This window comes from Streptomyces sp. V4I2 (assembly GCF_030817655.1).
GTDB classification, from domain to species: domain Bacteria; phylum Actinomycetota; class Actinomycetes; order Streptomycetales; family Streptomycetaceae; genus Streptomyces; species Streptomyces plumbiresistens.
The window spans coordinates 224,257-281,927 of sequence record NZ_JAUSZM010000004.1; the positions used below are offsets into that span (position 1 = coordinate 224,257).

Annotated in this window: 49 protein-coding genes and 3 pseudogenes (2 of these 52 only partly in view); 34 read left to right on the plus strand and 18 right to left on the minus strand. The window is 68.5% G+C overall.

What is annotated here, in order from left to right:
- Nucleotides 1-11, minus strand: partial view of a hypothetical protein gene (locus tag QFZ76_RS51210; protein ID WP_307680614.1) — the 5' portion only. 646 nt of this gene lie to the left of the window's left edge; only the first 11 of its 657 coding nucleotides appear in the window; its start codon is at nucleotides 9-11; its stop codon lies beyond the left edge, outside the window.
- A 63-nt stretch (nucleotides 12-74) separates the two neighbouring features.
- Here QFZ76_RS51210 and QFZ76_RS51215 point away from each other — a divergent pair, with 63 nt between their 5' ends.
- Together QFZ76_RS51215 and QFZ76_RS51225 are read left to right on the plus strand one after the other, a co-directional pair.
- Nucleotides 75-557, plus strand: a complete 483-nt coding sequence (locus QFZ76_RS51215; RefSeq protein WP_307680615.1) for an HIT family protein — start codon at nucleotides 75-77, stop codon at nucleotides 555-557.
- A 381-nt stretch (nucleotides 558-938) separates the two neighbouring features.
- A complete protein-coding gene (locus tag QFZ76_RS51225) occupies nucleotides 939-1,430 on the plus strand; it encodes a hypothetical protein (RefSeq protein ID WP_373464605.1) in 492 nt (163 codons plus the stop codon).
- A gap of 84 nt (nucleotides 1,431-1,514) precedes the next feature.
- On the opposite strand, the gene QFZ76_RS51230 is transcribed toward QFZ76_RS51225, so the two are convergent.
- Complete coding sequence (locus QFZ76_RS51230; RefSeq protein ID WP_307680616.1) at nucleotides 1,515-1,907, minus strand: haloacid dehalogenase-like hydrolase; 393 nt, start codon at nucleotides 1,905-1,907, stop codon at nucleotides 1,515-1,517.
- 135 nt (nucleotides 1,908-2,042) lie between these two features.
- On the opposite strand from QFZ76_RS51230, the gene QFZ76_RS51235 reads away from it, so the two are divergent.
- Entirely contained in the window at nucleotides 2,043-2,186 is a 144-nt protein-coding gene (locus QFZ76_RS51235; RefSeq protein WP_307680617.1) for a hypothetical protein, read from the plus strand.
- A gap of 382 nt (nucleotides 2,187-2,568) precedes the next feature.
- Here QFZ76_RS51235 and QFZ76_RS51240 read toward each other — a convergent pair whose 3' ends face one another.
- Nucleotides 2,569-3,846, minus strand: coding sequence for a helix-turn-helix transcriptional regulator (locus QFZ76_RS51240; RefSeq protein ID WP_307680618.1), 1,278 nt, complete (start codon nucleotides 3,844-3,846; stop codon nucleotides 2,569-2,571).
- Nucleotides 3,847-4,131: 285 nt separating this feature from the next.
- On the opposite strand from QFZ76_RS51240, the gene QFZ76_RS51245 reads away from it, so the two are divergent.
- The 6 genes from QFZ76_RS51245 (at nucleotide 4,132) to QFZ76_RS51270 (ending at nucleotide 11,172) form a co-directional block, all read left to right on the plus strand.
- Nucleotides 4,132-4,416: a hypothetical protein gene (locus tag QFZ76_RS51245; RefSeq protein WP_307680619.1), complete on the plus strand. Its 285-nt coding sequence runs from the start codon at nucleotides 4,132-4,134 to the stop codon at nucleotides 4,414-4,416.
- Nucleotides 4,413-5,762 carry a putative PEP-binding protein gene (locus QFZ76_RS51250; RefSeq protein ID WP_307680620.1) on the plus strand — a complete coding sequence of 450 codons (1,350 nt, stop codon included), beginning with the start codon at nucleotides 4,413-4,415 and terminating at the stop codon, nucleotides 5,760-5,762. Before QFZ76_RS51245 ends, QFZ76_RS51250 begins: the two co-directional genes overlap by 4 nt.
- 67 nt (nucleotides 5,763-5,829) lie before the next feature.
- Nucleotides 5,830-7,260, plus strand: a complete 1,431-nt coding sequence (locus tag QFZ76_RS51255; protein ID WP_307680621.1) for a Gfo/Idh/MocA family oxidoreductase — start codon at nucleotides 5,830-5,832, stop codon at nucleotides 7,258-7,260.
- Between the two features lie 32 nt (nucleotides 7,261-7,292).
- Nucleotides 7,293-8,849, plus strand: a complete 1,557-nt coding sequence (locus QFZ76_RS51260; protein ID WP_307680622.1) for a glycosyltransferase family 4 protein — start codon at nucleotides 7,293-7,295, stop codon at nucleotides 8,847-8,849.
- Nucleotides 8,850-8,956: 107 nt separating this feature from the next.
- Nucleotides 8,957-9,757 carry a TauD/TfdA family dioxygenase gene (locus tag QFZ76_RS51265; RefSeq protein ID WP_307680623.1) on the plus strand — a complete coding sequence of 267 codons (801 nt, stop codon included), beginning with the start codon at nucleotides 8,957-8,959 and terminating at the stop codon, nucleotides 9,755-9,757.
- A 104-nt stretch (nucleotides 9,758-9,861) separates the two neighbouring features.
- Nucleotides 9,862-11,172 (plus strand): UDP-glucose/GDP-mannose dehydrogenase family protein, encoded by a 1,311-nt coding sequence (locus QFZ76_RS51270; protein WP_307680624.1) that lies wholly within the window; start codon nucleotides 9,862-9,864, stop codon nucleotides 11,170-11,172.
- 171 nt (nucleotides 11,173-11,343) lie between these two features.
- On the opposite strand, the gene QFZ76_RS51275 is transcribed toward QFZ76_RS51270, so the two are convergent.
- The 4 genes from QFZ76_RS51275 to QFZ76_RS51290 all read right to left on the minus strand — a co-directional run bounded on the left by QFZ76_RS51275 (nucleotide 11,344) and on the right by QFZ76_RS51290 (nucleotide 17,142).
- Nucleotides 11,344-11,616 (minus strand): DUF6207 family protein, encoded by a 273-nt coding sequence (locus QFZ76_RS51275; RefSeq protein ID WP_307680625.1) that lies wholly within the window; start codon nucleotides 11,614-11,616, stop codon nucleotides 11,344-11,346.
- 104 nt (nucleotides 11,617-11,720) lie between these two features.
- A complete protein-coding gene (locus QFZ76_RS51280; protein ID WP_307680626.1) occupies nucleotides 11,721-12,818 on the minus strand; it encodes a hypothetical protein in 1,098 nt (365 codons plus the stop codon).
- A gap of 43 nt (nucleotides 12,819-12,861) precedes the next feature.
- Entirely contained in the window at nucleotides 12,862-13,548 is a 687-nt protein-coding gene (locus tag QFZ76_RS51285) for a hypothetical protein (protein WP_307680627.1), read from the minus strand.
- A gap of 141 nt (nucleotides 13,549-13,689) precedes the next feature.
- On the minus strand, nucleotides 13,690-17,142 hold the full coding sequence (locus QFZ76_RS51290) for a DNA polymerase III subunit alpha (RefSeq protein ID WP_307680628.1): 3,453 nt from the start codon (nucleotides 17,140-17,142) through the stop codon (nucleotides 13,690-13,692).
- Nucleotides 17,143-17,423: 281 nt separating this feature from the next.
- Here QFZ76_RS51290 and QFZ76_RS51295 point away from each other — a divergent pair, with 281 nt between their 5' ends.
- Nucleotides 17,424-18,308 carry a nuclease gene (locus QFZ76_RS51295; RefSeq protein WP_307680629.1) on the plus strand — a complete coding sequence of 295 codons (885 nt, stop codon included), beginning with the start codon at nucleotides 17,424-17,426 and terminating at the stop codon, nucleotides 18,306-18,308.
- Between the two features lie 195 nt (nucleotides 18,309-18,503).
- Complete coding sequence (locus QFZ76_RS51300) at nucleotides 18,504-19,421, plus strand: Ku protein (RefSeq protein ID WP_307680630.1); 918 nt, start codon at nucleotides 18,504-18,506, stop codon at nucleotides 19,419-19,421.
- Nucleotides 19,422-19,769: 348 nt separating this feature from the next.
- Here the strand turns inward: QFZ76_RS51300 and QFZ76_RS51305 are convergent, their stop codons facing one another.
- From QFZ76_RS51305 to QFZ76_RS51320, 4 genes are all read right to left on the minus strand, one after another.
- Nucleotides 19,770-19,973: a cold-shock protein gene (locus QFZ76_RS51305; protein WP_097276311.1), complete on the minus strand. Its 204-nt coding sequence runs from the start codon at nucleotides 19,971-19,973 to the stop codon at nucleotides 19,770-19,772.
- 355 nt (nucleotides 19,974-20,328) lie between these two features.
- Nucleotides 20,329-21,018 carry an HNH endonuclease family protein gene (locus tag QFZ76_RS51310; protein WP_307680631.1) on the minus strand — a complete coding sequence of 230 codons (690 nt, stop codon included), beginning with the start codon at nucleotides 21,016-21,018 and terminating at the stop codon, nucleotides 20,329-20,331.
- Between the two features lie 913 nt (nucleotides 21,019-21,931).
- The gene (locus QFZ76_RS51315; protein ID WP_307680632.1) at nucleotides 21,932-23,323 is read right to left on the minus strand and encodes a restriction endonuclease; all 1,392 of its coding nucleotides are present in this window, start codon (nucleotides 23,321-23,323) and stop codon (nucleotides 21,932-21,934) included.
- A gap of 400 nt (nucleotides 23,324-23,723) precedes the next feature.
- Nucleotides 23,724-25,061: a hypothetical protein gene (locus tag QFZ76_RS51320; protein ID WP_307680633.1), complete on the minus strand. Its 1,338-nt coding sequence runs from the start codon at nucleotides 25,059-25,061 to the stop codon at nucleotides 23,724-23,726.
- A gap of 256 nt (nucleotides 25,062-25,317) precedes the next feature.
- On the opposite strand from QFZ76_RS51320, the gene QFZ76_RS51325 reads away from it, so the two are divergent.
- The gene (locus tag QFZ76_RS51325; protein WP_307680634.1) at nucleotides 25,318-26,202 is read left to right on the plus strand and encodes a nucleotidyltransferase domain-containing protein; all 885 of its coding nucleotides are present in this window, start codon (nucleotides 25,318-25,320) and stop codon (nucleotides 26,200-26,202) included.
- A 305-nt stretch (nucleotides 26,203-26,507) separates the two neighbouring features.
- Here the strand turns inward: QFZ76_RS51325 and QFZ76_RS51330 are convergent, their stop codons facing one another.
- Nucleotides 26,508-26,933, minus strand: a complete 426-nt coding sequence (locus QFZ76_RS51330; RefSeq protein ID WP_307680635.1) for a hypothetical protein — start codon at nucleotides 26,931-26,933, stop codon at nucleotides 26,508-26,510.
- A 454-nt stretch (nucleotides 26,934-27,387) separates the two neighbouring features.
- On the opposite strand from QFZ76_RS51330, the gene QFZ76_RS51335 reads away from it, so the two are divergent.
- Genes QFZ76_RS51335 through QFZ76_RS51350 form a run of 4 tightly spaced genes read left to right on the plus strand, consistent with a single transcriptional unit; the run spans nucleotide 27,388 to nucleotide 31,135 of the window.
- Nucleotides 27,388-28,497, plus strand: a complete 1,110-nt coding sequence (locus QFZ76_RS51335) for an ABC-three component system protein (RefSeq protein WP_307680636.1) — start codon at nucleotides 27,388-27,390, stop codon at nucleotides 28,495-28,497.
- On the plus strand, nucleotides 28,484-28,969 hold the full coding sequence (locus tag QFZ76_RS51340) for a three component ABC system middle component (RefSeq protein WP_307680637.1): 486 nt from the start codon (nucleotides 28,484-28,486) through the stop codon (nucleotides 28,967-28,969). The genes QFZ76_RS51335 and QFZ76_RS51340 overlap by 14 nt, the downstream gene beginning before the upstream one ends.
- Entirely contained in the window at nucleotides 28,966-30,936 is a 1,971-nt protein-coding gene (locus QFZ76_RS51345; protein ID WP_307680638.1) for a DUF3732 domain-containing protein, read from the plus strand. The genes QFZ76_RS51340 and QFZ76_RS51345 overlap by 4 nt, the downstream gene beginning before the upstream one ends.
- Before the next feature lie 46 nt (nucleotides 30,937-30,982).
- Nucleotides 30,983-31,135 (plus strand): hypothetical protein, encoded by a 153-nt coding sequence (locus QFZ76_RS51350; RefSeq protein ID WP_307680639.1) that lies wholly within the window; start codon nucleotides 30,983-30,985, stop codon nucleotides 31,133-31,135.
- 157 nt (nucleotides 31,136-31,292) lie between these two features.
- On the opposite strand, the gene QFZ76_RS51355 is transcribed toward QFZ76_RS51350, so the two are convergent.
- Entirely contained in the window at nucleotides 31,293-33,713 is a 2,421-nt protein-coding gene (locus tag QFZ76_RS51355) for a DEAD/DEAH box helicase (protein ID WP_307680640.1), read from the minus strand.
- Nucleotides 33,714-33,994: 281 nt separating this feature from the next.
- Here QFZ76_RS51355 and QFZ76_RS51360 point away from each other — a divergent pair, with 281 nt between their 5' ends.
- Genes QFZ76_RS51360 through QFZ76_RS51370 form a run of 3 tightly spaced genes read left to right on the plus strand, consistent with a single transcriptional unit; the run spans nucleotide 33,995 to nucleotide 37,041 of the window.
- Nucleotides 33,995-36,256: a DNA-binding transcriptional regulator gene (locus QFZ76_RS51360; RefSeq protein ID WP_307680641.1), complete on the plus strand. Its 2,262-nt coding sequence runs from the start codon at nucleotides 33,995-33,997 to the stop codon at nucleotides 36,254-36,256.
- Between the two features lie 4 nt (nucleotides 36,257-36,260).
- The gene (locus tag QFZ76_RS51365) at nucleotides 36,261-36,473 is read left to right on the plus strand and encodes a hypothetical protein (protein ID WP_307680642.1); all 213 of its coding nucleotides are present in this window, start codon (nucleotides 36,261-36,263) and stop codon (nucleotides 36,471-36,473) included.
- A gap of 4 nt (nucleotides 36,474-36,477) precedes the next feature.
- Nucleotides 36,478-37,041 carry an XRE family transcriptional regulator gene (locus QFZ76_RS51370; RefSeq protein WP_307680643.1) on the plus strand — a complete coding sequence of 188 codons (564 nt, stop codon included), beginning with the start codon at nucleotides 36,478-36,480 and terminating at the stop codon, nucleotides 37,039-37,041.
- A 173-nt stretch (nucleotides 37,042-37,214) separates the two neighbouring features.
- Here QFZ76_RS51370 and QFZ76_RS51375 read toward each other — a convergent pair whose 3' ends face one another.
- The 4 genes and pseudogenes from QFZ76_RS51375 to QFZ76_RS51390 form a co-directional block, all read right to left on the minus strand.
- Entirely contained in the window at nucleotides 37,215-41,501 is a 4,287-nt protein-coding gene (locus QFZ76_RS51375) for a caspase family protein (RefSeq protein ID WP_307680644.1), read from the minus strand.
- Nucleotides 41,498-42,370, minus strand: a complete 873-nt coding sequence (locus QFZ76_RS51380) for a hypothetical protein (RefSeq protein WP_307680645.1) — start codon at nucleotides 42,368-42,370, stop codon at nucleotides 41,498-41,500. The genes QFZ76_RS51375 and QFZ76_RS51380 overlap by 4 nt, the downstream gene beginning before the upstream one ends.
- A gap of 282 nt (nucleotides 42,371-42,652) precedes the next feature.
- Nucleotides 42,653-43,393 (minus strand): hypothetical protein, encoded by a 741-nt coding sequence (locus QFZ76_RS51385; RefSeq protein ID WP_307680646.1) that lies wholly within the window; start codon nucleotides 43,391-43,393, stop codon nucleotides 42,653-42,655.
- A gap of 91 nt (nucleotides 43,394-43,484) precedes the next feature.
- Nucleotides 43,485-43,601, minus strand: a pseudogene (locus QFZ76_RS51390) (IS5/IS1182 family transposase); the annotation flags it as partial.
- Nucleotides 43,602-43,900: 299 nt separating this feature from the next.
- Here QFZ76_RS51390 and QFZ76_RS51395 point away from each other — a divergent pair.
- The 9 genes and pseudogenes from QFZ76_RS51395 to QFZ76_RS51435 all read left to right on the plus strand — a co-directional run bounded on the left by QFZ76_RS51395 (nucleotide 43,901) and on the right by QFZ76_RS51435 (nucleotide 51,909).
- Complete coding sequence (locus QFZ76_RS51395) at nucleotides 43,901-44,821, plus strand: hypothetical protein (RefSeq protein WP_307680647.1); 921 nt, start codon at nucleotides 43,901-43,903, stop codon at nucleotides 44,819-44,821.
- Between the two features lie 170 nt (nucleotides 44,822-44,991).
- Nucleotides 44,992-45,126: pseudogene (locus QFZ76_RS51400) on the plus strand (phosphoadenylyl-sulfate reductase); the annotation flags it as partial.
- Between the two features lie 62 nt (nucleotides 45,127-45,188).
- The gene (locus tag QFZ76_RS51405; protein ID WP_307680648.1) at nucleotides 45,189-45,362 is read left to right on the plus strand and encodes a hypothetical protein; all 174 of its coding nucleotides are present in this window, start codon (nucleotides 45,189-45,191) and stop codon (nucleotides 45,360-45,362) included.
- Nucleotides 45,363-46,354: 992 nt separating this feature from the next.
- Nucleotides 46,355-47,044: a hypothetical protein gene (locus tag QFZ76_RS51410; RefSeq protein WP_307680649.1), complete on the plus strand. Its 690-nt coding sequence runs from the start codon at nucleotides 46,355-46,357 to the stop codon at nucleotides 47,042-47,044.
- 48 nt (nucleotides 47,045-47,092) lie between these two features.
- On the plus strand, nucleotides 47,093-47,509 hold the full coding sequence (locus tag QFZ76_RS51415) for a hypothetical protein (protein ID WP_307680650.1): 417 nt from the start codon (nucleotides 47,093-47,095) through the stop codon (nucleotides 47,507-47,509).
- A gap of 677 nt (nucleotides 47,510-48,186) precedes the next feature.
- The gene (locus tag QFZ76_RS51420; RefSeq protein ID WP_307680679.1) at nucleotides 48,187-49,338 is read left to right on the plus strand and encodes an IS110 family transposase; all 1,152 of its coding nucleotides are present in this window, start codon (nucleotides 48,187-48,189) and stop codon (nucleotides 49,336-49,338) included.
- 140 nt (nucleotides 49,339-49,478) lie between these two features.
- On the plus strand, nucleotides 49,479-50,732 hold the full coding sequence (locus QFZ76_RS51425) for an IS256 family transposase (RefSeq protein ID WP_307680651.1): 1,254 nt from the start codon (nucleotides 49,479-49,481) through the stop codon (nucleotides 50,730-50,732).
- Nucleotides 50,729-51,226, plus strand: a complete 498-nt coding sequence (locus tag QFZ76_RS51430) for an HAD domain-containing protein (protein ID WP_307680652.1) — start codon at nucleotides 50,729-50,731, stop codon at nucleotides 51,224-51,226. Before QFZ76_RS51425 ends, QFZ76_RS51430 begins: the two co-directional genes overlap by 4 nt.
- 212 nt (nucleotides 51,227-51,438) lie before the next feature.
- Complete coding sequence (locus QFZ76_RS51435; protein WP_307680653.1) at nucleotides 51,439-51,909, plus strand: GNAT family N-acetyltransferase; 471 nt, start codon at nucleotides 51,439-51,441, stop codon at nucleotides 51,907-51,909.
- Nucleotides 51,910-52,139: 230 nt separating this feature from the next.
- Here the strand turns inward: QFZ76_RS51435 and QFZ76_RS51440 are convergent, their stop codons facing one another.
- The gene (locus QFZ76_RS51440; RefSeq protein ID WP_307680654.1) at nucleotides 52,140-53,060 is read right to left on the minus strand and encodes a hypothetical protein; all 921 of its coding nucleotides are present in this window, start codon (nucleotides 53,058-53,060) and stop codon (nucleotides 52,140-52,142) included.
- A gap of 415 nt (nucleotides 53,061-53,475) precedes the next feature.
- On the opposite strand from QFZ76_RS51440, the gene QFZ76_RS51445 reads away from it, so the two are divergent.
- The 6 genes and pseudogenes from QFZ76_RS51445 to QFZ76_RS51465 all read left to right on the plus strand — a co-directional run.
- On the plus strand, nucleotides 53,476-53,598 hold the full coding sequence (locus QFZ76_RS51445; RefSeq protein ID WP_307680655.1) for a hypothetical protein: 123 nt from the start codon (nucleotides 53,476-53,478) through the stop codon (nucleotides 53,596-53,598).
- A 13-nt stretch (nucleotides 53,599-53,611) separates the two neighbouring features.
- A pseudogene (locus QFZ76_RS52160) lies at nucleotides 53,612-53,818 on the plus strand (hypothetical protein); the annotation flags it as partial.
- A 52-nt stretch (nucleotides 53,819-53,870) separates the two neighbouring features.
- Nucleotides 53,871-54,098 (plus strand): hypothetical protein, encoded by a 228-nt coding sequence (locus QFZ76_RS51450; RefSeq protein ID WP_307680656.1) that lies wholly within the window; start codon nucleotides 53,871-53,873, stop codon nucleotides 54,096-54,098.
- A gap of 410 nt (nucleotides 54,099-54,508) precedes the next feature.
- Complete coding sequence (locus QFZ76_RS51455; RefSeq protein WP_307680657.1) at nucleotides 54,509-55,057, plus strand: hypothetical protein; 549 nt, start codon at nucleotides 54,509-54,511, stop codon at nucleotides 55,055-55,057.
- On the plus strand, nucleotides 55,054-56,619 hold the full coding sequence (locus tag QFZ76_RS51460; protein ID WP_307680658.1) for a hypothetical protein: 1,566 nt from the start codon (nucleotides 55,054-55,056) through the stop codon (nucleotides 56,617-56,619). The genes QFZ76_RS51455 and QFZ76_RS51460 overlap by 4 nt, the downstream gene beginning before the upstream one ends.
- Nucleotides 56,616-57,671, plus strand: the 5' portion of a protein-coding gene (locus QFZ76_RS51465) for a hypothetical protein (protein WP_307680659.1). Its footprint extends 42 nt past the window's final position; 1,056 of the gene's 1,098 nt are visible here — the first part of the coding sequence; the start codon lies at nucleotides 56,616-56,618; its stop codon lies off the right edge, out of view. Before QFZ76_RS51460 ends, QFZ76_RS51465 begins: the two co-directional genes overlap by 4 nt.

The window sequence follows — 57,671 nt, forward strand, 5'->3', positions numbered from 1 at the left end:
TTCATCATCATCAGCCTAAGAGATCTGTTCGAATGCCGCCTGGTCAAATGTCGGCAGCTGATAGGCATAGTGCCATGACGCATTGGAAAGACGACCGGATCGGGTCCGCCGAGCGGGGCGAGAACCCGACCGTCCTGACTCGTATGCATACCGGGTGGGCGGTGATCGGCGACACTCAGTACCTGCCTGGCTACTGTCTGCTGCTATATGCGGGCGAGGCCAACCACCTGACCGACCTGCCGCGAGACGAGCGGACCCAATTCCTCCACGATCTTTCTCTACTAGGTGAAGCCGTAGAAGAGGTGTGCCGCAAGCACGACCCAGAGGGATTCCGGCGCCTGAACTACGAGGTACTCGGCAATTCCTGGGACCACCTTCACGGGCACATCCATCCCCGCTACCACTGGGAGTCGGAGGAATTCCGGCACGGATCGGTCTGGAGGTATGGACCCCAGCGGCTTGCATCCGGCTGCGCTCTCGGCCCGCGGCATGACATGCTCCGAAACGCCATTATTCGGGCACTGGCCAGCATCCTCGACGAAACTCCCGCTCCATAGATCGGCTGGCGGTGCCCCGCGTCTCGGGATGGTGAGAGATATCACGTGGGGCGTCACGGTCGGGCCACCCGGTAAGCGGGGCGATGGTTGCGTAGCTGCCTCCTCGGCTAGGAGTGCGCTGGTGGGCCCCCGACCACGTGGCGGCTCTGACGATCCTCACCCTCGCCGGCAGCCTCGCGTCCGCCGTCTTGGCACCCCTGACCGCTCTGCTCGCCGACCACCTGTCCTGGCGACATACCTATCTCGCAGTCGCCGGCATTCCTCGGCGCCGTCACCATTCCCACCCACGCCCTGGCGCCGCGTTGTAGCGCTCGCCCGCAGCCGAGCCGCCGCTGCCCAGCCGTCCGCAACACCGGCCGGGCTGAGCATAGGCTCCGTCCGGTGGAGACGTTCTGGATCACCGCAGCGGCGGTCCTGTGGGGTGCCGGCACCGGCCTGCTCATACCGCGCGCCGCGTACCGGCTTTCCGTGCCGCCCGACGAGCCGTGGCGGGCAGCGTGTCCTGCCGGACACCCCTTCGCCGGTGCCGCAAACGGATGGCTGGGTCGCGCCCACTGCGCCGACGGCGACTCGTACGGCCCCAGCATGCCCATCCTCGCCGCCGTCACAGCCGCGGTCTGCGCCGTCCTGGCGGTCGCCGGCGATGCGCGCCCGGAGCTGGGGGTTTGGCTGATGCTCGTTCCGATCGGCGTGCTGCTCGCCACCGTGGACTTCACGGTGGAATGGTTGCCCGACGTCGTCACCCTGCCTCTCGCCGTGATCACGCTGTCCCTGCTCGGCGTGGCAGCGCTGCTGCCCGGCACCGACGGCAGCTGGAAGACCGCGCTGCTCGGTTCCCTCGCACTCGGTACCTTCTGCTCCTGGTGTTCCTGATCAGCCCCACGGCGTTCGGCTTCGGAGATGTGAAACTCGCCCTGCCCCTCGGCGCCGTCACTGGCTGGCACGGTTGGGACATCCTCATCGCCGGCACCTTCGCGGGGTTCCTGCTCTTCGCGCTGTACGGCGGATGTTCCCTGAGACCACGGTCTGCCGTACGCCTGCGGCGTTGAGCGAGTCGAGGGCCGCGGCCGCGGCCGGCAGAGCGTGGCCACGCTCCCGGAGCTCGGCGGCGCGCCACAGGTGCGCGGCGGTGAGGGCGGGCGAACCGCTCGAAGTCCGCACGGTCCGTGGCCAGGCCGTGGAGTTTCGCCGTCTCACGGCGATCACCGGCTCCGTGATGCCGTCAATCCGTGCCTGCTGACGCATGGGCTGCCCAGTGGTCTGCAAGAACGCGGCGGCCGACAGCTCGCGGCCCACACCGCGCATGTCGATCAGAGTGTGGTCGACGTCCCACAGGACCAGTCCGGCCATTCAGAGCCTCCTCAACTACCCAGCCGTCACTGGGTCACAGCGTGTCACTCGAAGGTGGACGGATCGTAGGTGCGGGCCCGGTCCCAGCCTCTACGCTGACGGTACGAGGACGGCCCGGGAAGGGGGGCGACGGATATGACGTCGACTCCGCAGTCCGTGGGCCGCAAGATCCGGCGTTACCGGCAAGAGAAGGGCGACCGGCCGGTCGCCGCGGTCGCCGGGCTGTACGGACATACCACGGCGTGGGTGGCCATCGGGAAGCAGTTGTGCGTCGGGTGATCGAAGAATCGAAGGTCCTTTGACGCCATGACAGGCTTTTTCACGGCTCGTCCGTGGTGATCGAAGCGGGTGTCGGTGCCTCGTCCGTCGTCTGCGACCCGACACCGATCCGTCGACGTGGTAGGTGACAGTGCAACGCCCTGCGCCCCTTGCTTCCGCCTCGTCGGCTGCGTAAGCGACGACTTCGAGGATCAGGTGCTGCGTACCACTCGGTGCAAAGGTGGCCCAATCGTGCCGGACGCGCGTGAGGTGGTGGACGTCCACGGTGCTTGCCCAGTCGTGCGTCGTGTTGCGCCACGGAACCGTTGATCTGTCCATTCAGGAAGCATCCCAACCACGCAGGCAGGTTCCAGATGCCCGGCCAGTTCTACCGGCCAGCAGGTCAGCGGGTGTGTGGTGGCCCCGGAGGCCTGACTCGCCGCGCGGTTCTGGTAATTACTGCATTCTTAGCGGTCAGTGCGGAGTCCAGGTTTCTGGCTGATCCAGTCTTCGTGGCGATGGTTACAGCGCGTGATGCGAAGTCGGCGGCGGCATCGAGGGCGCCGTCGGCGGCGTAGATGCGAGCGCTCGTAGTCAGCACTTCGGCCGAGCCGCGCACACTCGTTGTCGGCCAGTCGCTGCGTGCGTCGTCGATTGCGGTCCGACCCTTGCGTACGAACGATGGGTCTGCGGTGGCCAGTTGGACCATGGCGTGGCCGGTCCACTTGCTCAGCTCAGCTGCACTCAGATAGCCGATGTAGGGAGGTTTCTCGCCGTCGTCTGCACGTTCCAGCAGGGCCCACGCGGTACCGAGATCGGCCTGTGCGGCCCGGCCGTCACCGAGACAGGCATGGTGGTAGGCGCGGACGGCGCTCAGCCAGGACCGCACGGCGGGGTGGGCCCGGGTGCCCGCCAGATGGAGGGCCCGGCCAGAGAAGACGAGGGCCCGGTCAAGGTGACCCAGGTCGGCCACGACGCGGCTCATTTGGCCGACGAGGTTGGCGCACGAGGAGACATCGCCGGCTTCCTGGGCATGCTCGGCGGCCTCGCGGTAGTGCGTGGTGGCGAGTTCTGCCGCGCCCAGGTCGTAGGTGAGGAAGCCGACGAACCCGCCGGTGTCGGCGGCGAGAGCGGCGATGCGTTTTCGTTCCGAGGCGGTGGCCGCAGTTGCGTGCCAACCAACGACCTGACGGTGGTGATCGACGGCGTGACGGTAGACAGCCTGTGCACCGCGTAAGTTGTCCAGCCGGCCGTGGACCGCCCGTAAGTCCCTGTGCGCGGCCAGCAGGTCGCCGCTGTCCGCGTCCGCGGTGTCATCCACGCCGAGGCTGGTGGCCAGGGCGGCAGCTGCAGCACCCGTGCTCTTGAGGAAGTCTCTGCGCCACACGTCGTCCCACCATTCCCGCAGGGGACCATCCACGGCGCTGTCCGGAGCCCCGGGGGATGCCCGCTTGATTGCGCACCGTCGTTCCGCTTCGGCTAACGACACTAGTGTGCCGCCTGCCCCAAGTGCGCTGTCTAGAGCGCTCGCCATCCGAGCACTGGGTATCCGGCGCCCGATTTCGAGATCTCCGATGATGCTCTTGCTGCAACTGGCCCGCAGGGCCAGGGCGCGCAGAGACAACTCCCCTCGAAGACGCCGCAGTTCTGCTGCGAAGGTCGCCTGATCGGGCTCCGGCATCGCTACCTCCAACGTTGTGGTCATCGGGTGTCCGCACCGCTCGTGCGGACAGGACCGTACCGCGATGACCAGCACACACTGCCGCGCTGCGGAGGGGGAGCCCTGTGACAGGGGTTGCGGACAACTGCGGACACCGGACCCCTATCTTCGCCCCTTGCAACGCAGCCACGATGGGCATCACGGGCCCTGAGCGTAGGGACAAGCCACCGGCCTAGCCGACGAGTCGGTGCGCGGCATCCCTGACGCTTGCCCGGCTTCCAAACGGTCCAAAAGGAGGGCACAGCCATGCCCAAGATCGCGCTGTCCGGAAAGCCCGGCGCGGGCAAGAGCACGCTTGCCCAGATGCTTGCCGAGGAATGGGAACAGGCGTGCGTGAAGTCGCTGACGGCGAAGCGCGGAGCGCCGCTGTATGAGCGGCATTCCATCGTGTACGCGACAGCCGGGGTCCTGTTGCTGGCCGGCGGCGTCCAGGACGGCCGTCTGGGCAGTGAGCTGCGGCGCTGGAAGGGAGCCGACTGGAGTCACGCGTTCCTCGGCCACATCCGCCCCGCCCGCGGAGAGAGCCGATGACCGGGAGCAACCCGCCCCTCATGCTCGGGTCCGCGGTTCACCACGGTGTCGCTGGCACCCGCGGCTTCGTCGTGGCCCCGGTGCGACACCTGCCCACCCGGGTGGGGCCGCCTGCCGGCGGGCCCCACATCCTGATCGCCCGCGACCTGACACCCGCAGACACAGCGGCACTGGACCTCACAGAGATCGCCGCGTTCTGCACGAGCGCCGGAGGCCCCACCTCCCACGCCGTGCAGGTTGCCTACAGTCTGGGCATCCCCACCGTGGTTGCTGCTGGGGACGGCGTACTGGCCGTCCCGGAGGGGCAGATGTGCGCCCTCGACGGCGGCACCGGCACCCTCTACGCCGGATTGGCGGGCAGTGGCCTGGACGCCGCGACCGCCTACCGGGACCGCGCCCTCGCACAGGCCCGAGTCCGCGCCGCCGGCGCCGGGGACGTACCGGTCACGCTGACCGGAACGATCACGCGAGCGTCTCAGGCTGCCGAGCTGCGCGCGGCCGGTGCCCACGGCATCGGTCTGTTCGCCACCGAGCTGCTGTTCCTCGGCCGCGAACAGGACGTCGCCGACGAGGAACAGCACTACCGGGCCTACCGTGCGATCGCCCGTGCTGTCCCAGACGCGCCCGTGACGCTGCGCATGCTGGACATCGGCGGCGACAAGGACATGCCGGCGCTGAACCTGCCCCGCGAGGACAACTCTTTCCTCGGGATGCGGGGCCTGCGCCTGAGTCTGCGCCGGCCTGACCTGTTCCTGCCGCAACTGCGGGCGGCCTACCGTGCCGCACGCGACGACGGGGCCCGCTTCCGCCTGATGTTCCCGATGGTGACCCACGTCGAGGAGTTCACCCAGGCCGCGCAGACGGCACGGGAGGTCCAAGCCGAGCTGGCGGCCCCCAGCCTCCCCCTGGGAGTGATGGTCGAGGTCCCGGCCTGCGCCCTGGCCGTCGACCGGTTCGTCGAGCACGTCGACTTCCTCAGCATCGGCACGAACGACCTCGCCCAGTACCTCTTGGCGACCTCACGCACGAATGCGGCCCTCGCCCACGACATCGATCCCTTGCACGTCGCCGTCACCCGCACCGTGCGGTCGGTGGCCAAGACCGGCGCCGCCAACGGCGTTGCCGTGTCCGCGTGCGGGGGGCTGGCCGGCGACCCCGTGGGCGCCGTCGTCCTGGCGTCCCTGGGCGTAACCGCCCTCACGGTCGCCGTTCCCTACCTCCCGGACGTGCGCGACGCACTGTGCCGGGCCGACGCATCCAGCCTGCGCACGATCCGCGACCACGCGCTCGACACCGGCGGCAGCCGGCATCTGCGGAGTCTGGTCACCTCGCTGCTCGGCCTCTGAGCAGACCGGCCACTTCCCGCCCCGCTCACCCGCCGTCACCGCAAGACGGTCCCGAAAGCGAGACACCGTGTCTTCACGCCCACTGCAACCGGTCAGCATCCTGCTGGTCGGCGGCTGCGGCCACTGGGCCGCGGCCGAGAACCACTTACCCGCCATCCTCACCCTCAAAGAGCACGGCTACCCCGTCCGCGTGGCCGCCATCTGCGACCCTCGTGACCCCTACGACCAGGCACTCCTGGGGCACATGCCCTCCCTCCACTCCGTCGTGACGCAGGACCGCCCCGTGTGGGTCAAGCCCCAGCCGGGTGAGCCGACCGAAGCACTGGAGCGTCGCCTGCAGCAGGCCCACCGCGAGGACCACTTCGACGTGGTCGTCGTGGCCTGCGACCCCGTCGCCCACTTCCCCTACCTGAAGTGGGCGACGGACCAGGGCATCCACGTTCTGTGTGACAAGCCGATCATCTGCGTCGAGGACGCCGCCTTCAACCCCGACCGTGCCGCCGAGATCCGCCGCCGGTTCGACGCACTGCTCCGCACCCACCGCGCGCAGCCCGACCAACTCTTCGCGGTGCCCCTGCGGCGACGCGCCAACGAAGCCTTCGTGCGCGCCGGCGCACTGATCCGGGACCTCCACGACACCCACAAGCAGTCCCTGACCATGGGTCATATCGACGTCTCAGGCGGCCACTTCCGCCTGCCCGAGGAGTACGCGCTGGGCAACGCGCACGGCTACACGCACGGCGTGGGTGCGCTCGCCTTCTCCAGCTACCACTACCTCGACGAAATGACCCGCTACCTCCTGCTCGCCCGCGGCCAGATCACCGGCCTGCGCCTGACCCTGCAGTACGTCCGCCGCGTCGGCGACCAACTGGCGAGCGGACTCAACGACGTCCTCGGCGCGCTCCTGCGGCCCCTTTCCGAGGCTGAGCTCCCCGACGTGGAACTCAGCGACCGCATCGCCCTGGCCGAGATGGACTTCGCCTTCACCGTGGAGCTGCTCAACTCCCAACAGCAGTCCCTCGGAGTCCTCACCTACAGCTTCACCTCCAACTCCTGCTCCAACCGCAGCGTGGGCGTGCTGGCCCGCGACGCCAAGAACACGATCGCCTACCGGGAGAAGGGGCGGATGTCGCAATACGTCATGGACCTGCACCAGGGCAACCTCCAGCACCTGCGCCTGACCAAGAACGACGCGGTCGGCGAGGCCTACCGGATCCGCCTGGAGCACCGACGCAACCCGCTCGTCGGCGGCACAGGACGACTGGAGACCGTCTACGAAAACGCCCACGACAACAGCGCCGTCACCCCCCAGGACATCACCGCGGCCTTCATCACGATGGCCGCCGGCGGCACCCCGGAACAGAACGTCACCGACAAGATCGCCTTCCTCGACGGACAGGCCCTCACCCACCGGGTGTTCGCCGCCATGTACGAGCTGATCGCGGCCCACCACCACGACGCGCGCCCCTGCCCGTCGGTCCTCGTCGAAATGCCCTGAGCGCGGCCCATCCCGCAGACAAAGGAGCCACCTTGCACCCCCAAGGCGCCGTGGACCACGGCATCCTCTTCTACCCCCGCGGTGGATCGTCCCTGGTCGTGAAGTACCTGACGGAACAGCTCCGCGCCGCAGGACGCCCCGCCCGGGTCTTTGCAGGATCACTCGGCACAGCCGGGGCCTACTCGCACGCGTGGTCCTTCTACGATCCGGCCCATCTGATCGCCTCCGACTACAGTCCCGCTGTCGCCGCCCACACCGCCGGCCGGGACCCCCTGAAGGAACCCGTTCCCCTGCACCCCTCCTACGAAGACCGTGGCGACGTGCCGGACCGGCTCTTCGCCGCCGTGTCACCCCGCACCAAGACACTCATCGAGGACTACTGGACGAGGCAGTTCGCCGCACACGACGCCGGCACGGGCGGCCTGCTCCACCTGCACCACCTCACACCGCAGTACGCCGCCGCCCGCCGCCTCGACCGCACCGTCGTGACAACCCTGCACGGCACCGAACTGAAGTTCCTCGACGCGGCCCAGCGCCGCATACGCCTGGCCGCCGCCCACGGCCTGACCGTCGCCGAACTTGGTCACCGCTTCCGGACGAACCCGCGCGCACTGCTGTCCCTCATCGGTCACCGCGACGAGACGGCCGCGCGCGACGCCGAGCAGCTGCTCCGCGACCGATGGGACACCTGGACGCATGCCGGCTTCTGGACCGGGACCCTGCGGGAACACGCCCACAGCAGCGAGCGCATCATCGTCATCTCTGAGCAGGACCACATCCTCGCGCAGAGACTCCTCCACCTCCCCGACCAGCGGCTCGAAATCATTCCGAACGGGGTCGACACCACCCGCTTCAGGCCCGGCCCCACCCTCACCGACACCGAGAAACGCACCCTCCTGTGCCGCTGGCTGGTGCAGGACCCGCAGGGGTGGCTTCCCCACCACGGCCCCGGCACCATCGCCTACGCGCAGTCCGACATCGACCGCATGCTCCGCGACAGCGACGGCCGACGACGCCCCCTGCTGCTGTGGATGGGCCGCTTCCTGCGCTTCAAGCACCTGGACCTGCTCCTGCACAGCTTCGCTGCCCTCCGGCAGAGCGCACCCGTCCGCCCCGCCCTCCTCGTTCTGGGCGGCTACCCCGGCGAGTGGGAGGGCGAGCACCCGCACACCCTGGCCAGCCGCCTGGGCATCACCGACGACGTGTACTTCGCCGGATGGCGCCCCCACAGCGACCTGGCCGACGGCCTGAGGGCATGCGACCTGTTCACGGCCCCCTCCGTGGACGAACCCTTCGGGCTGGTCTACCTGGAGGCGATGGCCTGCAAAACCCCCGTCGTCGCCTCGGCCAGCGGCGGCCCCCTCAGCTTCGTCCGACCCGGCGGGCCCCGGCCCACCGGGTGGCTACCCGCCCCCGGCAACACCGACGACCTGCACGCCACGCTGCTGAACGCCCTCACCCACCCTGAGGAGATAGCCCGCCGGGGACGCAACGCCCGTGACTTCGTCGTCCAGCACTACAGCTGGTCCACCATCGCCGACCGGTATGCGCAGATGTACGACCGCGTCCAGACAAGCGCCCCCGCATAAAGACCACGGCCCCCGTGCAGTTGTGGAGCGCCGCGGATGAAGCGAGACGGACATCTGGACAGGCACGGAAAGCCCACGAATACCAACGAACAGAAGGAGAACCGAACATGACGGACCGTGAACTGGTCTCCGAAGTGAACAGGCGCGGGTACGCGGTCATCTCCACCCCAGTGACCGCTGGCGACCCGTTCGAGGCACACAAGCGCGTCGCCCAATCGCTGGGGCTGCCTGACGCCTATACACCTCTGCTCTACAGGGACACGGAAGTCCGTTCCGCGGTGGGCCAGGTGGGGCCGTACAACGAGATACCCCGGGACAGCACATCAGTGCCGCCGTGGTCCGAGAGGCCAGGGCAACGCTTCCATGTGGACGGGCTGCTGGAACCACTCGGCAAAATCAAGACCACCGTTCTTCACTGCCTCACCCAGGCGCATTCCGGCGGCGAGACGGAGCTGTTCTTCTCCTGCGACGCCTTCATGGACCTGTCGGCGACCCATGAGGAGGCCGCGCAGAGCCTTCTCCACCCTGCGGCCTTGACACGCTTCGCGACCATCTCGGAGTCAGCCCCCACCCGCCTACGCGCCACAGGGCCAGCCTTCGGCCGGGTAGACGGAGCACTGGCCACCCGCTTCTCGGACGGGCCGACCGAACTCTGGAACACCTCGGAGAACCCCGACCTGCAAAGGGCACTCGACTACCTGCGCGGGCCAGCTCTGGAAACACATCGTGTGCAGGTCCGTCTCGCGCCGGGCGACATGCTGATCTTCCGAAACGACCGACTCTCACATCGCGGCTGCGCTTACCAGAATGGCGTTCACCCCCGCCGGCTCACACGTTCCATGTACAGAAGTGCACCGCGCCAGCGAACGTCCCACAGGTATAGCAAAGAACAGGTGCCCGAGACTTGATCGCCGCCTGCACGCAGGCCCGACACACAAGCTCGCAGCATGCTCTATGGTCGAACGCGGCTGGAGGGGCAGGGGGTCTCGACGCCAGAAGGGTGAACGGACCAATGCTGGAGAAACGCCGAGTCGCTGTTTTCGGTGCGGGCTACATCGGCCTGGTGACCGGCGCCTGCTTCGCGCAGCTGGGGCATGACGTCGTCGTCCGTGACATTCAAAAGGAGCGCATCGACATTCTCCAGAACGGCGGCCTCCCGATCCATGAGGACGGGTTGGGCGAGTTGATCGCGGAGAACGCCGACCGTCTGACGTTCACCCTCGACGCTGAGGAAGCCGTCCGGGATTCGGACGTCGTGTACGTGTGCGTGGACACCCCTCCAACACCGTCCGGAGACGCCGACCTGTCCAGGATTTGGCAGGTCATCAGCACATTGCGCGAGGCCCGTCATCTGGCCGCGGTGGTGGTCAAGAGCACGGTTCCCGTGGGTACCGGTGCGCGGGTCAGGGCCGCGATGGACCGCGCGGGACTCCAGCACGTCGGGTACGCCTCGAACCCCGAGTTCACCGCAGAGGGACAGGCGGTGCGCGACTTCATGCACCCCGACCGCGTGGTGATCGGTGCCGATGACCCCGAGATCGCGAAGCTGGTCGCGCAACTCCACGAGGGTGTGGACGGACCGGTCGTCGAGATGGACATTCCGTCAGCGGAAATGGTGAAGCTGGCCGCCAACGCACTCCTGGCCACGAAGATCAGTTTTGCCAATGAGATCGCCACGATCTGCGAGGCGACAGGAGCCGACGTTGAGCACGTTGTTCAGGCGGTGGGCCTCGACCACCGGCTCGGACCTCACTACATGAAGCCCGGTGTGGGGTGGGGCGGCAGCTGCTTTCCCAAGGACTCCCGGGCACTGCGCGCCATGGCCAGCAATTCCGGGTACTCGTTCCAGATGCTCAGCTCCGTGATCGAGGTGAACGACCTCCAGCCGCGACGGGCTATCCAACGGTTGAAGGACGAGCTGGACGGCTTTCTCGCTGACCGGACCGTCGCTCTCTTGGGCATCGCTTTCAAGCCGGGAACGGATGACGTACGCGAGGCCCCGAGCACGATCCTCGCCTCCCGGCTCCTGGCCGAGGGTGCTGCGGTCCGCTGCTGGGACCCGCTCGCCCGCTCGCTCGATACCGCTCCGTGGTCGTCGACCACTCGTTACGCCACGCCTCTGGAAGCAATGACCGGCGCGGACGCGGTGATCATCGTGACGGACTGGCCGGAGCTGCGGGACGTCGCCTGGGACCGGGCTGCGGCCGCGATGACCCGCCCGTTGATGTTCGACGGACGCAATCTGCTCGAACCACAGCGGATGGGCTCGCTCGGCTTCACCTACATGAGCGTGGGCCGAAGAACCGTTCGTGGCACGGCGTGACGTGAGACCTCCGGCCCGTTCGGCGTCTCGCACGGCCGCCGTCCTCGCACGGCTGCGAGCCCGCGTGTAACGCGCCTGCTCGAACGAAGTCGCGCTTTCCCGCGACGACTTCATCCGCAGACCGCGCACGTCGGCAACGGGTGTGGCACCGTGGACCTCAGGCCGGGTCCCTCACTCCCCCCGTGGTGACGGACCCGGCCTCTTGCGCGCCGCCGACCAGAGCCCGCTCCGGCGGAGAGTCTCTGCGAGGCCCTGCCGCAGATCGACGTACATGCGCACCCGCACGCCGGGCTGGCCGGGATCGCGGGTGGTGCGGTCGATGGCCGTGGCCCATGTCCGGGCGAGCGCGCTCTGGAAGGTGTTCACGGTGTCGTCGTCCCGGCCCGCCACATCGATGACGAGCAGGCCGGGTTCGGACAGATGCGTTTCTTGAATCGGGTCCACGTCTGTCAGTACGTGTTCGTGCACGGCAGGGTTCTCCGCAAGTGCCGGATTCACCCGACCGAGTTCGTCTCACGGCACCGTCGGGCGGACCGGCCGGGAGACCGTCATGGGGGCAGTCTCCTGCTGAAGCGCTCCATCGATCGGCGGGCGGAAGGCGACGCGTTGATCGCGAGGGCGGCGGGGTAGAGCACGTTGTGCCCGTACCGGGCCCGGGCACGGTCGGCGACGGCCTCGATCGCCAGCGGCTTGTCGTCGCGCTGGTCGAGGGTGAGTTGCCGAGTGGCCCGGTCGGCGGGGCGAAGGGCATCGGCGCGCAGTGCGATGCTGCGGACCCGGGCGCGCTGGAGACCGAGGGATTCGTAGACCGTGTACGCGGCGCGGGCCAGGAGGACGGTGTGCTGGGTGGCTTCGGGCAGGGTGCGGCTGCGGCGGGTGTCGCTCAGGTCGGCGTAGCGGACGGTGCAGGTCAGACCCGTCGCGATCTGGCCGGAGGCGCGGAGGCGGGCGCCGAGGTCGTCGGCGAGGGCGAGCAGGGCGCGCCGGTGCTGGGCGGGGTCGAGTTCGGCGCGGTCGAAGCGGTGCTCGGCGTGGATGCTCGCCGGCGTCGGGGTGGGGTCCACGATGGTGGTGTCGCGCCCGAGGGCGCGCTCGTGGAGGGCGCGGCCGGCTCGGGCGCCGAGGAGGCGCTGCAGGGTGAGCTGAGGGACGTCGGCGACGTCGCCGACGGTGCGCAAGCCGTACTCGGCGAGTGTCGCGGCCGCCTTTGCGCCCACGCCTGGCACCTCCCGGACCGGACGGGGCCGCAGGAACGCTGTGATCGCCTCGGGGGAGTCGTCGATAACAGTGCGCCGCCCGGGCGGGGTGAGCGCGCAGGCCATCGCCGCGAGCAGCCGGTTCGGCGCCGTACCTGCCGAACTGCGCAGGCCGAAGTAGGCGAGCACACGCAACTGAACGAGTTCGGTCAGCCCTCGGGCGTCGCGCTTGAAGTACGGAATCGCGCCGACGAGATCGAGCACAGCCATGTCCGGCTCGATCATCTGCACCCGCGGCGTGATGTTCTCCATCAGCCGACGCAGCCGCTCGGGGAGTTCCGCGTCGTGAACGGCCGGGATCTCGAAGCGGAGGTGGAGGACGTGTCGGGACCCCGGGCAACTGCATCCGATGCGCGATGCAGTTGCTCGTGAGCTGTCGGCCTGCGTCATCGTAGATCTCCGTGCTGGTGCCTGCCTGCCCTCAGTCCGCGAGTCACAGTTCAACCAGATAGCCGGGCTCGACCCCGTCAACGGTTTGGATTGCGGTGCCGGACGTGACCCACACAGACGTGGGCCGGTCGCCAACCGGGATCTGGAAGATCCCGTGTACCGGGCCTTTGCTTCCGGGGTTGATGCCGAACGTGGGCCCGGTCTGCCCCTTGCTGTTCCAATACTGTGCGTAGTCCGAGGCGATGTCGGTGTCCTTCTGGGTCTGGCTGTAGGCGACGTCCCCGACGTTGAGGCTGACCGGGTTGTCGGCGTTCCAGACCAACTCTCGCTTCCCGACGTTCACCGCTTCCATGGCGACGACGCAGTACTGCTTCCCGCCTTCCGGCGTCGGGCTCGATGTGGGTGCACCAACGGAGTCGGCGGCATACGCGATGACCGCAGGATCCAAAGGCTTCCCGCACGTCACGCTACGGACGGTGATCTGGAATTCGTCCTGCTGGCTGGTGTCCTTGAAGGAAATCGTGATCTTGAACGGCTCCCCCTTCCGAGGCGTGCCGAGCACCTGCGCGCCGGGTGGGGCGCCGACGGGGGCACTGCTGCTTGCGACCTTGGACGGCGCGCTGCTTGGGCTGTCCGGTGCGGTGTTCGTGTCGTTGTCGGAGCAGGCCGTCATCGCCCCGAGCGCCATGGCCACACCGACGGCCAGCAAGGATCGTTCACGAGAACTCATACGAATGTCCTTTGCCACGACGCTTGGGGACCCGTTTACATGCTGGTTTGCTACGCCCGTACCTGCGCGGTAGACGGGTGCGTCTGGAGCAACCCGGGCGGCGCCGGCCGCAGGGACAATTCGAATAGCCCGGCATGGTGATCACCCTGCGCTTCCCTGGCTTCGGTGACCGAGCCGTTTCAGGTCTGCCGAGCGGGTGCCGGCGGGCTGGAGGTCGGCGTACGGGTGCAGCCGGGCGCCGGCGGTGCCGTCGGCGAGGGTGCGCTGCGGTGCGGCCGGCTGGGCCGGGGTGGGGGAGGGAGCCGTACGGCCGAGCAGGTCGAGGGCGGCCTGGGGGCCGTGGTCGCGGCGTGCCTGGGCTACGGCGTCCAGGTCCCAGACCATTTCGCCGACCACCGTGCGGCGCGGGCCGCGCGCGGTGACGGTGCCGCGTACCAGGAGCAGGCCGCAGTGGAACACGGTGTGTGCGACCTGCTCGTGGGAGTCCTCGAAGAACGCGATGTCGACCAGACCGGAGCCGTCTTCCAAGGTCACGAAGATGACCCGTTTCCCGGACGGGATGGGCGGAGTCTGGGTGGAGGCGCGTACCCCGGCGACGAGGACTTTCTGGCCGGGGACCATGCCGCGCAGGTGCGCGGCGTCGGTGGCGCCGAGCTCGTTCAGCAGCCGGTGGTGGTGCTCCATCAGGTGGTGGGTGACATCAATCGACAGCGTCTCGAGCTCAGCGGTCAGCTTGTCCCGGCTGGTCATCTCCGGCAGGCCGCTCGGCTCCGCGGTCACCAGCTCGCCGCCCAGCGGCAGTTGCCCGTCGCTGGCGGCGCGGGCCCGGGACTGCCGGTGCAGTTCGGTGGCCTGCAGCAGCAGGTCCCGCCGTGTGAGATCCCCGGAGTTCGGGCCGAGTGCCCCGATGCGGATCAGGCGTTGAGCAAGGGGCAGGGAGGGGCGGGCGCGCTGCCACAGGTCCTGCAGGCCGGTGTAGGGCTGCCCGGCGACCAGACGGGCAACCTCAGCTTCACTGATGCCCTTCACCGTGGAGAAGGCCAGCCGCACGCCCAGGCCCTGCTCGGTCTGCTCGACACTGTGCACCGCCCGGGAGTGGTTGACGTCGACGTTCAACACCGGCACACCGTGGCGGCGGGCGTCAGCGACCAGGACCCGGCGCGGCCACATGCCCGGGTCGTGTTCCAGCAGCCCCGCATACAGATACGCCGGGAAGTGCGCCTTCAAGTACGCGGACTGCAGGGCCGGGACAGCGAACGCCACGGCGTGAGCCCTGCAAAAGCCGTAGGCCCCGAAGGACGAGACGATCTCCCACACCTCGTCCAGCACAGCCGTGCTGTATCCGCGTTCGCCGGCGGTATGGCGGAACCACTCTTCTACCTTCGCCAGCCGGTCGGGGTCGGCGAGGGCGCGGCGGGCGACGTCGCCGGCGGCCCGGTCGCAGCCGGTCATCGTCGTGAGGATCGCGATGATCTGCTCGTGCCAGATCACCACCCCGTAGGTGTCGTTGAGGACCGGCTCCAGGTCCGGATGCGGGTAACGGGGAGCTGCGCCGTGCCGGGCGGCGATGTACAACGCGGGCATGCCCCCGGACACGGGTCCGGGCCGGAACAGGGAGATGTCGGCCACGACGTCCTGCATGTGGCGGGGCTGGAGACGTCCCACCAGATCTTGCTGGCCGGGCGACTCAAGCTGGAACAGGCCCACGGTGTCGGAGGCCTGGATGAGTTCGAAGGCGAGGCGGTCGTTGAGGTCGACGTGGTCGGCGTTGTCGAGATCGAGCTGGCGGCCGGTGGTGCGGCGGATCTCGGCGACCGCGTGCGCCATCGCACTCTGCATGCGGACCCCGAGGACGTCCAGTTTCAGGAGACCGAGATCTTCGACGTCCTCCTTGTCGGCCTGCACCATCGCGTAGCCCGCCGGGGTCGGCTGCACCGGAAGCCGGTCCAGCAGCGCCGCGTTCGACAGGATGACCCCGCACGGGTGCATGGCGTAGCCGCGGGGCAGCGCGTCCAGGCCTTCGGCGAGCTCCCACAGCGGCCCGAACTTCCCTGCTTGAGAGGCCAGTTGCCGCAGCTCGGGCAGCTCGGCCAGAGCGGCGCGGATGTCCCGGGCCCGGATGTGCGGGAAGCTCTTGGCGATCTCACCCACGACCTGGGGCGGGATCCCCAGGGCGAGCCCGGTGTCCCGCAGTGCGTGCCGGGCCCGGTACGTCTCGGGCATGCCGGTGACCGCGGTCCGCTCCCGCCCGAACCGCTTGATGATCGCGTCGTACACCTCAAGGCGCCGCTCGGACTCCACATCGAGGTCGATGTCCGGCAGCGACGTGCGGCGCTCGCTCAGGAACCTTTCGAACAACAGCCGGTGCTCAAGAGGATTGGCCGTGGCCACGAACAAGCTGTGGTTGACCATGGAACCGGCACCGGACCCCCGCGCGGCGACCCGGATCCCCAGCGCCCGAGTATCCGCGACCACCTGCGCCACGGCCAGGAAGTACCCCTCGAAGCCCAGCCGGCCGATGACCTCCAGCTCGTAGTCCATCTGCCGCACCGCGCGCACGTCCCGCTCCAGGCCGCGGGCGACCATCCCGGCCTCGCACCGCTGCCGCAGCAGCCGCATCGCCGACCCCCGCTCGCCGGTGGCGCCCACGACGGACGGCTCGGGGAAGTGGGGGGTGCCCAGGCCAAGGTCGGCCGGGGTGAGAGTGCACGACTGGCCGGTGGACTCGGTCTCGGCGAGCAGGCGTGCGGCGCGGGCGGGGTCGTCGCCGACGGCCTGGGCGATCCGCTCAGCGACCGCGGACATTGCGGCCGGGCCCTTCAGCCACCGCTCCCCGCCGTCCAGGTGCCGACGGTCGACGGGCCGCAGCAGCCGGGCCGCGTCGAGCACGTCGGCCAGACGGTGCTGATCGGGGTCGGCGTAGCGGACCGCGTTCGACAGGACAGTGCGGACGCGGAGCTGGTCGGCCAGGCCCACGGTGCGCGCGGCCAGCCGCAGTGATCCCGCGCCGGTGCCCTGGCGTCCCAGGTACACCGTCTCCAGCCGCAGCCGTTCTCCTGCGAGGTCTCGCCACGGTGCGAGCAGCTGCTCGGCGACGTCGGGACGGCCGGCGGACAGGGCCCGCACCGGTTCGGAGGCCGGGCCGAGCAGGATCACCAGGTCGGCGTCGGCGTGCTCGCGCAGTACCGGCCAGGACACGACCGGCAGGCCTCCGTCCGCTGCGGCGTGCGCGGCGGACACGAGATGGCACAGCCGCGCCCACCCGGCCGCGTTCTGTGCGAGCAGGGTGATCCGCAGCGGCGGCTCGATCACGTGCGCGCCTCCGCGCGCCGGCGTACGCGACCGTCCGGTGGCCGGGTCGGGCGACGTGAGCGGGGCGACAGCGACGTCGACGCCGAAGACGGGGCGGATACCGGCGGCCGCAGCGGCGGTGGCGAAGCGGACCGTGCCCGCGACGGTGTCCCGGTCGGTCAGTGCGAGCGTCGTCATCCCGCGTTCGGCAGCACGTTGCACGAGAGCGCCGGGGAGCGATGCGCCGTAGCGGGCCGAATAGCCGGAGGCGACGTGCAGATGAGTAAATCCACCGCTGCGCACCTCCTGCCTCTCGTTCGCCCCTCCCCCTGACCGGTGTCCCTCCAGGTCTCCACCATAACCGAAAACCGAAAATTTGTTCGAAGATGCGGCGCGGCGTTCTCTACGTGTCGCCCGAGCGGTGCGAGATCCGTGCTCGCCTCCTAGGCCTTCCCCTGCCTACGGGGCTCCGGTGAGCGTGGGGGACGGGGTCCAGCGGGGATGATCTGCGCGCGACACCAGAGCAGGCAGACACTCTGTGTCATTATCGGACACACAGAGTAACGTCCGTTAAGGGAGTCGCCATGCCTATGCTGCTCATCAAGGGCTCGTTCAAGGTGTCGGAGAAGGCCAAACCGGACGGCGACACCGTCTCGTTCATCCCGGACAACGTGGCCGACTGGAAGCTCGTACCCGGGAGCAAGCCGATCCTGCCCGCCGCCGACGGCCACGCCAACATCCGGCTCGAAGGCATCGACGCGCTGGAGACCCACTACGGGGGCAACTACGGACCGGACCAGCACCAACCGATCGACCTCGCGCACCAGGCCGCGGACGAACTGCTCACGTTCCTCGGCTTCACCAGCATCGTCCGCAATCCGGACGAGACCGTCACCCTCACCCCCACCAGCGTGCCCGGCTTCATCCTCACCCGAGGCTCCGACATCTACGGCCGCTGCGTGGCCCTGGTCGGCCGCGGCACCCCGCCCGGGTGCAGCGGCTACGAGATCAACGTCAGTGACGCCCTGCTGAAGAAGACCGCAAACCACCACCTGCTCTCGCTCGGCCTGGCCTACCCGACCTTCTACACCGGCTTTCCCGTCTCCCTGCGCACGGTCCTCGCCGCCGCCGCCCAGCAGGCCCGTCAGTCCACACCGCCATTGGGCGTGTGGGCCAAGGACGTGACGCAGTCCGGAGTGAAGATCACCGGAATGGCCTCGCTCACGGCCGACGACGGAGCGGTCATCCTCCCGAAGCTGTTCCGCCGACTGAAGGAATACCTGGACCTCAACCCCACAAGCCCGTCCCTGGCCTGCCTCACCTCCTACCTGGGCGGAGGCGCCGACAAGTTCCACATGCCGCCGACCTCAAAGGAGATCACCGGCCTGCAAAACGCCATCGAGATCACCAACGGCAACACCGTGAGGATGACCCACCAGCCCGAAGAGATCATCTTCGTCGAAAAGTAAACGGCCGGAGCCGGCCGGCCATGACCAATGCGCGGTGAGTCTCTCCAGAGCCGCTCCTGCAGCGGGAGTCACCACACCACGGCAGGTCAGCGCTCTGGCACACCCTTGACGTCAGTGGCCGCCCGCTCTGCTCAGGTGCCTGATACCGGCGGTGCTTTTAGGCTGGGATGGCTCGGGGCGCACTGGAGGTCTCGCATGCCCCGAACGATATGGTCCGGCGCGATCAGCTTCGGTCTAGTGACCATCCCCGTCCGCGTTGCGTCTGCGACCGAGAACCACTCGATCCAGTTCCACCAGTACCACCTGGAGGACATGGGCCGGGTGCGGGTGCGGAAGATCTGCGACCTGGAGGACCGCGAGATCCCCCAGTCCGAGATCGGCAAGGGCTACGAGTACGCCAAGGACCAGATAGTGGCCATCTCGGATGCGGAGTTGCGGGAGCTGCCACTGCCCACGGCGAAGGCGATTGAGATCCAGGCCTTCGTGCCGCTCGAGTCGATCGACCCGATGCGCATCGCTGAGGGCTACTACCTGGTGCCGGACGGAGCTGTGGCGGCGAAGCCGTACAAGCTGCTGCGCCAGGCCCTGGGCCGGTCGTCGAAAGTGGCGATCGCCAAATATGCCTGGTCAGGCCGGGAACGCCTGGGTCTGCTGCGGTTGCGTGAGGAGGCGATCGTCCTGCATGCGATGCGCTGGCCGGACGAGGTCCGTGATCCGGCGGCCGTCGACCCGCCGCACGAGACAGTCTCGGACGAGGAGATCGAGGGGGCGCTCGCTCTGATGGAGTCGATGTCCCGCGACGACCTCGACGGGCCGGAGTTCGAGGACGCCTACACCGACGCCCTGGCGAAGATTATCGAGGCGAAGCGGGAAGACAAGCCCCTGCCCGATGCCCCGGAGCCGGAGCAGCCGGGCAAGGTCCTCGATCTCATGGCCGCCCTGACCGAGTCCGTCCAGCAGGCCAAGGCCTCCCGCGGCGAGGACGCCGACGTCCACGAGCTGCCGAAGAAGAAGACCGCGAAGAAGCAGCCGGCCAAGAAGACGGCGGCGAAGAAGACGGCGGCGAAGAAGACCACGAAGAAGACGGCCGCTCGCCGATCACGCAGCGCCTGACCGCATGTGTCCGGCCGTGCAGAGGCCATGCCGGTGCAGGAGGGAATGTCCGCCCGGCTGGGGCTGTTGTGGAGAGCGTGGGAGTGAAGGGGACAGTGTCCCCGGGCCTCACCTATAGCCTGCGGGGACGATCGTCCGGCTGAAGCCCCGCAGAGCGTTTCGCCGCATAGGCGACCGCCCTTCACCCCACAAAATAACGACTGTGGCCCTGACCGGAATTCTGGTCAGGGCCACACGCGTACACTCCCAAGCGCGGGTCCTGGTACGCGGCGCGAGACCAGCCGCAGCCTCATGAGTAAGGCGGCTGCCGAAGTGGTCAGCCGCCTTGCCCTGCGCTTCGTGGCCCGCTCAGCCCCGGACGATGTTCTGCGCTTGCGGCCCCTTCTGCCCCTGGCCGATGTCGAAGGTCACGTGCTCACCCTCGGTCAGCTCGCGGTAGCCGTTGCCCGCGATCTCGGAGTAGTGCGCGAAGACGTCCGGACCCCCGCCGTCCTGCTCGATGAAACCGAAGCCCTTCTCGGAGTTGAACCACTTCACGGTGCCGCTGGCCATACCGTCGATCCTTCGTTCATACCTGGGAACAGCCCGCCAATCCGGGCATGTTCCGGCCCTGCAACCGCACGAGCCTGCAGCCGTTGTACCCACGATCACTCGGCTTATCCGACCGACACCACACGCCAAGCCCGCCTGCCTCACGCCAGCAGGTCCCTCGCCCTCCACGCCATCTGCTGCGCGTAGCGAGCCCAGTACACCCGCCCTCCGTTGCCCCGGGCCCGGGATGCGTGCCGAGGCCCTAGGCATCACCGAGCCCCATGTCGCGCCCGCATACGCCGCTACACACCGCAGATGACCCGGCCAGGGGGCGGGGCCGGTGCCGCGTCTCCAGCCCGGGTCCGCGTTGTCGGCGTTACGATGCCGGGATGTAGTGGACGACGGTCGTCTGGCACGGTCCGCCGGCGTAGACGTTGATGGTGTCGATCTCGCTCTGGTCGGCGCTCAGGCCCCAGCGGAGCTTGGTCGCGGTCCATTCGGCGAGGTAGCGGCAGGTGGCGGTCGGGGCCGGCGGCATCCAGGAGCTCGGGTCCTGGTCGGCCTTCTGGCGGTTCGTCCGCGCGGTGACCGCGACCAGACTGGCGGCGGCGTCCTGGTCGTTGGCGTACGCCTCGCGCCGTGCGGCGCTCCAGGTGGAGGCGCCGGAGTCCCACGCCTCGGCGAGAGGGACCATGTGGTCGATGTCGAGCTTGGCGGGGTCGCTGACTTCTTGCTCGTCGTAGTAGGACAGCCACTCGCCGTCGGTCAGCTTGCAGCCGGCCGACACGGTCGGCGCCTCGGAGGCTTCGGCCAGGAGGACCTCGGCGCGGGTGTTGCAGCCGTCGGCCGGGTCCAGGCCGGTGTTCCAGTGCTTGAACTTGTCGCGGGTGTAGCCGGCGCGGGACTCCTCGGCGAGGGGGATCTGGCCGATCGCGTAGGAGAGCGGGAAGGTCTGCGCCGCTGCGGGGGCCGGGGCGGCGTTCGCTGCGGCGGGCGCGGCGAGCGGGGTCAGGGAGAGGGAGAGCACGAGGGCGCACAGCATGTTCTTGATCACGACGGCAGGCATAGCGGTGACCCGACCGGGCCGGTCAGTGATCAGGCTCCTTTGTCGACCGGTCGGCTGAACGGTTTCACCGCCGAACCGTTCCGCCCGGTCACCCAGTTGGCGTCGGTGCCCGCCGGTGCCACGCCCGGGGAGCAGTGCAGGCGGGATGGGCGGCGCGGACGCGGCCGGACAGCGGGCGCGCTCACCGCTGTTGCGCGCCGGGCGGGCCCTCCGCGCAACAGCGTGGCCGCGACTGCGCCCCCGTCAGTGCGGCGGTGACGTCCAGCGGGGGACGTCGGCAGGGGAGAGGTCGGGGCGTGCGCGGTGCCAGCGTGCGGGGTGGCGCCACCGGCCGGCAGCGTCGCGGGCAACGTCGACGCCGACTTCCACCACCAGCTCGGGTTCCACCCGCGTGACGTTCAGCGTCCCCCGGCTGCCCCACCCGGCGGAGAACGACCTGTCCAGGGGTGGCCGCGCCGGCTCGGAGCGAGCAGGCCGGCGACCGTGCCGCTCGCCGCCCGGGCGAGAGTGGTGGTGCGGCCGGTGTACTGCAGGCGGCCGTCCTCGTCGTATCTGCCGAGCAGCAGGCTGCTGGGGGCGGCCAGGGAGCCGGTGACCGCGCCGACGTCACCGATCGCCGGGAGACGACGAAGAAGCCGACCTTGTGTTTCCGTCTGCCGAGCGGCGCCAGGGGTAGCTGTTCCAGCCGTCGTCCAGCACCTTGATGCGGGACCGAGCGTGGCTGGTGAAGGCTTCGCTCAGTCCGTAGGCGGAGCGTTGCGGGGCACGGCCGGAGCCGGTGCAGGGCGCCATCCGTGGGGACGGGAACGCGCCCCAGGTGGGGTCCCGGTCCACCCTTAGGACCAGGACCCCATTCGAACGACCCGGACGACCGACGATGGGGAACGTCCGTGTGTCGTTGCCGGAGCGCGGACTAGATCAAGCCGACCGCTGACAACGAAGCGCCCACTGCGGCATCCGGCAGAGTGTGACTATGGTCAAGGCTCTTCAGTACAGCCCCGCTACGAGGAACCTGATCAACATGAAAAGTTGACCAGTTCCGGCACCTTGGACACGTGCGGCCAATCAGAAACGGACGCAGGAGATGGAGTCCGTGCTCGCGGTCAATCAGATACAGGCTGTCAGGCTCAAGGTCGTTGCGGCCGCTCGAGATGGTGTTGGTCGGGACTACCGGGTGGTCACCCATCATGCTCCGGAAGTCCACCGTCGCGGACCCTAGCAACTGATCCCACCGCACGTCCGTGAAGTGCGCCAGGCGCAGGTCGGCGAGAAAGCGCGCCCGGTCCAACAGTTTGGATAGATCAGCATGAGCGCCACTCAGGGCAGCGGGAAGTTCTACGGGGTCGGGGCCACGGTGGTGTGCCACGGCATTGCGCTGATCATAGAGCCGCTTGCGCGCCGCTACGGTCTCGGAACCTGCGAGCAGGGAACCGAACTCGTGTAGGGGGTGTTCCGCAGGTAGCGTTCTCCGCTTACGTCCGCTGACGATCTCCTCAAGAACCGCAACCCATTCCCCGAACCCGGGACCTGTGCGCCCCCCTGCCAGTTTCTCCCGGATAGCGCGCACGGAGCTGAGCTCGATGCCCGCCTCACGGGCGAGCGCCGCGACTATCAGGGCACTGTAGCCGCACAGGATCTCGGCGGTGGCGAGCACCGCCTCATAGGCTTCTTTCGGTTCACCGGCGCTCATCCGCACTTCCACTTCTCGCCAGCGCGCGGCGATCGGAAATGGAAAACGTGTACGGATGATGTAGCCAAACTCATCCAACTGTGTTGCCGCTTCGACTCGCAGCCGTAGTGTCTGTCCAGAAGCGATGATCCGCTCACGCGCCTGAACGACATTCCGGTCACGGAAAGCCGAGTGGAGTAGCTGAGTAGCGGCACGTCGCCAATCGCTCATCCGCTCTTGAACGATGGCCAGATCGTCCAAGGCCGCAGCTAGAGCGTCATCCAGGGCTGGGATTTCGAGGTTCACCAGCTCGCTCCGCTTCACACGGACGATTTCGGCTGTTCCGATAGCGATCGCCCGGAGGTCCGAGGAGCGCAAGAAAGCAAGAACCCACCGCACGTACCCGGGATCGAGTGGCTTATGGGCGCGCAGCACCAGCACGTATTCACTCGTAACAGCTGGTAGGTCTGCTTCCGTAACCACTGCGGCCCTGATGGTGCCGTCTGCAGCGAGAACCTCTGTCGCAACGATGTCGCCGACCTCGAGCCGCGGCAGGCTATCCGGAGGCACCACCCAACTGCTCGTCGGATCGGGGGCGGCGAGCGAACCGTCGTATCCGATGTCGCGGGCCACCACGATGCGAAGCGCTCCGGGCGTGCCCGCAGGGACCTTTTCGCGTTTGAATCGGAGCCCGCCCACCTGGCTAAACAGCGAGCCCAGCGGAGACCCGCTGGCCTCAACGGCTCCATCTGAGTCAGTGCTCCCCACGGTGCCCCCCGACATCCCGCCCTACCTGTGGCGAGCCAGACTATTCCAGTTGATCGCCGAGCAGGATCAATATGCCCGTGAAGCGAGGTCAGACCATGCCTACGGTGCCGACGAGGACAACGGCCACGTTCAAGCCCTGTCCATAACACGGCCCCGGCAGCTTGCGCCGTGGGCCGGGAGCCGCCCCTCCACCTGCCCCTGCTTGTAGTGCAGGGGTGCGCTGGATGAGAGGCGTCGACTGAAACCCTCCCCTCGGCTTTCCGTGCGCTCAGAATCTATGTGGCCAGAAGAACGTGCCTGGGATACGTACGGCAGGCGGCCTCCGGGGGGTGACGGGTCCGATGGCGTCTTCGGCGGCCCGCAAGGCCTGGTCGTGGCTGCCGCTGCCGAGGTGATGAGCAGCGCAGCTTCCGCAGTCGCCGGTCCGGGCGTGTGCATCGGGTGTGCCGTTGAGGCCCCGTACGTGGGCGAAGGCGTGTTCGGGGAAGTCGGCCCGCACCGTGTGCCAACTGCCGCGTTGCTCCTCTTCGGTGAGGCCCGCGGCGACTTCCGGGCGCATCGGCGCGTACACCTGGCCGTCGTGCTCGCGGAGCATGAAGACGCGGTCGACGTAGTCGACGGTGTCCCCCTTCGGCTGCTCGGAATCTAGCCAGGCCAGGGCGTCGCTGCGGCTTCCGGGCCCCCAGAGGTAGTCCGAGGGGAACTGCGTGGTCTCGAACCGGGCGTCGAACGCTGACCAGTACGCGTCCTCGTACCGGCTTCCGGGGCGGGAAGCGCTGCGGATCAGGAGGTAGCGATATCCGTCGGCACCGGTGTCGTCGCGCAGGACGTCGGCCTGGGCCATGTGGACGCTTCCCTCGTCGTTCCAGGCCATGACGACGATGTCGCGTTCCACCGGGGCGGGGTACAGGCGCCCGCCAGGGGTCGGGTGTCCCCACAGCTGGTTGATGAACTCTGCCAGGTCGTGCAGGGTTCGTGCCGTCTCCACGGGCGTCGTGCGGTGGTAGCCGGTCGGGTGCGCGACAGCATTGCGCAGCTTGGACTTCGCGTGCTCGATGCCGCGCGTGCGTTGCCCCCGCAGCAGACCAGCCGCCCGCGCCCAGGCCCGCAGCCCGCCGAGCATCCCGTTGAAGTCGATCAGCGTGCTGCCGGCCTTCAACTGCCACCGCGGCGACGGCTGCCGCTGCGGTCCCCGCTGTCTCCTCCTGCCCAGCTTCTTTACCGCGGCGAGCACGTCATCGTAGGTGCGCACCTCCTCGGTTACTGCAGACTCGCAGCCGTTGGCGTCCTCGAAGGTGACCGCACCGGCGCACCACTGGACGAACCGCTCTCGCAGCGCCTGCTCCATCACCAGCAGGGCACGGTCGTCGACCACGGTGAAGACGTCATACTCGAGCAGGCCGTAGGCGAAGAGGCGCTGAAGCCGATCGAACTCCCGGCGCGTTCCCTCCGCCACATCCGAAGCAAGCTCGCAGTCCGCGACGAGCCGCTGCAGGAAGTCGGCGGACTGCTCGGCTGGCATCGCGCTGCCCAGCCCGAGCGGGGTGAAGACGAGCGCGGTGCTGTCCGGCGTCTGCAGCTCCTCCAGTGAGTGGATCTCTGTCACGGCTACGACCCCCTATGTGGTTAACCCGCCAGAATGCACGGGGAGTTCGCCCTCTGCCACTTCTTTTGCTGCGTGGGATGAGGGAGCGAGTCGCACGTCCCGCCTGCCTCGCGGTGCCCGGCAGCGCGCTCGCTGCGTTGTCAGGACGACAGACGTACGCTCCGAAAGTCGGCCTCCGTCGTATGACCGCGCACAGCCGTGAGGTGTGCGGCGGGGCTTTACGCTGGCCGTCGGGGGCAAGTGGGAGGCGGGGAAGGTGAAACGGGAGCGGGCCACCGCGCTGGTGGAGGACATGCTGCGGCGACTGGATAAGGGCACCGACTGGCCTCTGACTCTGGTCGACGAGATCCACCTCTTCGGCTCCTACGCCCGTGGCGCACTCCAGCCGCATGACGTGGACGTCGCGGTCGACGTCCGCCGCGATGAGCGAATGACCCAACACGTCGTCGCCTGCCTCTTCTCCGGCCGCAGCCCATACAGCGAACTCCGCGGGCAACTGGTCGGAGGACGCAGCCGCGGCATCCAGCTCCAATTCGACACCGCCCAGCGCATGCAGCTCGAGAGCGAGGGCGTGCCCATGCTGCGGCTGTGGCGCCGCGGCGACACCTTTCAGCACGCCCTCCAGATTCTGCGAGGCATCGAGCCGGATCCCGAAGCCGGGCGTGCCCCGCGCGACGACATGATCGAAGAGTTCGAGGGCCTGGACCGCGCGATTCCCCGCCCGGTCCGCCACGACCTGATCAGCTGGCGGAACACCGGCCAGATCACCATCTCCCGCATCAGGCTGCCCGATCAGCCAGCCGAACCCGTTGACCGTGACGTCGCCATCGACCTGCGCACCCGCTGGGTGGACCACAGCCCGCTGCGCCGCGCTGCTCTCGCGGCCCTGCACCACCTCCAGGAGCAGGGGGTCGACTTCAGCGACGTGGAGTTGTCCGGCTACCGTCTGCCCACCCCCAGCCGCATGGCCGGCCGTCTCGAAGAGGCCCGCTGGTGGGTGAACTGGAAGTGGCAGCACTACCGGTCCATCCCGTACTGCCTGGACGACGGCGACGGCTGGCTCGAAGTCCTGGCGCCCACCCGCACCCGATCCCTTCACGCCCTGCTCTTCACCCCCGGCCCCACACCGGCCAGGACCTGAAGGCGAGGCCACCTCGGAGGACGGCCAGTTACCCGCCACGTCATCCCACGGGAATTTCGCGGGCCTTCGCCGCCCGCCGAGCGTGCCTCAGAGCAACGGAACCAGCGGGCGGCGGATCGCGTGAGGTCGGTTCACCCCGCCCCATGACCAAGCGAACGGCCCCGGACACAAGGCGGTTCCAAGATCCGCCGGACAGGCCCCTAGTCCGTGCCGGGGCGCCCGTCCTCGGCTGGCCGTCACGGACTGCGCACCCCCCGGGTAATCGGCCGGATGGTCGGCCCCGCCGGGCGCGGCGGCCGCGCGGCTCAGGCCACAGCCTCGACGTCCTCCTGCGCCAGAGGAACGGCCCCCTCGGCGTGCTTGAGTGACTGGCGCAAGGCGACCAAGTCGGCTCCCGTGACGCCCTCCTGCTCGCATCGCTTCCACCACCCGTGCCCCTGTACGGCGGCCGTGGCCTCCCGAAGATCATCGAACAGCCTGTCGTATGTGGCGGCCTGCTCGTCCGTCCAGCCGGCCGTTTCAGGGCGCCCGGGTCTCTCCCTGCCCCGCTCGGTCTCGTCCGGCCAACCGGGGTGCGGCACCCGGGACCACGGAAGGGTCTCCTGGTAGGAGCGGAGCTGCGCGTACAGCTCAGCGGCCAGGCGCTGCGCCTCGCGCAGGTCCTTCGGGAAGTCCTTCGGATCGAACTTCTTCTTCTCCTCGTCGGTGGCCTGTTCGGCGGTGTCACTCATGCTCGGAGCTTAGTTCGAGCCGGTGACAGCGCCCGGTGTGGTCGCCGACACGGGCCCCGCCGCCGTCGCAGCGGCAGCACACAGTTCCTGGGTCTCTCGCGGCTTGCGGATCGCCGCATGAGGCTGTCTTCGCGCCGTCGTTGAACCGGCAATCATCCGGAGTCGGCTGTGACCGTTTCGCTGATGCCTCCGACGGTCGTCAGTCACGGCCAGCGCGGATGCTACGCGCGGTTGACCAGCACCCATAACGGTTAGGTAAGTTGTGTAGTTCGCGTTTTTCCCCCGTGCAGCCGTGTAATGATCGCGGCACTCGGCAACCAGGGGAGGCGGTGGATGCATGTCCAGCCCGGGGGATCCCTTCGAGGCGTCGGCGTCAGCGCTCGGTTACCTCTACCAGCTCCGTAGGGCCCTCCAGCGGTGTGTGGAACTCTCCAGGGGCGGGATCGAGTGGAGTGTGGCGATCGAGGCGACGGACGACGTTCAGGCCCTCATCGGGTCGCACACCGAGCTAACCCAGCTGAAGAAGCGGGCAGAAAGAGTGAGGCTGACGGACCTGTCGTCGGACCTATGGAAGACGATCAGGATCTGGTCGCAGGCCGTCACTGACAGGCGCATCGACCTCGCTGAGACGAGCCTGTATCTGATGACCACCGCAGAGCTGCCGGACGGCAGCGTGGGGTTCTTCCTGCAGTCCAAGGCCAGCGGGCACCGTGACGAACAGGCCGCCGAAGCCCTCCTCGTCCAAGCTCGGCAGTCATCCCAGAGCAATACCCTGGCCAAGGCATTCGACGCGTTCGACGCGCTCGGCGAGCGGCGCCGGGCCGAACTCGTCAGTCGCATTGAAGTCATCGGTGATGCACCAGGCATGGACGAGATCAGAGACGATCTGCTCGGTTACGCGAGCCTGGCAGTCGAGCGCCGCTTCGCCACTTCGTTCTTGCAGCGACTGGAAGGCTGGTTCTTCGAACGCGCGACCGCCCAAATGAGCTCTCCGGGAGGGGAGCCAGTGACGGGTGCCGAGTTCGACGAGCTGTTCACGGATCTGCGCAATCAGATCGGTGAGCACAACCTGCCTATTGACCGTGACGTCGTTGCCCTTACGGCTGAGTCTCCCGCCGCCGCCGACGCTGCCGACAAGGTCTTCGTACAGCAACTGCGGTTGATCGACGTGGGCGCCGAACGGATCGGCTACGCGGTGCGCGATTGGATCCGGGCCTTCGTCCAGCGCTCCCGCTGGGCGAATGAGAACCTCCTGCGCGCCGGTGAGATCGGAGCGTACGAGCGTCGGCTTGTGGAGGAGTGGGAGTCGCGCTTCGCGGAGATGCGCGAAGAGCTCGGGGATGAAGCCACCGAGGAAGAGATGAAGCGCGAGGCCAAGGTGATCTACCGGTGGGTCGACCGCGAGGCCCGCACCCGCATCCGCACCGGCTGCGAGGAAGTCTTCGTCGCCAAGGGGTCCTACCACATGCTCGCGGATGAACTACGGGTCGGATGGCACCCGGACTTCTCCGCGCGGCTGGCGGCCCTGCTGGAGCCGACGGGAGCCGCTGATGGCCGGGCGTGAACTAAGCAGGGAGGAACGCGGCTTGTTCAACCCGGCATTCACCGCGCTCGTGTGTACCCGCGCGGTGCAGGGCTACGAACAGCAGTACGCCACTGTGTGCCCGCTGCCTGTCGCTGTGACCGCCGCGGTCATGGCCCTCCAGCCGTCCATCCGGGCAGCGCTGCCGGCCACCCTGCGCACCGGGCTGATGGGGTGGCTGGACGCGAACGAGGCCGTGCGCGTCGCCATGGGACTCAACGCTGCCGCTCTCGCTGCCGTCGTGCGGCCCGGCCTGCTCTTCGCCCTCCAAAGCGATGTCCTGAGGCTTCAAGACAGCGGGCTGACCGTGGCGCCGCGAGCCCTGGGCAAGACGGTCAAAGGCGGCACTGAGCAGAACACCGCCATCCAGAAAGCGGCCGTTCAACTCGGGCGCTGGCTGCCCAGCACCGGCAGCATTAGTACCGTCATGACGCTCCTGGGAGTGCAAGCGTGACTTTTCAGATCCATGCGGTCACCGTCTACGGCAAGCAGCCCGGACAGGTCCGCACCGTCCCCTTCCGCCCCGGCACCCTCAACATCGTCACGGGGGACTCCCGCCGCGGGAAGAGCGCGCTGCTGACGATCATCGACTACTGCCTGGCCAGCTCCGACTACCCCGTCAAGGCCGGCGTGGTCCGCAAGTATGTAGGCGCCTACGCCGTCGCACTGACCAAGCCCGGCCAGCAGTTGTTCATCGCCCGACGTGCACCCGAAGCAGGCAACGCCGTCAGCACGGTGCTGTGTGTTCTGTCCCAGGCACCGGGCAGTCCGCCTCCGCCGCTGGAGGACCTGTCCTTCGCGACTCCGTTGGATGCCGCCAAAGACATTCTCAGCGATTTCTGCGGGATCGACCGCACCGTCAAGGTGCCGGCCGTCGCGCGTGCCCAGACGATCTCTCCGTCGGTCCGCCACGCGTTGTACTTCTGCTTTCAAGCCCAGAACGAGGTCGCCAACCCGGCCCTGCTCTTCCACTCCCAGGGCGAGGAGTGGCGGCCGAACACTATCCGAGGCGTGATCCCCTACTTCCTCGGCGCCGTCGACCCCGAACAGGCGGCACTGCGCAACCGGCTGCGCCTTCTGCGCCGTGATCTATCCGACCTGGAAGCGAAACTCGCCCAGGCCCGTGATCTCGCCCCAGCCTCGGGCCAGGCCCGGGCCCTGCTCGCCGAGGCGGCCGAAGCAGGGTTGCTGCCGCAGCGCAACGATGAACTCGCAGCTGACGAAGTACTATCTCTGCTGCGGTCCGCCCTCGACGAGGACCCGCAGCCAGGCCCTGAAGCCGACAACGCCGGTGATACCGACCCGTTGGCCGCCGCAACGGCCCGCCGGGCGCAGCTGCGCGGCGGAGTCGGGCAGGTCCGAGCCCGCATCGCCGACCTCAGGCGCGCGCTTGAAGAGAACAACGACTTCGCCGGGCAGGCCAACGAACAGCGTGGGCGCCTCGCCTCCATCGGGCTGCTACGCCTCAACCAGGACACCTCCCAGACCGCCCAGTGCCCGGTGTGCGACAGCCAGATCGCCTCGGCCAACGCCTCCGTAGCGGCCATCAGGGACGACCTCCAGCGCCTTGATGGCGACCTGCAGGTCATTGGCAGCGACACCCCGGCTCTGCAACGCCTGCTGGACCAGGAGCAGGAGCAACTGCAGCAACTGCGCTCCGCGCTCGCCCGCAATCAGGACGAGATCGACGAGATCAGCGCCGGGCTGCGTGCACTGCAACGGGAACCGGACGACGCGCAGCGCGCAGCGCATGTGCGCGGACGCATCAGCCTCTACCTCGACACCACTGCCCACCACGCGGCTACCCCGCAGGTCGAAGACCGACGCGACGAGATCCAGCAACAGATCTCGAACCTGGAGGAACTCCTCAGCGACGACACCCAAGGCGACCGGCTAACCAGCTACCTGTCCCTAATCAGCCAGAACATCCGAGCCAAGGCCACCGAGCTCGGGCTCGACCACTCAGAGGCCCCCATCCGGCTCGACGTCAACCGGCTGACCATTGTCGCCGACACCGCGGACGGACCAGTCCGGCTCGCCGACATGGGCAGCGCCGAGAACCACCTCGGCTACCACGTCGCCACACTGCTGAGCTTGCACGAGTGGCTCAGTGAGCACAACGGCCCCGTGCCCAGAACGCTGATCCTCGACCAGCCGTCCCAGGTCTACTTCCCGCCCGACTACACCGGTGAGCCCACCCCACAAGGTACCGACCTCAGCCACCTGCTGAACGTCTACCAGACCATCGTCAACACGATCCAGTCACTCGACGGCGCCCTTCAGGTCATCGTCGTCGAACACGCCGACCTGGCCGAGCCACTCTTCCGCGACCATGTCATCGAGCGCTGGCGCTACAGCAACAACCAAGCCCTCGTACCGGCGGAGTGGATCACCGAACCAACCGACGACGAAGACGAGTAACCGCACGCGCGAGGCCCACCTTCGCGATCGGCTCGCCGTCGCTGTTGTGGCCATAGTGGGGTTCCTCCAGCAACGTCTCGTCGAGTTGGAGGACCTGCTCGGCCGGCAGTCCCGCCTGGGCGGCGATGGACCGCAGGCAGCGGCTGACATCGTCGGTGTGCCTGGCCTCCCACAGCTGCGCGAGCTCCTGCGGATCTGACGTGTACGGGCGCGATCGGCCGGAACGCAGTCCAACTGGTCGCGGATCTCCCGCTCTCGCGCGGCGGCCCCCGCGACCTTCGCCGCCACCTGCAGGGCACTCAGGCCCGCGGCCTGCCGGCGAAGGGTGTCCCAGGCGACGTCTTGGGGATCTCAGATCACTGCGGTTGCCCTCCGTCCGCTGCTGCCCACGCCAGCCCGAGGCCCGAGAGGTGCTTGAGCTTGTCCTTGGTGAGTTTCGCCCGCCTTGACCGCGTGTTCGACAGAAACACGCCCAGCTTCACGGCGTGCTCCTGACCATCGAACACGACGTTCTCGACGTGGTCCCTGGGGACGGTCACATGGCCTTCCCGGTGCTTGTACTGCCGCAGCGCCTCAAGGCCCCGCTCGAAGGCGCCGGGGCCGCCCGTGCGGGCTTTCGGCGGGGCTTCTTGCGTCGGGGGCAGCGGGACGACGCCGAGCTGTTCCAGACGCTCGCGCTGCCCGGCCTTCAGCCCCTGCCAGACGGTGTGCCGCCGCTGCTTTTGCAGCCACTTCCCGACGTCCATCCCGTGGCAGGTGACCCCCGGCAGGATCTCCGAGAACTCCGCTTCCTCACGCAGGAGTTCGCGCACGGCGGCGTAGTGCCGCTGCCAGTCGGCCGGCCACTTGGGGTTCCAGTCCGGATCGATCTCCTTGAGCGCGGCCTCCCATTCGGGGTGATCGGCCAGCGCGCCGGGCCGGCGGAGGTTGGACAGCCACTGCCCCACCCGCAGGTCCAGAGCGGACGCGGTCCGGGGCGCGCACAGGGTCCAGTTGTCGGCGAAGTAGGCGCGCGCCGCCTCCAGGTTCTCCTGGAAGCGTTCGTCCGCGACGGACCACACCATGCCGAGTTTCTCCAGCCGCCGGGCGCGCAGGCCGGTCATCTGCCCGGCTACATAGGCCCGCCGCTGCTCGGCGATCCACCGCCCCAGCGGGTACGCGCCCTCCTTGTGCCCGATCAGCACCCGGGCGTGCCCCTCGCGGTCGGCGAACCGCTTCAACGCCGCCCAGCCCCGAGCCCAGTCCTGCTTCTCTGTGTCGATCACGTTGAACGACACCCAGTTCGCGACCATCTCCGGGTCGCGCGGAGCCGCGAAACGCAGCAGCAGACGGGACTCTTCCTCGCCGTCCTCCGGGGCCGTGCCGATGTACTCAGACGGCTGTACGTCCGCCTTCTGCGGTTCCTGGGGGATGGCGAGCAGTTCCACGGCTTCTTCGTCGTGAGCCCGAAGTCCCTGAAGGACCTGCACCAATGGCCGGTACGAGGCGGAGGTGAACATGTCCTCCTGCTGCTCGTCGGCCTGAAGGAAGACGGGAACGATCAACGAGGCCAGCTTCCCCTGCCCCGGCTTCTGCCGCAGAGCGCGGCCGATGGCCTGAACGATGTCGTGGGGCGCGCCTTTGGGGTCGAGGAGGGCGACGCAGTCCACGGCCCGGATGTCGACGCCTTCGCCCAGGACGCGGCAGTTCGACAGGATCGCCCGACGGACCGTGGCGGCATAGCTGCCCAGGACCCTGCGCCGATGGTCCGGCTCATGTTCTCCGCACAGCCAGTCAGCCCAGATCTTGGCCGGGTACTTCTCCGGCTGGTTGGCGTGCAGTTTCGCCGCGACGCGCTCCAGCCCCTTCGAGTAGGCCTGTGCCTCTATCGTCCGGTGGTGGAAGGTGATGCAGGTGTTGAGGCTGTGGTGCGCCATGGTCCGCAGCAGGGCCGCGTGGAGGGCCCCGAGCCGCTGTCCGCGCACCTCCTCACCGCGCCGCTCCTCGCCCATCAGCCGCTCCGGGGTGACGACCGGGTCCCGGAGTTCCATGACGATGATCTGGTAGCGGGCAAGCAGGCCTCGGGAGACCGCGGAGGCGAGGGAGAGCTTGTAGAGGACGGGGCCGAAGACTCTTTCGTCGTCCATGGAGGCCGCCATCTCCTCCGGCAGGGCGTCGCGGACGCCCTCGGCGACCTCCCAGTGCGGGGGGCGCTCCTGCCAGATCCGCGGCGTCGCCGTCAGATACAGCCGCCGTGCCGCCGGGATGATGGCCTGGTCGTGGACGTCGGCCCACGCCTTTCCCATCGACCCACTGGTCCGGTGCGCCTCATCCACGCACACCAGGTCCATGAGGCTGAGTTTCTGGCCGTACGCCCCTTCGAAAGCCTCCGCCAGGACGCCGAGCGAGGCGTACGTGGCGTAGATGGTGACCGGCCCGTCACCGTGCCACAGCGCCAACTGGATCGGGTTGGTGGTGCACCGGACCTTCAGGGTCCACAACTCCGGGTCGTCATGAAGCGAGCACACCGCCACCGCCGGGCCCTTGTGGCCGGCCGCGCGCCAGGCCCGTACGGTCTGGGTCAGCAGGTCCAGCGTCGGCACCAGGATGAGGACCCGCCCCCTGGGGGCGATCCGCTTCGCGGCCGCAGCGGCGATGATCGTCTTGCCCGTGCCGCACGCGGCGTGGACCTGCCCCCGCAGACCATGCGCGGGGATCCCGCCAGGAGGGACGTCCAGTCCTCGCACGATCGCGGCCACCGCCTCGATCTGGTGGTCGCGCAGCTTGATCCCGGTCACCAGTCGTCCCTTCCCCGCGTCTCGTCCAGCCGGGCCCACTCCGCTGCAGTCTTCTCGTGGCCGCCCCGACTCCCGCCTCGTGCAGCAGTACGAGGCACTCGGACTCTTCCATCTGGACGCGCACGCAGCACGGCCAACGCGACGACCCCTCCCGCCACCGGACCCTCCTGACTCTCCGGGTGCGGCCGCTCACGCGGCCGACCGGGACAGCCTAGCATCAATCGCAAATCCATGGTTAAAGAACTGAGAACATCCAGGGTTAAATCTGATACGTTGGCTTTATGGAGAAGCCGACGGAGGAAGAGCTGTTCGCACGGGTGGACGAACTGCTCGTGGGTGAACCGGAGTTGCCACCACCAGCAGAGCGGGTCCGGCTCCGTGAGGCGGCCGGTGTCAGTCAGGCCCGGCTCGCGCAGGTACTGAGGACCACGAAGCAGTCGGTGAAGAACTGGGAAGGCGGGCGGTCCGACCCGCGCGCCCCGCGCCGCCAGGCGTATCTGCGGCTGCTGGAGGGATGGGCGGTTCAGTATCCGGACCAGTCCGCACCGGTGCCGCAGACCTTCACCGGACCGGCAGCCGCTGCGGACACGCCTTCTGCGGCTTCAGGCCAGGCCGGCATCCCTGCACCTGTGACGCGCCCTGAGACCAACTCGCCCCCGGTGCGCTCCACTTCCACCCCTTCCCGCCCGGCCGGCCCCACCCGCCCGGCGTCGACGTCGCGTCCTGCGGCCAAGCCCAAGGCGGCCGCCCCTGCGGTCGATCCGCGCTTTCCGAACGGGCCACTGGCGGTCCTGGAAGGCGACGGCACCGCGTACTGCCTGGGCGGCGTCCTGCTGGAATGCCCGGCATCGACCATCCCGCAGCTGGTGGACTGGGTATTGAAGGAGTCCGGGATCGGCGCCGCACGCCTGCACCGGCACGGCAAGGACTCCGACCCGCTGATCGTGCTCACCGAGTCGGCCGCGGCCCGGTTCGGACTGCCCGCGCACCTGGAGGACCGCCGGGGCCTGCGCCTGGCGGAGGACCACCCGGTCGTCAAGCAAGTCGCCAAGGCGAAATGGAAGTTGACGCAGCGCGGCTTCGGCCCGTGGCCGCGGATCTACCGTCCGGCGCAGAAGGGCCAGCGGCAGTGCGTGCAGCTGGCGATCCTGCCGTGGGACGCGCTGGACACCCGCGCGTGGGGCGACGCTGCCGCCCTGCACCCCGCTGACCTCGCCCGCGTCCTCGGGGTGTTCGCCACACGCGTGCTCACCCCGCGCGGCTCCACCGCGGTGACGGGACTTGAGCTGATGACCGCACTGCGGCCACCGACCCGCCCGGTCAAGGACGACGCGAGCGGTGAGTGGGTCTCCGGCCCGAACCCGGGCGCGCTCACCCGGCCGATGGACCCGGCCCCGCCGGAGGCCCCGCCCGAGCACCCGGTGGCCCAGGGCTGGGAGGGCGGCTTCCTCGACGAGGAGGCCTACCAGTGGGTGCGCGACCCGAACCTGCTGTCGGACGAGGAATGCCTGCTGCCGTGGGCGGTCGGCATCGACATCAACACCGCCTTCCTCGCGGCCGCCGCCCGCCTGACGGTCGGCCTGTCCGAGCCCGTGCACGTCACCGCGCCGGCCTTCGACAAGAAGATCCCCGGCGTGTGGCTGGTGGACCTCTCCCACATCGAGCTGGACCCGCGCCTGCCGAGCCCGTTCACCTCCAACGGGCAACGACCGCAGGGCCCGGCCTGGTACGCGACGCCGACCCTGGCGTACGCAGAAGAGCTCGGCCACGAGATCCGCCCGATCGAGGCGTACGTGCGCGAGGAGACGGGTGCGTACCTCGATCCGTGGCACGACCGGCTCAAGGACGCCTACCTCACCACCACGGCCGAGATGGGCATTCCCGTCGACAAGGACGCCGACCCGGCGGTGTTCCTGGAGGCGATGGCCCTGCACAAGACGTGCGCGGCAGCCGACGAGGACAACATCGAAGGCCTGCGTGCGGCACTGCGTGAGCTGGCCGGCCCCCGCGGGGACGCGGCCCGCCTGGCGGCCGCCGACGACGCGGAGCTGGCCGCTCTGACGAGCCGGCACCGGCAGGGCGCCATGGTCCTGTCGGCCGTCAAGGCGACGGTCAAGGGGGGCATCGGCAAGCTCCGCGAGCGCCCCCAGGGCCGGCACTACAAGGACGGGGAGCGCTGGCCCGCACTCGAACGCCCCACCTGGAACGCGCTCATCCGGGCCCTGGTCATCGCCAAGGCGCGGGTCAACATGCACCGCAAGATGGCCAGGCTCGCCGCCATGACCGGCCTGTACCCCCTGGCGGTGCTTTCGGACTGCGTCGTCTACGCCAGCAGCGGCCCGTCCCCGCTGGACTTCCTGCCACGCAACGGCGACGGCACCCCGGTGTACGGCTCGTTCCGGATCGGCGCGAACCCCGGCTTCTGCAAGCTGGAGGGCGTCCAGGAGATGGCCTGGGCGGTCGACCTGATCGAGCAGGGCTACAACCCCGCCCGCCACATCAAGGGCGGCGGTCACGACGCCGTCATGGACGAGGGCGAGTAAGACCGTGACCGATCTCGACACCGGCGCATCAAGGCTCGAAGCCGAGGCCGAACGCGAACGGGCACTGGACCGCATGGAGGCCCTGCAGCTCGCCATCCGAACGCGCCGCGACTCCTCACGCGCCGAACTGTGGCGGCACGACCTGCGTGAGACACGCGAGATCTGGTTCCGGCTCGTTGACCCCGATGGCCAGGACCCGACCCCGGAAGGGAGCTGAACCCGTGGCAGGAGAGATCGACGACGCCATCAGGCGTGCCGAGCAGGAAACCTTCACCCAGGAGCCGCCCAAGACCCTCAAGGGCCAGATCGGCTTCCTGATGCGGCAGTTGGGCAGCGCGAAGGCCGTCGCTGCGGAGATCGGCGTCACCGCCGACTCCGTGAACCGCTACCGACGCGGGGCGCGGAAGCACCCGCCGAAGGACATCGCCGCGAAGATCGACAGTGCCACTCGGCAGCGGTGGCAGCCCGGGGTGCGCAAGCGCCGCCGCATCCATGCCGCGACCACGGGCGGGATCACAGTGGAGACGAGGGCCCGGTTCGGCTACACCGCGCCGGTCGGCACCACCGACGACGGCCGCTTCCGCCGCCTGACGGTCCATCTCCCGGCGACGTACGCGCAGGCCCTCTTCGACGCCCGCGACGCAGGAGCAAGCGACCAGCAGATGCGTGAGATTATCGCCGAAGGATTTAAAGACATCTATTTCCAGGACGGCGGAAGCCGCGCTATGGGACTCTCAGATGTCGCACTCAACGACATCGACTACATCGACTTCGACCTGAAATAGGGAAAGCATTTCTTTCACCGAATTTCCTGAACCAAAGCGCGATAGCTGTCACAGTCTTCAACGTCCCGGACGGCATCATGGGGAGGACCACCACGGTGGGACGCCGGACTGGTCGACGAGGGCTTGGCGGGTTCCGGGGTCGGGTCGGCAGACTTGGCTGACCCGGTCGAACCCTACCGACGCTTGTAAAGCACTAGGCGCGAAGCCGTAGCGACGATTAGTGAGTGGTCAGTTGCCCAGGCAACGGCGAGATCGTGAGACGGCAGGTGGTGAACCTGGACGTCGCTGTGGCCGGTTATCAAGTCCCACATCCGCACTGTGCCGTCCTGGCTGCCGGTGACGGCGACGGGCGTGCCGTCGAGAACGGTGCAGGCCACCGCATTCACCGTATCGGTGTGGCCGGTGAGGGGTTCGCCGATCTGCCGGCCCGCGGCCAGGTCCCACACCCGCACCGTGCCGTCCCGGCTGCCGGTGATGGCGACGGGCGTGCCGTCGAAAACGGTGCAGGCCACCGCGTACACCGTGCCGGTGTGGCCAGTGAGGGGTCCGCCGATCTGCCGCCCCGCGGCCAGGTCCCACACCCGCACCGTGCCGTCGTGGCTGCCGGTGACGGCGACGGGCGTGCCGTTGAGGGCCGTGCAGGCCACCGCATGCACTGCAGCGGTGTGGCCGGTGAGGGGTTCGCCGATCTGCTGGCCCGCGGCCAGGTCCCACACCCGCGCCGTGCCGTCGTGGCTGCCGGTGACGGCGACGGGCGTGCCGTCGAGAACGGTGCAGGCCACCGCATTCACCGTATCGGTGTGGCCGGTGAGGGGTTCGCCGATCTGCTGGCCCGCGGCCAGGTCCCACACCCGCGCCGTGCCGTCGTGGCTGCCGGTGACGGCGACGGGCGTGCCGTTGAGGGCCGTGCAGGCCACCGCGTACACCGTGGCGATGTGGTCGGTGAGGGGTTCGCCGATCTGCCGCCCTGCGGCCAGGTCCCACACCCGCGCCGTGCCGTCGTGGCTGCCGGTGACGGCAACGGGTGTGCCGTCGAGAACGGTGCAGGCCACCGCACACACCTCGCTGGTGTGGCCGGGGAGGGGCTCACCGGTGATCGTGCCCCAGCTGCCGATGGTCAGGTCCCACAGTCTTACGGTGTTGTCCCGGCTGCCGGTGACGGCGACGGGCGTGCCGTCGAGAACGGTGCAGGCCACCGCATTCACCGTGCCGGTGTGGCCGGTGAGGAGTTCGCCAATCTGCCGCCCTGCGGCCAGGTCCCACACCCGCACCGTGCCGTCGTGGCTGCCGGTGACGGCAACGGGCGTGCCGTCGAGAACGGTGCAGGCCACCGCATTCACCGTGCCGGTGTGGCCGGTGAGGAGTTCGCCAATCTGCCGGCCCGCGGCCAGGTCCCACACCCGCACCGTGCCGTCGTAGGTGCCGGTGACGGCAACGGGTGTGCCGTCGAGAACGGTGCAGGCCACCGCACACACCTCGGCGGTGTGGCCGGTGAGGGGTTCGCCGATCTGCCGGCCCGCGGCCAGGTCCCACACCCGCACCGTGCCGTCGTGGCTGCCGGTGACGGCGACGGGCGTGCCGTCGAGGACCGTGCACGCCAATGCACACACCTGGGCGGTATGGCCGGTGACGTGTACGCCGACCTGCCGGCCCGCGGCCAGGTCCCACATCCGCACTGTGCCGTCCCGGCTGCCGGTGACGGCGACGGGCGTGCCGTTGAGGGCCGTGCAGGCCACCGCGTACACCTCGGCGGTGTGGCCGGTGAGGGGTTCGCCGATCTGCTGGCCCGCGGCCAGGTCCCACACCCGCACCGTGCCGTCCCAACTGCCGGTAACGGCGACGGGCGTGCCGTCGAAAACGGTGCAGGCCACCACGCACACCGTGCCGGTGTGTCCAGTGAGGGATCCGCCGATCTGCCGGCCCGCGGCCAGGTCCCACACCCGCACCGTGCCGTCGTTGCTGCCGGTGACCGTGACGGGTGTGCCGTTGAGGACCGTGCAGGCCACCGCGCGCACTGCAGCGGTGTGGCCGATGATGGTGTCGCGGAGGGCTGGGTGGGAGACCCCGCCGATGGCCCAGCGTGGTGCCCAGACGCCGGAGGGCATGCTGTGGATGAGGCGTTGGTGCAGGGTGGTTGCTCCAAAACCGGCGGCATCTGTGGCGAGAATCTGGCGACGCGAGTCCGGGGTGGCTTTCAGGAGTAGCGGCAGGCTGGAGCGGTAGATGGCGGCGATCTGGCGGGCGGTTTGGCTGCGCGCCCGATGCAGGTGGGGGGTCAGGCTACGGGGAACGGCGTGGACGAGGTAGCCGTCGTGGTCGAGGAGTTCGTCCAGGCGCCCGGCCATGGCGGCATGAAATGCCAGGTAGTTGAGGGTGTAGGGGTGGGCGCGTGACCAGTCGCGGGTGCCGTCGGCACGATAGGGAACGGCCTGGATGAGGACGCTCATGTAGGCGGCGTGGACGTGGGCGGCGTCAATGCCGTCGCGGAGGTGCTCGACGAGGGCCTGGTGGTAGAGGCGGTAGGCGGAGCGGTCGGCTTCGGTGGCTTCGATGACGTAGGCGCCGGCGTTGCGGCGCAACCACATCAAATCGGCGTTGGTGTAGTGGCGGCCGGAAATTTCGGAGGCCAGCGGGGCCCAGATGTCTTCCCAGGGCAGGCCCTGACCAAGGGCGAAGGCCAGCGGCCGCAGGAGGTCTGTGACCCGTTGCGCATCGTTGCCGAGGCGACGGGTGAGGTCGTTGCGCATGGCCGCCCCGGCATGGCGGGGCAGAGTAGCGCGCCAGTGGGGGTCGTCGGGGTCGTCGACGACGGTGTCGGCGGCGGCGAGGGTGCCGGCGGTGATGCGGGCGACGAGGAAGGAGTTGCCGGCTGCTTCACTTACCGCCTGGGCCACTGGTCTAAGGGCGGCGGGGCTGTGTCGGTAGGGGGAGTTGGGCTGGGCGTCCAGGAGGTTGCGGATGGTGTAGATCTGCAGGGCCCTGGGGTCGGCGTAGCGGGGGTCGTCGAGGTCGATGACCTGCTCACGGTAGGCAGGCGTGGCGGCGGTCAGGCCGAGGCAGTCCAGGAGATAGGGGCGGGTGCCGAGCAGCAGACGGACCTGCCCGCTTCCGTACTGGATCAGTGGTCGCACGATCTGTGAGCAGAGGCTGTCGGGGGTGGCGGCTTCGTCGAGTGCGTCGATCAGGGCGGTGAAGGGCCGCGGGCGCTTTTGTGCTGCGAGGGCTTGGAGGAATTCGCCCACCGTGTTCACCCTCAGGTCGGCTGCGGCGGCCAGGCCGGCCAGGACTTCGGTGTTGGTCAGGCTCTGTGCGTAGATGGCGACGTCCACGCTGCCCTCGTCCGGCATCAGGCTCGCGGACAGGTTCAGGGCGCGGGTGGGGACGGTGAGGCGGTGTTCGGGATGGGACAGAACGGCGATCATCCCGAGCACGGCCGTCTTGCCCGAGCCCGGCCCGGCGGTGACCACCCGGCAGATACTGCTGCCGTTCGGGCGTGGCTCGCGCAGCCATGCGGCCAGGTCGGCAAGCACCCGTTGGCGTCCGCTGAACCACCAGTTGCGCAGGCGGGGATCGCTGGAGCCCATGGCCCGCATCAGCAGGCGGGTGGTGAGCTCGGTGTCGCGTCGTTTGGCCTGCGCATCGAACTCCGCCGCGTGCTGGATCGCCAGATCCACACCGGTCAGACCGCTGTCGCGGCGGGGGTTGGTAAGGAAGGCGGGTGGTTCACCGCTCAGGCCGACCAACGTGAGGTTGATGCGCTGGTGACCAGGCCGCTCGGGGCTGTTGTTCATGTGCTCGACCAGCGTGGACACCGACAGCGTCCGCGGCCCGTGTCCGGCCGTGGCCCAGCTGCTCACCGCATCGGTGAACAGCTGGGGAAACGTCCCGGCTTTGGCCTGCTCGTGGGACTGCGCCGAGGAGATGATCACCAAGCCTGAGCCGGTCGCGTTGCGCCACTGCTGGTTGATGCGGTTCAGGGCGGCCCCGGTCATCTCGTTGCCGCCCTGCCCGGAGTAGCAGGTATCCAGCATCAGCAGCAGCCGTCGCACCGGTGTGTCGCGCAGCATCGCCCGCGCCAGCTCCACGGTCGGCAGGCTGGTGTAGGCGGTGTCGGCGGGATCGGTGTCGGAGGTGTACAACACATGGTCGCCCCCGTCCTCGAGGACCTCCCCGTGCCCGGACACATACACCGCGACCAAGTCGTCCTCACGCCGGTCAGCAGACTTGCAAAACGCCCGCAGCTGGTCGGTGAGCTGCCCGCGGGTGGGGTCCAGGCCGAGCGCCGTCTGGTGGCGGTATCCCAGCTGGCCGGTGAACAGCTCGATGACAGCCTCGCGGGCCTGCACCAGGCCGGGCCGGTCCCAGGCAGGACACTTCGGGTAGCGGGAGATGGCGGTGGCGATCAGGAAGCGGCGCGGACCCTCACTCTCCAGCTGCCCGGGAGTCTCGGTGGTGGTCATGCCAGGCCGTCCTTGACCGTCTGCCCGCACAATCGGTCCGTCAGATACGCGGCCGCATCATGGGCGTGCGAGCCATTGTGCACCCGCGCGCAGCGCACGTGCGGCCCGAACGCCGGCCGAAGGTCCTTCACCAACGCCACCACGTCACCGTCCTCGGCAAGGTTCGTCCACACCAGCCGCTCCCTGCCCGGCCACACCCCACGCGGCTGCCCGCCCAGCTGGATCGGTGCCGGCTGCAGACGGTGCAGGATCAGATGCGGAATCCCCAGTGGCGAGCCGATCGTGACCAGTGCCCGCACCCCGTGCCCGGGCCGCGCACACAACGCCTCATACGCCACGACCGAACCAAGGGAGTGAGCGACAACAACCCGCGTGTCATCGCTGATCTGATCGGCCACCCGGCCGCGGGCCCGCACCCGTAGCTGCGGATCAAGGAGGTAGCGGTGGACCTGCTTCAGATCAGAGACCATCGCCCGCAACGCGACCCCGGCAAAAAACCGCGACCCCGACAACGCCCGCAACCCGGCCTGCACCGACCGCGGAGTTCCCGCCAGCGTGTCCTCAGCACCGGGCGGAACGACCCCCGGGTCACTGGCGGCCGCGGCCTGCCACCAGGACAGCAGCAGCTCCGACTCGAAGCCGGCCTCCACGTCCTGCGACGTGTACGGCGGGTCGCCCACCGCCAGATACTCGCCCTCCGGGCGGAACACATCCCCGTAGAACGCCATCGCCACATCGGCGTCCGCCAGCCGCTCCGTCGCGCCGGCACGCTTCAGCCCGTCGTTCAACGCCGGTAACCACTGCTGCCGCAGCGTCTCCTCACCCAGCAGCTGCTTGCCGATGCCATGCACCCCAACAACGCGCGCCATGCCCCATGCCCCCGTGCTCGCCCCCGGCCTGCCGTGGTCAGCACTTTAGGGGCAGAAAGGGAACGGAACATCACGATCTGCAAACTCCACCCGCAAGGCAGCCCGGCCAAACCACGCCGTCCGGACAGTGCCCGGTAGCAGGCGTGCGCTCGCTGCGATCCCGTTCATGCCCCGCCGCCTAGCCCGGCACCCCGTGCACCCGAATGCGGAGCACGCCGTCCACCTCGGCCCGGAGAGCGTTGGGGGTCCGCCCGCGCCGGGACCACCGGTTCCATGTGGGAGTCAGATTCCGAACGGCAAGAAGCTTGACGGCCCTCCCGGGGCGAGGAAGCGGGCGCCCATGTTGTCCAGCGGGCTGAAGTAGACCATCGCTGTGAACCAGGCGGCGGCCTTGCGAGGGTGCTTCAACTGCAGGAGGTTCGCGTAGGCGTACACGAGGCGGTGAGCGGGACGGTTGTCGATGGGGCCGTACGGCAGGACGTCGCGGAAGGGGTAGGGGAGCGACTGCTGCAGGACGCAGACGCCGGCGGCGGCCCAGGCCAGCGCGGCCTCCAGGTCACCGCGGACTAGATCGTCTTCGCTTTCCACGTCGTTGGGGTCGAACTCCTCGTCCTGGTCAGCGAGGTCGGCGAGTTCGTAGGCGATGACGGTGTAAGCATCAAGATCGCGTGGATGCAGTCGACGGCCGCCGATCGTTATGCACGCCTTGTCATAGGCCGCGTCGTACGCCTCGTCGGTTTCCTCGTCCGGCGACCACACCCGTTCCATCTCCCATTCCGGGCGCGGTGGCAGCTTCGCAATCTTCCGCTCCAGCCGGGACAGGCCGCCTGGCTCGTCTGCGTACTCGGCGTAGTGCGCGGCCGAGTCGAACATGTGGAGCTTGGGATCCTGCATCCAGGCCAGCAGCGGTCGGTCCAGTTTCTCCAACGCCTCCACCGCAAGACCTGTGGGCGTCAGCCAAGGCATCACACCCTCCAGGGCTGCCTTCAGTTCCTTCGGCTCCAACCCCACACCCATCGCCATGGCCGTCAGTATCTGCCACCAGCTCTCTCGCAACCGGGTTCTTGCCAAAGTGCACCCCGACGTGGGACGGACCGATTGACAGGGAGGTCTTTCAGCGTTGCAGCTCCAGGGTGAGGACGGCTGCGGCGATTGACGTCATTTGATTTGGGCTGCATCGCGCTCTGCGGAAGATCCGCCAGGACTTCAGACGGGCAACGCCACGTACGACGGCACGAAGGGGTCGACCAGGTACAAGTTCACTGCGTCCCCGCGCCCCTCGGACTGACCTCGATACTTCGCGACGGGGGCTGTGGTTGGGCAGATTCCCCACTGGGTCGCGCAACCCGGCGCTATGTTCAGCAGAGACGAGATCGGGCATAGCCAGCCATAAGCATCGTCTGTCCCAGGCTCCGGAGGTTCTCACGCGGGCTCGGACGGGGTCCACAGGCGGGCGAGCAAGATTCTTTGCCGGTAGCCCCGGTGCCCGGGACCGAGAGGTGTTCGCCCATCTCGACGAAGGAGCACCCCGTGAACCAACAGCACGACGACGACTCAGCTGAACTGCGCTGCTGGCCCACCACGTTCCCGAAAGACCGTGTCGCGGAGCTTTACCACCCCCTCACAGCGGATCGTGCCGAGTACGCCGCACTCTCCTGCTGGCCCGCCGCGTTCCAGAAGGACTTTGTCGCGCCGCACTACGAGCTCGTCACGGACGGTGCCGAACGGCAGCGCACGGTCGCCGTGGTCGTCGCGCTCTCCGTCGAGGACGGCGTGCGCCTGGCCGATCGCCCTCCGGCCCGTCGCGTCGACCACGAGCGCTGTCCCGAGTCGGATTTGGGTCGGTCGCTGTATCTGCGGGGCCGGATCAGCGGAGTGATCGATCCGGAGCCCGGCGGCACGGAGCGGGCGCTCGTGGACGAGCTCGCCGCGAAGGTCCTGGCCGTGCCGCGGGGTGATCAGTGGGCGGAGGCGGTGTCGACGGCGCTGCTGGGCAGTTGGGCCGATCCGCTGGTGTTCACCGGACACCTGTCTGACGCGGCGGTCGGGGCTCTGCGAGCCGAGGCCCGCGGCCTGCACAGGGCCCTGACACCCCTCTGGCGGCGAGGGACTCGGCACGGTCGGGTGTTGTCCCTGGACGCGAGCTTGGGCGACGGGCTGTCGCTGTACGACCTGGTCGCTGCCGATGTCGACCTGCTGGCGCGGACGTTGGGCGGGGTGTTCGCCGATGAGCGGCTCAACCGCGTCCTGCGGGCACTGTCGCCGGATGAGCGGCAGGTCGTGTTCGCGTATGCAGAGGGCGAGGGGACCTCCTGGACGGAGGCCGCCGCGTACGCCGAGGCTGCCGACCCGGAGGCATTCGGCGAGCGGGTCCGGCGCAAGGCCAAACGCCTGGCCGCCGAGCAGGCCCGCCGTACTGCCCAACGGAACGGCGGCCCGGCCTCGCTCTGACCCACCTGCCCCACCTGCCTCGCCTGCCCCGGGCCTCGGTGGCCCGCGCCCGCCCGCGCGTGACGCCGTCGCCCATGGGCGGGTGGCGCGGCCCGCCTCCGGCGCAGCCCTTCCACCGGCACCGACCGGGAGAAAAGCGCAGCTCAGAGACTTGAAGGGGCGCTTCGCCAGAGAAGCGGCAGAAGGGCAAGGTCTCCTTGACCGGCCGCTGGAGGCAGGACGACGTGGACGCGTACGTCGCCGAACACGGCGTCCTCACCAACCCGCTGCTGAGGCACAGCTACACCTTCGGAGGCTGCGCTCCTGCACCCACCGGGTGTTGAAGCGCTTGGAACACGCATGCCTGAACCCGAAGGGAACCCTCTCCATGTCGACGCTCGCCCTACTCGTCGTCCTGCTGCTCGCCCTGATCGGCGGCATCATTTTCGGCGGCCTTGTCTACCTGGCGCACCGCCATCCGTCCTGCCGCGAGCCGCTGCTCGTGGGGCTGACGGGTGTGGCGGTGCTGGTCGCTCTAGTAATGCCGATCGTCACCCGATGAGCTGGGGTGCCCAGGGTGAGTCAGCGGTCCCAGCGGTAGGCAAATGCCTTCACCCCCAAGGGGTGGGCCAGGTGAACCTCGGCCCCGTACTGCACACCGTCGTACGGTGAAGGCATCGAGGGCCTCCCCGAGTTCGGACTTCTGCGTGAGCCGAGCATCCTGCGCACCCAGCAGGAGCCGGAGGCCTCGCCCCTTTCATCGCATCAGAGAAGGCCCGGGCGATGCATGCGAGGCGATGGACTCCTACACCGGGGACGTCTACACCGTCGTTGCCAGGCGCGCTGCGGTCGACCGACGCAGTGTGCAGTTCTTGTCCGTCCTCGGCAACACGGTGGTGACGGTCTGAAAGACAGATGGCGTGGCTGAGGTTAGGGGTGGTGCAGGTGGCCTCCGTTCCTGATTGCCCATGTGCACCGCCATCGTGGCTGACTTTCGGTGGTTTCAGTCAGTGATGGGTGTTTTAAGACTTCTTCAGGTTGTATGAAATTTTTTGTGCTGACTGTCCCGTCGAGGGCAGCAACTGAGGTAGCGGGTCATTGACTAGTTGCTCTTTAGTAAGAGGACGCCGCATCTACAGGTCTCTGACCTGCACTTTTATGGGATCCATGGTGTTCTGCGGGGCACATTTGCGACCTCGAAATGTCAACGTGGCGCGCACGTTTGACCTTGAAAATCAAGCGGCAGTTGATTCTTGGAAGCCCGACCTGCGGCAGGGGACGTCGCAGGTCAGGGCGGTGCACCGAGACTGCCGAAGGGGCTACCGCGGAGGTCCACGGAGCGGCGAATGTGCCGCCATCGCGACACAGGAAATCAAGCACCACTTGATTGGAGGGGCCAGGCGGCACTGAATCTCAACGCAGAGTTGATTTCTGGGGCAGCCATGCGACAGGAAGCGGCTTCGGTGGACTCTTCGGCGCGCCTCGGCACCAAAAGACAAGCCCTGGTTGATTTTTGGGCTAGTCTCTGGAGCGCCTGAGTAACAAGGAGGTCCTGTGACATCTGATCCGCCAACACCCCGAAGCCCGCGCCCCCGAGCTGTCCCCGACGCAACGTCCGAGGACGTCGGCTTCGACGACCTCCTGCAGGTGCTGGGTGAGCAGCTAGGCCAGGCCAACGCGAGCGCCGACCCCCGCGACCGTCGCAAGCTCAAGAACGTCACCTTCGAGTACGAGCCCGACCACCGAGCCGTGCACGACATGGCCGGCGACGCCGGCTACAGCCTCGCCTCCAACTGGTTCACCCAGTTGTTGGCGCAACTGGCCGTCGCCAACAGCATCACCAAGTCCCAGCTGTGCGTGTTCCTGTACGTTGCCGGCGGCCAAGAGCGCGGTACCGGCATCGCTGCGTACACCCAACAGGAGATCACCGACGGCCTGAACAAGCTCGCCGTCAAGAAGGGCGGGAAGCGGATCACCCGTTCCACGGTGAACCGCGCAGTCCGGGCCCTGGTCGGCTACAAGTGGGTGGAACAGGCCGGAAACGGCTTGATCCAGCTGAACGTGAAACTGTGGTTCCACGGCAACAGCACCGCCCAGCACACCGTCCTCGATCAGATCGCCGCCCAGCACGATCGCGATCCGGAGGCCTTCCCCAACGCCATCGGACCCGACGTGCACCAGGAAGAGCTGGACCTCGAGTTCACCCAACAGGGGTACCACAACAGAGGGAAGCGCACCGGGTGATACACGTCCACCAACTGTCCCGCTGTCGTCGACGAGGAAGGGATACCGATGGCTGAGGTCCTGTCCCCGGTCGTATCCGAGCGCATCTGGGCACTCCCGATCTCCGGATCCTCGGTGAAGTTCCTCAACTACCTGCTCTACCGCTCCGACTTCGGCGGCCACCTGCCCATAAAGCAGAAGGACATGGCCCGGGAGTACAGCGTCACCCCGCAGGCCGTCAGCAACCTCATGGCCCCGCTGTGCGACCTCAACATCGTGCTGCGCCCGAAGAACGAGGACGGCGGCAAGGGCAACTCCTACCGCCTGCATCCCCTCGCGGCCAAGTACGCCAGCTCGCAGGACATGGAGAACGCGTTCCGGCAGGCCATCGCCAGCATCAAGGCCGGCGACCTGCCCAACCTCAAGCTGCCCTCCTACGCCTCGGTACCTCCCGCTGAGGGACGCCCCAACCTGCAGGTGGCCTGACGCACAAATACAGGGGCCCCGCCGACGTATCGGCGGGGCCCCTGTGCCTGAGTAAAAGGTTGTGACTGCACTATACCCACGCTCAACGGCTGCCATCCCGCCGAAATACGCCGTCCAGGTCACACCGCGCGGACCGCTGGCTGTACAGCAGCGATCCGGGTCAGCGCGATCGCGTCGCAGCTGCTCATGTACGGCCGCGACCTGGAGGTCTGGATGTAGTTGCTGTTGTGGTGACCGATTACCACTTCACCGTTCAGCGGTCGACGCGCTCCATGGGTTGTGACGCATGGTTACAGGTTCTGGAGCAATGCTCAAGACCTAATAGCAGTGCACGGTGACGGGTGACCCCTAATAGCAGTGCACGGTGACGGGTGACCCCTACTCAAGACCTGGAGCTGGACTCCTCTCCACAGGCAGAGGGCCCCGTCACCGTGCATCTGCCGGAGTACGTCGCGCAACTCCACGATGACGTCATGATCGTGACCTGAGCCGTCCGTACGGCCACCTCTCCCTCACTACGCGAGCCGCCGAGCTCCTTCCAGAGACCGGGGACCGTGCGGGGAGCTGGGGCTGCGAACTGCTCATCGGATGTCGGGCCACCGAGCCCTCCTATTAGGTCGCGGCGCGCCCTGCGCAGGCTCACACCAGGACGAGTACGAACAGTAGGGAGCTTGAAGTTGACGATCACGTGCGGGATCGACTGGACGGAAGACCACCACGACGTGGCGCTGGTCGACGAGACGGGAAAGCTGGTCGCCAAGCAGCGCATCAAAGACGACGCGGACGGTTTCCGCCAGCTGCTTTCCCTGCTCGCAGAAGCCGGCGACTGCGCTGAAGACCCGATACCGGTCGCGGTGGAGACCGCCCGCGGGCTGTTGTTCGCCTGCCTGCGCACCACCGGCCGCAAGGTGTACTCGATCAACCCGATGGCGGTGGCCCGCTACCGCGAGCGGCACCGCAGTGCCCGCGCGAAGTCCGACCACGCCGACGCGATGACGCTGGCCAACATCCTGCGGACCGACGCCGACGTGCACCGGCCGCTGCCCGCCGACTCCGAACTGGTCCGGGCCATCGCCGTCCTCGCCCGCGCCCAGCAGGACACGGTGTGGAACCGCGCCCAGCTCAACAACCAGCTGCGCTCGCACCTCAAGCAGTACTACCCGGCCGCCCTCGCGGCGTTCGCCGTCCGCGGCGTGGGCCTGGACTCCCGGGAAGCACGCGCGGTCCTCGCCGCGGCACCCGACCCGCACACCGCCGCCCGCTTGACCCGTGCCCAGTTGCGGGCCGCCCTGCGCAGATCCGGACGGCAGGGGCGCCAAACCCTTGCGCTCGTCGCCCAGTTGGATGCCGCCTGCCGGGCGGCCGACGACCTCGCCGAAGCTGCGGCCGAGGCGTTCGCCACGCATCCGGACGCCGAAATCCTGGGTAGCTTCCCCGGGATCGGGCCGCTCACCGGCGCACGCGTCCTGGCCGAGATCGGTGACGACCGCACCCGCTTCGCCGACGCCCGCGCCCTGAAGGCGTATGCCGGCTCGGTGCCGGTCACCATCGCCAGCGGCAAGAGCCACCTCGTGCGCCACCGCCGAGTGAAGAACCAGCGCCTGGCCGCCGCAGGCTACGTATGGATCTTCGGCGCATTGCCCTCCCCACAGGTCAAGGCCGAATACGACCGACGACGGGACCTCGGCGACCGGCACACCGCCGCCATGCGCAACGTCTTCAACCGCTTCCTGGGATGCCTCCACCACTGCCTGCAAACCGGGCAGAGCTTCGATCCCGGCAAGGCGTTTCCCGCCACGTCCACGCCACCGGTGACGCTCGCGGCTTGACTTCTTAGCAAGCTCGGATGTCTGTGGATCGGCCTCGGGAAGGGTGCCTCGCGGAACGCGGAGGGCGTACCTTCCCGAGTGATCGACTTCTGGTCATCGAGTAGGCCCGCGTTGGCGCGCGGGTCGGGGAAGGCACGCCCGTGCTCAGCGTAGTCAACAACGACGGAACCACCGAGACCGGCTTCCTGATGGACGACATCGTCCGCGAGGGCGCCCGGCGGATGCTCGCCGCAGCCCTGGAGGCCGAAGTCAACCAGTACATAGCCGAGTTGGCCGACCAGCGTGACGAAGCCGGTCGCCGGCTGGTGGTCCGCAACGGCCACCACCGCGAGCGCACCGTGACCACGGCCGCAGGCCCGGTCCCGGTCAAGGCGCCTCGCGTGAACGACAAGCGCGTCGACACCGCCACGGGCGAGCGCGAGCGGTTCTCGTCGAAGATCCTGGCCCCCTGGTGCCGGAAGTCCCCGAAGATCAGCGAGGTCCTTCCCCTGCTCTACCTGCACGGACTGTCCTCCGGCGACTTCGTGCCCGCCATGGAGCAGTTCCTCGGCAGCCCGGCCGGGCTCTCGCCGGCCACCGTGACCCGGCTGACCAAGCAATGGAGCGATGACCACGCCGCCTTCCAAGCCCGCGACCTGTCGGAATCCGACTACGTCTACGTGTGGGCCGACGGCGTCCACCCCAAGATCCGCCTCGGCCAGGCCCGCTCCTGCGTCCTGGTCCTCATGGGAGTGCGCACCGACGGCCGCAAGGAGCTCATCGCGCTCGCCGAAGGACTGCGCGAGTCCACCGAGTCCTGGGCCGACCTGCTACGTGACTGCCGGCGGCGCGGCATGCGGGCCCCCGAGCTCGTGGTCGGTGACGGCGCGATGGGCCTGTGGCGGGCTCTCACGGAGGTGTTTCCGCAGGCCAGGCACCAAAGGTGCTGGGTTCACAAAACCCGGAACGTGGTCAACGCCCTGCCGAAGTCGGCCCAGCCCGGAGCGAAGAAGGCATTGCAGGAGATCTACAACGCCGAAGACCGCGACCACGCCGAGAAGGCCGTCAAGGACTTCGATCGCGCCTACGGCGCGAAGTGGCCCAAGGCGGTGAAGAAGGTCACCGACGAGACCGATGAACTCCTGGCGTTCTACGACTTCCCCGCCGAACACTGGGTCCACCTCAGAACGACGAATCCGATCGAATCCACCTTCAGCACCGTCAAGTTGAGGACCCGGGTCACCCGCGGAGCCGGCAGCCCCGCAGCGGCCCTGGCCATGGTGTTCAAGCTCACCGAGTCCGCCCAGGCCCGCTGGCGCGCGATCACCGCACCCCACCTCGTCGCCCTCGTCCGCAACAGCGCCACATTCCACAACGGCTACCTCGTCGAGCGTCCCGAGGTGAGCGCAGCATGACCAGGCACGGGAACCGTCCACTGCTCTTCCTGGACGTCGACGGGCCGCTCCTGCCGTTCGGTGACGACCCGCAGCGCGATCTCGCGGTCACCGCATCCAACTCGCACCTGGCGCGGCTCGACCCGCAGATCGGGCCGCGGCTCGCGGCGCTGCCGTGCGACCTGGTCTGGGCCACCACCTGGGAAGAAGAGGCCAATATCGAGCTGGCACCGCGACTCGGCCTGCCGCAGCTGCCGGTCGTGAACTGGCCAGAGCCCTCAGCCGCCCACGAACGCGAAGACCAGTGGTTCGGGCTCCACTGGAAGACCCGAACCCTCGTGGCGTGGGCGGACGGACGCCCGTTCGCCTGGGTCGACGACGAGATCACCGACGCCGACCGAGACTGGGTATCCACCCACCACCCTGCCCAGGCGATCCTCCATTGCGTCGCGTCGTCCCGCGGCCTCACCGACCAGGACTTCGCAGTCCTCGATGAATGGCTACAGCTGGCTTGAGATTCTCCGCGATGATCCACAGGATTTGACAGTTACTCCAGGTTCTGCGCCCTACAGCACAGCGCCGAAGCCGCCTACATGCCGGTGCCCGGCGCCGCCCGTGGTGACCTGGCGCTGCGCGTCCTGTCGGCGAGCGGGGCGGGTGCGGCACCCTGGGGGTGTCCCCAGCCCCGGACGATCAGGCCCGGGAGGCATCCGAGGAGGAGCAGCCGGTGACACCGCCCGTACCTGAGTACCTCTCGCCGCTGCGGTGGCGGTGGATCTTGTTGGCCACCCGCGGCCAGGAGGTCCGGTTCCTGTACTGGCCGCCGCGGCGTCTGGCCGGGCATCGACGCATCCGCATGTTCGACCGCGAGGGGTACGACATCGGGATGCTGGTGTGGATGGTGTGCGATGCCTGCCGCGTCGGGAGCATCAACAAGATCTCCATCACGATCGAGCACCAGGGCCAAGGACTCGGCCGTCGGCTGATCCGCCGGGCGCTGAGCGACGGGCCCGGCTATACCTGGCAGACCACCGGTCAGTCCCCGGAGGCTAAGCAGTTCTTCCCGGCGATGGAGAAGGAGATGGGCGTCGCGTTCCCCGAGTACGGCGGAGGGTGTGAGCACCTCTCCTCGCCGCCGGGCTACCGGCCGCCCCCGCCAGGCCGCCGCCCTCGGCCGGTCCTGGAGCGGGAAATCTGAGACCCGCAATCGCTTCCCCGCCGTGTCAGTGCCGCCTGTCACGCTCCGGTCGAGGCCCTTATACGGCCAGAGCACACAGCCCAACACCCGGATGAATAGAGACGTGCACGGTGCCCACGTTGACCCCCACCCATGAACACCGTGACGCTGTTGCAGCCTTCATGACGGGCAGAAACTCGTCCTCCAGGCCCGGGCTGACACAGGCAAGACCGCCACTCTCGAAATGTGTCTTACCAGCGGTCTGTGATGTTCTTCGCGGCCTGTTCGACGCCGGGGTCGAGTGGGGAGGCAGCGACCAGCTCTGCATGGCCGGTGCGGCGGGTGTGTGTGACCAGGTCGTGGTCGCCGACATGGACGTGGCCCAGGAGCGGGATGCCGGCGGCAGCCATGTTGGCTTCGACCGCGTAGACAAAGTCGGGCTCGGTAGCCGGCAGTTCACGGCCTCCGGTGATCATCCCCAGGAATGCCGACGGGCGGTGGTAGAGGAAGTTGAGGTGCCGCTCGCGCAGCAGCGCGGCACTCTGCGCGGGGGTGAGCGGATGTTCTTGGCGTTCTTCCGGTACCGCGCCGTGGGTGAGGGTCTCAGTAGCTGGTGCGCCGTTGCTGGCGGCGAGCACGACGAAGTGGTCCACGAGCTCGCGCTGCGGCCAGGTCGGGCGGCCCATGAGGACCACGGTGTCGAAGTGGCGGCGTCCCAACTCGAGTGCGTCCCGGAGCGGGTTGTCGTCACGCGTCAGGAGCTTCGGGTCGGCGGGCGGAGTCGACCAGGGAGTGTGCTGTTCGACCAGCAGCCCACTGTGATCCCGGCTGGTTCCGACCGTCCGAAGCAGGGTGCTGCGGTGCCCGGGCCAGGCCTGCTGCCGCTGCTCGGCGGCCTCGCGGTCCCGGGCACGGCGGGAGTACAGCGCCATATCGATCCCGTACGGCTTGTACTCGTGCACCAGCAATACCCGCATTCCCCGCCGCGCCCACGCGGCCGCGATCTGCACTGCGAGCGTGCCGAGCTCGTATCGGTCCTCCAGCAAAAACTGCACCGTGCGCCCGTTGCGGGAGGGCGAGGCCGTGCGGCGGACCTGGGTGTAGCGCACGCCAGCGGCCTGCTGTGCCTTGCGGGCGCGGGCCTTGGGGCCGCTCGCACCAGACTTGGTCATGAGGATCGATCTCCGCTCCAGGGCCCCCGCTGCCCCGCAGAGTCGATGACGCGCGGGCATGGGCGAAAATACGGTGCGGGACCGTCCCTGAAACCGAGTCGGCTCCGGTGTCCTTCGCCTGGTGCATGACCGGTGCGGGGTACCGGACGCAGGCTCGCGGCGTGCGCATCCTGCCGCAGCCCAGAACCATAGCGGCACAGCAGGCCAACGAGACGGCACAACACGGGACCTGATGAACCAGTCCACGCCTGACCCATACGCACAAGACAGGGGCCCCGCCGATGTCTCGGCGGGGCCCCTGCGCCTGAGTTAAAAGGTTGTGCGTTCACTATGCCCAGCTGCAGTCACCTCCAGCGCGCCGAAGTAGCCATCGGCCACGGCAGCGAAGACGAGCACCCATGGGACGATCACCCCCATGGGAAGAGCATCACGCCGCCGAGCCGAACACCGCGCCCAGTCCGCGGCGCCGAAAACCGACCCGGTCCTGCGCCCGTTGACGCACGCTGACATCGCCGAGGTCATACCTCTGCTGCACTGAGTGATCGCGCAGGATGACCCGGAAGTACTGGGCCTCTACCTGGGCTGCACCCGCAAACCGGTTCGCTGCAGGTCTGGTGGCGCAGGCCAACGGTCACGTCCTCGGTGTGGTTGCAGGAGCTGGCATCGGCCTCACCCTTCCGGGAGTGCGGGTGTCCGAAGAAGAGATCACCCGCCGAATCGCCCTCATCGCAGTACAGCCGGACCACCGACGCAAGGGGCTGGGCACACGCCCTGCTGGACCACTTCCGCTCGGTGGGACACAGACTCGCGATGGCGAAGTTGGCGGCAGGCCGCCGCGAACTCGTCCCGCTCTACTCCGGATGGGGCTGGAACGTAGGCCACCCCAACGCAGGCGTGGCCGTCGCGCTCGGCCCCGACCCGGTAGTACTCGCCGAGGAGTTGGCCACACGAGTGGCGTGGACCGCACTCGATCCCCAAGTGCACCAAGAACTCTCCATCGTGCCCGGCACGCCGGTCGTGACAGGTGTATTCGACTGACCCGCGTACAAGTCGCCAGCCCGAGTCTGCGAGCTCCCACGCGTGGGGTAAGGCGTCGCAGATGTTCGAGCCCAGGGCTGCCTCCGTTGAGGCGATGGCGGCCGTCGCTCGCCGCTCCTCCGGGGCATTTGCCCTCGCGCCGATCTCAGGGCATCTCTTCTTGCCGCCGGGTTACCGGCCCAGGGCGCCAAGATCACGGGCGCCCGCTGGGCGGGCTGCCTCTGCGGAGGGTCTCCGGGGTCGGTATCGTGGAAATGTGAGCGATTCGCCCAAATGGGTTGGCTCGGATTATGGGATGTCAAAATCGCGGAGATCAGAAGCTGGCTGAAGCGTTGGTGCTGGTTGGCCGCGGCGTGTTGAGCCCGAGCGTCATCGTGGACGTCCTAAGTACAGAGCTCCACGAGGCCGCGGTGACCGCGAGCAATGACCAGGCCCGGCACTTCATTGGCGACGTCGGAGAGATCGCACTGCGCATTGCCTTGGAGACCGACGGGCACCAGGTGGTTCAGGCGGCAGACAGACACGCGTCGCGGCCGGACCGGCAGCACTCTGTCGATCTCGTCACCCGATTCGGCGTTGATTTCATTCACGAAGTGAAGACCTTCGGCAGTCAGCGCCAAGGCGCGGTGTACGCCGCGAGACTCAACTATGAGGGGGTCCCAAGTCTCACCAAGCCGCTGTTGAGCAGGACCAAAGACGGGATCCGGCAGGGTTCCTCGGAATACATCGCTGCGCGCCTGGGAGAGGTCATCATCACCTCCGAGAACCCAGCACCCGGCATGGGCCATCAAGTGCTCGTCCATAAAATTGACCTCAGGGTCATGAAGTACCAGAGCTGGAGGGTCGAGAGCACCGGCAAGATCGGTGATCCGACTGGTCGGCCGAAGGACTGCCTGGACGAGGTCACCACGGCGATGCTGGCACTGGCGGAACAGGACGGAATGGGCCTGGAACAATGACCACCTCCCGGGAGCCGCATCAACGGCAGCAGAACGCCTCGCCGTGGACCGGAATCGACAGAGCGGTCGAGCGTGGAAAGTTGCACTCCTTTCCCCCGGGTGATCCCGGCGCCGCCGGTGTCCTCTTCCCACACCTGCCGCGGGCGTGGATTGATTGGGTGCGCCGCTACGGCGCTCTTGCCAGCGGCGATAAGCGCAGGTACCTCCTCGGCAGCCCCAGGGACGGGCCTGCGGACCTCGACGCCGTCCGCACCACCCGCGTGCTGCGCCTGCTGAACCGGCTCCCCCCCGATCTGCTGCCGATCGAGCTGCTTCCGGAACGCCAGGTCGCCTGCGTGATCGCTACCGACGAGCGCGCACCGGTCGTCCTGCTCGACCTGGACAACATCGATGCCGGCCTCGTTCCGTGGGCACCGACTCTGACAGACTTCGTCTACGAGTGGTATAGCGACCTCTCCTCCATTGCCGCGGTGCTGCGTCACCTGGAGAAGCAGGAGCGGGCCGTGCGGGAAGGCCGTCGGGCCAAGGACCAGCTCGATCGGCCCGGCGATTGGACGATCACGCGTCTGTGCAGCGAGGACGTCGTCCTGGCTGTGCTGCGCACCCGCCACAATCGGGTGCACAACCGGCAGGACATCTCGGAGTTCGCTACCGCCGCCCTCACTTCCTTCGCCCCCGGGGCGAGCGTCCGGGCGGCGCTATGCGCCGTGCTGTCCGACGCCTATCGTGCGGGAGGCCCGCTGGCTGCCGCCTTCGGTGAGCAAGGCGACGGTCAGATCCCGGGCTCCTTGCGGAGGTGGGCTGCTGCCAGGGGGATCCACCTTCCGAGGCGAGGCGGATGGGACGCCGGCACCGGTGAGCGCCTGTACGCCCTGGCCACCGACCTCACCTCCGCGACTCGTGGGCTTTTGCCGCTGGACGGTTTGTCGACCGGGGCGGTGTGTTTCGCCGTGGCGTCCGGCATGTGGCAGCCCCTGGCGGTGGAGGCGCTGATGCGCTGGAGCCCTCATCCCGAGCGGATTCTGACCGGCGCCATTGGCGTGACCAATCGGCTGTCCTGGATGGTTGACCAGCAAGTATCCCGGACGGCACTGACCGTCGCCGCGATGAAGCGGCGGATTGAGCGGGCTGACCAGCGTTCGGCCAGTGACGACGACGACACCGCAATGCCTGTCGAGGCCGTCTTCCTGGACCCGATCGCTGGCGCTGACGCCTGCTTGTCCGGGGTGTCGCTCACCGTGCCGGAAGGCTACGGGGCCCGCCTCGGCTGGGCCGTACTGGCTGGCGCGGAGCCAGTTGCCCGGAGCGTCACCGTGCACGTGCTCGCGGTCGAGAATGACCTCTTGCCGACGCAGCTGCCAGCACTGGCGGAGCGGCTTCCCGCAGGCCGTCTGATCGTCGTTCCCGCGGACGCCAACAGCTCCACAGACCTCGCCGTCACCGAGGCTCTGGACGCGGCAGGAGCGGTCGGCCTGACGGTGCTGGCTTCGCCGGACTACACCACCACGCTCGACAGCACCTGCGACGCGGCGGTCCTGAGAGCACGGACGGCGCGGACATGATCGCCGTGCTGCACGCGGTCGCCGAGGGGCCGTGGCCGGGCGATCCCGCGCCCGACGTGGATGGCTTCCGTGACGCCGTCGAGGTCCTGCTCGCCATGCGCCGTCGCGTCGATGCAGAGACCGCGAGCAACGACGACCTGCGCCGGTACCGTCTGGCCTCGGCGGCCGTCGAGCGCATCGCCCGCAAGCGGCCCCTGCGCTGCCTCGCGGTGGACGCCGACGCCCTCGCTGGCATCCTTGACGCGCCATGGACCGTCTACACGCCCGAGGAACTGCCTGACCAGCTGCGGGCCTGGCAGCCTCGCCTGAGCTCCGGAGCTGCCGTCGCAGGATTCGTGCGGGACGCGGCCGGACGGGGCGACGGCCTGGTCATCTCGATCCAGCCGATGGCGTCCGACCCTACGGAGGTAATGCTCACGGCGCCGGAAAGCGGACGCGTAACGCCTCACAGGCACCTGCAGCCCGACGTCGCTGACGCCATCGCGCGACGTCATGAAGAGCTGCCGCCCATGTACGCCGACGACAAGCGGCGCCATCAGCAGGCCGACGCCCTGTGCCGCCAGATCATCGACGGACTGCGCCACGGACGGGCCGTCCCCATCGGCATGGCAGCATCGCACGACGTCATTACCGAAGTGCTGCGAGACCTCCAGGGCCCCTCCACCCCATCCGGTTCGGTACGTCTGGTGCAGGTCGACGGCAGCGAAAGTGCCCCGTTCCCACTGGGACTGCCGCTCCGGCCTCCTGGCAGCGGGACACAGACCCTGCATCTGGGCCTCATGAGCGTGCGCCACATGGAACTCGACGCGTGCGTCAGCGGCTACTGGTTCCGCAACCGGCGGGTGTCAGTAGCCGATCGGACGCTCGCGGAGACCGAGGAGTTCTGCTACCGCGACACCCTGGCCCGACTCCCTGAGCTGATCGACTGCGGCATCGATGTGCTGGAAGTCGTCCACACCGGATTCGAGCCAGCCGTCATCGGCTTCTACCGGGCGGTCGCCGCGTACGTACAGACCCACCCGCTGGCCGTGATCCCCCGCTACGCCCGCCCC

Coding starts and splice junctions, on each gene's coding strand:
- QFZ76_RS51340 (WP_307680637.1), top strand. CDS start 28,484: ATGGCCGGGCGTGAACTAAGCAGGGAGGAACGCGGCTTGTTCAACCCG.
- QFZ76_RS51450 (WP_307680656.1), top strand. CDS start 53,871: ATGGCGAAGTTGGCGGCAGGCCGCCGCGAACTCGTCCCGCTCTACTCC.
- QFZ76_RS51270 (WP_307680624.1), top strand. CDS start 9,862: ATGCTGGAGAAACGCCGAGTCGCTGTTTTCGGTGCGGGCTACATCGGC.
- QFZ76_RS51380 (WP_307680645.1), bottom strand. CDS start 42,370: ATGGCGCGCGTTGTTGGGGTGCATGGCATCGGCAAGCAGCTGCTGGGT.
- QFZ76_RS51310 (WP_307680631.1), bottom strand. CDS start 21,018: ATGCCTGCCGTCGTGATCAAGAACATGCTGTGCGCCCTCGTGCTCTCC.
- QFZ76_RS51375 (WP_307680644.1), bottom strand. CDS start 41,501: ATGACCACCACCGAGACTCCCGGGCAGCTGGAGAGTGAGGGTCCGCGC.
- QFZ76_RS51305 (WP_097276311.1), bottom strand. CDS start 19,973: ATGGCCAGCGGCACCGTGAAGTGGTTCAACTCCGAGAAGGGCTTCGGT.
- QFZ76_RS51245 (WP_307680619.1), top strand. CDS start 4,132: ATGCCCAAGATCGCGCTGTCCGGAAAGCCCGGCGCGGGCAAGAGCACG.
- QFZ76_RS51300 (WP_307680630.1), top strand. CDS start 18,504: ATGCCCCGAACGATATGGTCCGGCGCGATCAGCTTCGGTCTAGTGACC.
- QFZ76_RS51250 (WP_307680620.1), top strand. CDS start 4,413: ATGACCGGGAGCAACCCGCCCCTCATGCTCGGGTCCGCGGTTCACCAC.
- QFZ76_RS51415 (WP_307680650.1), top strand. CDS start 47,093: ATGGCTGAGGTCCTGTCCCCGGTCGTATCCGAGCGCATCTGGGCACTC.
- QFZ76_RS51430 (WP_307680652.1), top strand. CDS start 50,729: ATGACCAGGCACGGGAACCGTCCACTGCTCTTCCTGGACGTCGACGGG.
- QFZ76_RS51240 (WP_307680618.1), bottom strand. CDS start 3,846: ATGCCGGAGCCCGATCAGGCGACCTTCGCAGCAGAACTGCGGCGTCTT.
- QFZ76_RS51215 (WP_307680615.1), top strand. CDS start 75: ATGACGCATTGGAAAGACGACCGGATCGGGTCCGCCGAGCGGGGCGAG.
- QFZ76_RS51280 (WP_307680626.1), bottom strand. CDS start 12,818: ATGACGCAGGCCGACAGCTCACGAGCAACTGCATCGCGCATCGGATGC.
- QFZ76_RS51360 (WP_307680641.1), top strand. CDS start 33,995: ATGGAGAAGCCGACGGAGGAAGAGCTGTTCGCACGGGTGGACGAACTG.
- QFZ76_RS51460 (WP_307680658.1), top strand. CDS start 55,054: ATGACCACCTCCCGGGAGCCGCATCAACGGCAGCAGAACGCCTCGCCG.
- QFZ76_RS51230 (WP_307680616.1), bottom strand. CDS start 1,907: ATGGCCGGACTGGTCCTGTGGGACGTCGACCACACTCTGATCGACATG.
- QFZ76_RS51285 (WP_307680627.1), bottom strand. CDS start 13,548: ATGAGTTCTCGTGAACGATCCTTGCTGGCCGTCGGTGTGGCCATGGCG.
- QFZ76_RS51385 (WP_307680646.1), bottom strand. CDS start 43,393: ATGGCGATGGGTGTGGGGTTGGAGCCGAAGGAACTGAAGGCAGCCCTG.
- QFZ76_RS51330 (WP_307680635.1), bottom strand. CDS start 26,933: ATGAGTGACACCGCCGAACAGGCCACCGACGAGGAGAAGAAGAAGTTC.
- QFZ76_RS51295 (WP_307680629.1), top strand. CDS start 17,424: ATGCCTATGCTGCTCATCAAGGGCTCGTTCAAGGTGTCGGAGAAGGCC.
- QFZ76_RS51440 (WP_307680654.1), bottom strand. CDS start 53,060: ATGACCAAGTCTGGTGCGAGCGGCCCCAAGGCCCGCGCCCGCAAGGCA.
- QFZ76_RS51405 (WP_307680648.1), top strand. CDS start 45,189: ATGTCGACGCTCGCCCTACTCGTCGTCCTGCTGCTCGCCCTGATCGGC.
- QFZ76_RS51265 (WP_307680623.1), top strand. CDS start 8,957: ATGACGGACCGTGAACTGGTCTCCGAAGTGAACAGGCGCGGGTACGCG.
- QFZ76_RS51445 (WP_307680655.1), top strand. CDS start 53,476: ATGGGAAGAGCATCACGCCGCCGAGCCGAACACCGCGCCCAGTCCGCG.
- QFZ76_RS51235 (WP_307680617.1), top strand. CDS start 2,043: ATGACGTCGACTCCGCAGTCCGTGGGCCGCAAGATCCGGCGTTACCGG.